Source organism: Pseudomonas sp. P7759, from assembly GCF_013386445.1.
Classification (GTDB): Bacteria; Pseudomonadota; Gammaproteobacteria; order Pseudomonadales; family Pseudomonadaceae; genus Aquipseudomonas; species Aquipseudomonas azotoformans_A.
In genome coordinates this window covers 1-56162 of record NZ_JACART010000008.1, presented here as the reverse complement: position 1 = coordinate 56162, position 56162 = coordinate 1, and the positions used below count along the sequence as shown (strand labels likewise).

56 protein-coding genes and 1 other RNA gene are annotated in these 56162 nt (G+C 60.7%); 33 read left to right on the top strand and 24 right to left on the bottom strand.

Going from position 1 to position 56162, the window contains the following annotated elements; translation table 11 throughout:
* Window positions 1-68: 68 nt before the first annotated feature.
* The 4 genes from HX823_RS11080 (at window position 69) to HX823_RS11065 (ending at window position 4593) form a co-directional block, all read left to right on the top strand.
* Window positions 69-719, top strand: coding sequence for a DUF1120 domain-containing protein (locus HX823_RS11080; RefSeq protein ID WP_177074883.1), 651 nt, complete (start codon window positions 69-71; stop codon window positions 717-719).
* A 137-nt stretch (window positions 720-856) separates the two neighbouring features.
* Complete coding sequence (locus tag HX823_RS11075) at window positions 857-1549, top strand: fimbria/pilus chaperone family protein (protein WP_133075616.1); 693 nt, start codon at window positions 857-859, stop codon at window positions 1547-1549.
* Window positions 1550-1556: 7 nt separating this feature from the next.
* Window positions 1557-4073: a fimbria/pilus outer membrane usher protein gene (locus HX823_RS11070; protein ID WP_256350091.1), complete on the top strand. Its 2517-nt coding sequence runs from the start codon at window positions 1557-1559 to the stop codon at window positions 4071-4073.
* Window positions 4063-4593: a hypothetical protein gene (locus HX823_RS11065; protein ID WP_038843214.1), complete on the top strand. Its 531-nt coding sequence runs from the start codon at window positions 4063-4065 to the stop codon at window positions 4591-4593. The genes HX823_RS11070 and HX823_RS11065 overlap by 11 nt, the downstream gene beginning before the upstream one ends.
* Here the strand turns inward: HX823_RS11065 and HX823_RS11060 are convergent.
* Genes HX823_RS11060 through HX823_RS11045 form a run of 4 tightly spaced genes read right to left on the bottom strand, consistent with a single transcriptional unit; the run spans window position 4574 to window position 7416 of the window.
* Entirely contained in the window at window positions 4574-5311 is a 738-nt protein-coding gene (locus HX823_RS11060; protein WP_038843213.1) for an amino acid ABC transporter ATP-binding protein, read from the bottom strand. The genes HX823_RS11065 and HX823_RS11060 overlap by 20 nt on opposite strands.
* Window positions 5298-5948: an amino acid ABC transporter permease gene (locus tag HX823_RS11055; RefSeq protein ID WP_033897527.1), complete on the bottom strand. Its 651-nt coding sequence runs from the start codon at window positions 5946-5948 to the stop codon at window positions 5298-5300. The genes HX823_RS11060 and HX823_RS11055 overlap by 14 nt, the downstream gene beginning before the upstream one ends.
* A complete protein-coding gene (locus HX823_RS11050) occupies window positions 5945-6613 on the bottom strand; it encodes an amino acid ABC transporter permease (protein WP_177074882.1) in 669 nt (222 codons plus the stop codon). The genes HX823_RS11055 and HX823_RS11050 overlap by 4 nt, the downstream gene beginning before the upstream one ends.
* A gap of 17 nt (window positions 6614-6630) precedes the next feature.
* Complete coding sequence (locus HX823_RS11045) at window positions 6631-7416, bottom strand: transporter substrate-binding domain-containing protein (protein ID WP_177052627.1); 786 nt, start codon at window positions 7414-7416, stop codon at window positions 6631-6633.
* Window positions 7417-7671: 255 nt separating this feature from the next.
* Between HX823_RS11045 and HX823_RS11040 the strand changes: the two genes are divergently transcribed.
* The 5 genes from HX823_RS11040 (at window position 7672) to HX823_RS11020 (ending at window position 12905) form a co-directional block, all read left to right on the top strand.
* On the top strand, window positions 7672-8367 hold the full coding sequence (locus HX823_RS11040) for a FadR/GntR family transcriptional regulator (protein ID WP_016978955.1): 696 nt from the start codon (window positions 7672-7674) through the stop codon (window positions 8365-8367).
* Between the two features lie 121 nt (window positions 8368-8488).
* Window positions 8489-8818, top strand: coding sequence for a thioredoxin TrxA (trxA, locus tag HX823_RS11035; protein WP_015886460.1), 330 nt, complete (start codon window positions 8489-8491; stop codon window positions 8816-8818).
* Between the two features lie 235 nt (window positions 8819-9053).
* Window positions 9054-10313, top strand: coding sequence for a transcription termination factor Rho (gene rho / locus HX823_RS11030; protein WP_016973082.1), 1260 nt, complete (start codon window positions 9054-9056; stop codon window positions 10311-10313).
* A gap of 157 nt (window positions 10314-10470) precedes the next feature.
* Window positions 10471-11937, top strand: coding sequence for a 4-hydroxy-3-polyprenylbenzoate decarboxylase (gene ubiD, locus HX823_RS11025; protein ID WP_003176824.1), 1467 nt, complete (start codon window positions 10471-10473; stop codon window positions 11935-11937).
* The gene (locus tag HX823_RS11020) at window positions 11937-12905 is read left to right on the top strand and encodes a CDP-6-deoxy-delta-3,4-glucoseen reductase (protein ID WP_033897532.1); all 969 of its coding nucleotides are present in this window, start codon (window positions 11937-11939) and stop codon (window positions 12903-12905) included. Before ubiD ends, HX823_RS11020 begins: the two co-directional genes overlap by 1 nt.
* Here the strand turns inward: HX823_RS11020 and HX823_RS11015 are convergent.
* Window positions 12902-13384, bottom strand: a complete 483-nt coding sequence (locus tag HX823_RS11015; RefSeq protein ID WP_038843202.1) for a hypothetical protein — start codon at window positions 13382-13384, stop codon at window positions 12902-12904. The genes HX823_RS11020 and HX823_RS11015 overlap by 4 nt on opposite strands.
* Before the next feature lie 327 nt (window positions 13385-13711).
* Between HX823_RS11015 and HX823_RS11010 the strand changes: the two genes are divergently transcribed.
* Both HX823_RS11010 and HX823_RS11005 read left to right on the top strand, forming a co-directional pair.
* On the top strand, window positions 13712-16099 hold the full coding sequence (locus tag HX823_RS11010) for a TonB-dependent siderophore receptor (protein ID WP_177074881.1): 2388 nt from the start codon (window positions 13712-13714) through the stop codon (window positions 16097-16099).
* Between the two features lie 27 nt (window positions 16100-16126).
* A complete protein-coding gene (locus HX823_RS11005; protein ID WP_177074880.1) occupies window positions 16127-16780 on the top strand; it encodes a gamma-glutamylcyclotransferase in 654 nt (217 codons plus the stop codon).
* Here HX823_RS11005 and glpT read toward each other — a convergent pair.
* Window positions 16777-18114: a glycerol-3-phosphate transporter gene (glpT, locus tag HX823_RS11000; RefSeq protein WP_177074879.1), complete on the bottom strand. Its 1338-nt coding sequence runs from the start codon at window positions 18112-18114 to the stop codon at window positions 16777-16779. The two genes, HX823_RS11005 and glpT, sit on opposite strands and share 4 nt — an antisense overlap.
* 291 nt (window positions 18115-18405) lie before the next feature.
* Window positions 18406-19383 (bottom strand): NADPH:quinone oxidoreductase family protein, encoded by a 978-nt coding sequence (locus HX823_RS10995; RefSeq protein ID WP_177074878.1) that lies wholly within the window; start codon window positions 19381-19383, stop codon window positions 18406-18408.
* A gap of 150 nt (window positions 19384-19533) precedes the next feature.
* Between HX823_RS10995 and HX823_RS10990 the strand changes: the two genes are divergently transcribed.
* On the top strand, window positions 19534-19941 hold the full coding sequence (locus HX823_RS10990; protein WP_032884296.1) for a flagellar basal body-associated protein FliL: 408 nt from the start codon (window positions 19534-19536) through the stop codon (window positions 19939-19941).
* A gap of 19 nt (window positions 19942-19960) precedes the next feature.
* Here HX823_RS10990 and HX823_RS10985 read toward each other — a convergent pair whose 3' ends face one another.
* The 4 genes from HX823_RS10985 to HX823_RS10970 all read right to left on the bottom strand — a co-directional run bounded on the left by HX823_RS10985 (window position 19961) and on the right by HX823_RS10970 (window position 25283).
* A complete protein-coding gene (locus HX823_RS10985; protein ID WP_177074877.1) occupies window positions 19961-21076 on the bottom strand; it encodes an ABC transporter permease in 1116 nt (371 codons plus the stop codon).
* The gene (rbbA, locus tag HX823_RS10980; RefSeq protein ID WP_177074876.1) at window positions 21076-23802 is read right to left on the bottom strand and encodes a ribosome-associated ATPase/putative transporter RbbA; all 2727 of its coding nucleotides are present in this window, start codon (window positions 23800-23802) and stop codon (window positions 21076-21078) included. The genes HX823_RS10985 and rbbA overlap by 1 nt, the downstream gene beginning before the upstream one ends.
* Entirely contained in the window at window positions 23799-24764 is a 966-nt protein-coding gene (locus HX823_RS10975) for an HlyD family secretion protein (protein ID WP_177074875.1), read from the bottom strand. Before HX823_RS10975 ends, rbbA begins: the two co-directional genes overlap by 4 nt.
* A gap of 69 nt (window positions 24765-24833) precedes the next feature.
* Window positions 24834-25283, bottom strand: a complete 450-nt coding sequence (locus HX823_RS10970) for an EVE domain-containing protein (protein WP_038843174.1) — start codon at window positions 25281-25283, stop codon at window positions 24834-24836.
* Between the two features lie 195 nt (window positions 25284-25478).
* On the opposite strand from HX823_RS10970, the gene HX823_RS10965 reads away from it, so the two are divergent.
* A complete protein-coding gene (locus HX823_RS10965) occupies window positions 25479-25628 on the top strand; it encodes a hypothetical protein (protein ID WP_010207387.1) in 150 nt (49 codons plus the stop codon).
* A 9-nt stretch (window positions 25629-25637) separates the two neighbouring features.
* Here HX823_RS10965 and HX823_RS10960 read toward each other — a convergent pair whose 3' ends face one another.
* The 4 genes from HX823_RS10960 to HX823_RS10945 form a co-directional block, all read right to left on the bottom strand.
* Window positions 25638-26267: a 5-formyltetrahydrofolate cyclo-ligase gene (locus HX823_RS10960; RefSeq protein WP_033897543.1), complete on the bottom strand. Its 630-nt coding sequence runs from the start codon at window positions 26265-26267 to the stop codon at window positions 25638-25640.
* Between the two features lie 57 nt (window positions 26268-26324).
* A non-coding RNA gene (gene ssrS / locus HX823_RS10955) (6S RNA) lies at window positions 26325-26503 on the bottom strand.
* A gap of 30 nt (window positions 26504-26533) precedes the next feature.
* Window positions 26534-26851, bottom strand: coding sequence for a cell division protein ZapA (locus tag HX823_RS10950; protein WP_003176812.1), 318 nt, complete (start codon window positions 26849-26851; stop codon window positions 26534-26536).
* Window positions 26848-27057 (bottom strand): TIGR02449 family protein, encoded by a 210-nt coding sequence (locus HX823_RS10945; RefSeq protein ID WP_007982902.1) that lies wholly within the window; start codon window positions 27055-27057, stop codon window positions 26848-26850. Before HX823_RS10945 ends, HX823_RS10950 begins: the two co-directional genes overlap by 4 nt.
* A 138-nt stretch (window positions 27058-27195) precedes the next feature.
* Between HX823_RS10945 and HX823_RS10940 the strand changes: the two genes are divergently transcribed.
* The 9 genes from HX823_RS10940 (at window position 27196) to gcvH (ending at window position 36606) form a co-directional block, all read left to right on the top strand.
* Window positions 27196-27753 (top strand): YecA family protein, encoded by a 558-nt coding sequence (locus HX823_RS10940; RefSeq protein ID WP_021492630.1) that lies wholly within the window; start codon window positions 27196-27198, stop codon window positions 27751-27753.
* Between the two features lie 20 nt (window positions 27754-27773).
* Window positions 27774-29096: a Xaa-Pro aminopeptidase gene (pepP, locus tag HX823_RS10935; RefSeq protein ID WP_133075518.1), complete on the top strand. Its 1323-nt coding sequence runs from the start codon at window positions 27774-27776 to the stop codon at window positions 29094-29096.
* Entirely contained in the window at window positions 29093-30280 is a 1188-nt protein-coding gene (gene ubiH / locus HX823_RS10930) for a 2-octaprenyl-6-methoxyphenyl hydroxylase (RefSeq protein WP_068931510.1), read from the top strand. Before pepP ends, ubiH begins: the two co-directional genes overlap by 4 nt.
* Window positions 30273-30758, top strand: a complete 486-nt coding sequence (locus HX823_RS10925) for a DUF4442 domain-containing protein (RefSeq protein WP_177074874.1) — start codon at window positions 30273-30275, stop codon at window positions 30756-30758. Before ubiH ends, HX823_RS10925 begins: the two co-directional genes overlap by 8 nt.
* A 9-nt stretch (window positions 30759-30767) precedes the next feature.
* A complete protein-coding gene (locus tag HX823_RS10920) occupies window positions 30768-31985 on the top strand; it encodes a 2-octaprenyl-3-methyl-6-methoxy-1,4-benzoquinol hydroxylase (protein WP_177074928.1) in 1218 nt (405 codons plus the stop codon).
* Window positions 31986-32147: 162 nt separating this feature from the next.
* The gene (locus tag HX823_RS10915) at window positions 32148-33152 is read left to right on the top strand and encodes an extracellular solute-binding protein (protein WP_177074873.1); all 1005 of its coding nucleotides are present in this window, start codon (window positions 32148-32150) and stop codon (window positions 33150-33152) included.
* 161 nt (window positions 33153-33313) lie between these two features.
* The gene (locus HX823_RS10910) at window positions 33314-34930 is read left to right on the top strand and encodes an iron ABC transporter permease (RefSeq protein WP_038843155.1); all 1617 of its coding nucleotides are present in this window, start codon (window positions 33314-33316) and stop codon (window positions 34928-34930) included.
* Between the two features lie 156 nt (window positions 34931-35086).
* On the top strand, window positions 35087-36169 hold the full coding sequence (gene gcvT / locus HX823_RS10905) for a glycine cleavage system aminomethyltransferase GcvT (protein WP_177074872.1): 1083 nt from the start codon (window positions 35087-35089) through the stop codon (window positions 36167-36169).
* 53 nt (window positions 36170-36222) lie between these two features.
* Window positions 36223-36606, top strand: coding sequence for a glycine cleavage system protein GcvH (gene gcvH, locus HX823_RS10900; protein WP_033897550.1), 384 nt, complete (start codon window positions 36223-36225; stop codon window positions 36604-36606).
* A gap of 42 nt (window positions 36607-36648) precedes the next feature.
* Here the strand turns inward: gcvH and HX823_RS10895 are convergent, their stop codons facing one another.
* The 7 genes from HX823_RS10895 to HX823_RS10865 all read right to left on the bottom strand — a co-directional run bounded on the left by HX823_RS10895 (window position 36649) and on the right by HX823_RS10865 (window position 42737).
* Window positions 36649-37788 (bottom strand): DegT/DnrJ/EryC1/StrS aminotransferase family protein, encoded by a 1140-nt coding sequence (locus HX823_RS10895; protein WP_177074871.1) that lies wholly within the window; start codon window positions 37786-37788, stop codon window positions 36649-36651.
* 153 nt (window positions 37789-37941) lie between these two features.
* On the bottom strand, window positions 37942-38607 hold the full coding sequence (locus HX823_RS10890) for an outer membrane protein (RefSeq protein WP_177074870.1): 666 nt from the start codon (window positions 38605-38607) through the stop codon (window positions 37942-37944).
* A 188-nt stretch (window positions 38608-38795) separates the two neighbouring features.
* A complete protein-coding gene (locus tag HX823_RS10885; RefSeq protein ID WP_003176799.1) occupies window positions 38796-39110 on the bottom strand; it encodes a DUF2388 domain-containing protein in 315 nt (104 codons plus the stop codon).
* A gap of 69 nt (window positions 39111-39179) precedes the next feature.
* Window positions 39180-39626, bottom strand: a complete 447-nt coding sequence (locus tag HX823_RS10880) for an NfeD family protein (protein ID WP_038843145.1) — start codon at window positions 39624-39626, stop codon at window positions 39180-39182.
* A 10-nt stretch (window positions 39627-39636) separates the two neighbouring features.
* Window positions 39637-40557: an SPFH domain-containing protein gene (locus HX823_RS10875; RefSeq protein ID WP_010207363.1), complete on the bottom strand. Its 921-nt coding sequence runs from the start codon at window positions 40555-40557 to the stop codon at window positions 39637-39639.
* Window positions 40558-40634: 77 nt separating this feature from the next.
* Window positions 40635-42314: a GspE/PulE family protein gene (locus HX823_RS10870; protein WP_177074869.1), complete on the bottom strand. Its 1680-nt coding sequence runs from the start codon at window positions 42312-42314 to the stop codon at window positions 40635-40637.
* 84 nt (window positions 42315-42398) lie between these two features.
* Complete coding sequence (locus HX823_RS10865) at window positions 42399-42737, bottom strand: hypothetical protein (RefSeq protein ID WP_177074868.1); 339 nt, start codon at window positions 42735-42737, stop codon at window positions 42399-42401.
* A gap of 127 nt (window positions 42738-42864) precedes the next feature.
* Here HX823_RS10865 and HX823_RS10860 point away from each other — a divergent pair, with 127 nt between their 5' ends.
* A complete protein-coding gene (locus tag HX823_RS10860) occupies window positions 42865-43329 on the top strand; it encodes an Lrp/AsnC family transcriptional regulator (RefSeq protein WP_038843139.1) in 465 nt (154 codons plus the stop codon).
* A gap of 109 nt (window positions 43330-43438) precedes the next feature.
* Here HX823_RS10860 and HX823_RS10855 read toward each other — a convergent pair whose 3' ends face one another.
* On the bottom strand, window positions 43439-44806 hold the full coding sequence (locus HX823_RS10855) for an inorganic triphosphatase (protein WP_177074867.1): 1368 nt from the start codon (window positions 44804-44806) through the stop codon (window positions 43439-43441).
* Between the two features lie 158 nt (window positions 44807-44964).
* On the opposite strand from HX823_RS10855, the gene argE reads away from it, so the two are divergent.
* Window positions 44965-46113: an acetylornithine deacetylase gene (gene argE / locus HX823_RS10850; protein ID WP_038843135.1), complete on the top strand. Its 1149-nt coding sequence runs from the start codon at window positions 44965-44967 to the stop codon at window positions 46111-46113.
* A 136-nt stretch (window positions 46114-46249) separates the two neighbouring features.
* Entirely contained in the window at window positions 46250-47551 is a 1302-nt protein-coding gene (gene argA / locus HX823_RS10845; protein WP_016978985.1) for an amino-acid N-acetyltransferase, read from the top strand.
* 129 nt (window positions 47552-47680) lie between these two features.
* Here the strand turns inward: argA and tauA are convergent, their stop codons facing one another.
* Complete coding sequence (tauA, locus tag HX823_RS10840; protein ID WP_177074866.1) at window positions 47681-48667, bottom strand: taurine ABC transporter substrate-binding protein; 987 nt, start codon at window positions 48665-48667, stop codon at window positions 47681-47683.
* 370 nt (window positions 48668-49037) lie between these two features.
* On the opposite strand from tauA, the gene HX823_RS10835 reads away from it, so the two are divergent.
* The 8 genes from HX823_RS10835 to HX823_RS10800 form a co-directional block, all read left to right on the top strand.
* Window positions 49038-50411 carry an OprD family porin gene (locus HX823_RS10835; RefSeq protein ID WP_038850717.1) on the top strand — a complete coding sequence of 458 codons (1374 nt, stop codon included), beginning with the start codon at window positions 49038-49040 and terminating at the stop codon, window positions 50409-50411.
* A 272-nt stretch (window positions 50412-50683) separates the two neighbouring features.
* Complete coding sequence (locus HX823_RS10830) at window positions 50684-51322, top strand: peroxiredoxin (RefSeq protein ID WP_038850715.1); 639 nt, start codon at window positions 50684-50686, stop codon at window positions 51320-51322.
* Window positions 51323-51518: 196 nt separating this feature from the next.
* Window positions 51519-52112, top strand: a complete 594-nt coding sequence (ssuE, locus tag HX823_RS10825) for an NADPH-dependent FMN reductase (protein WP_015886424.1) — start codon at window positions 51519-51521, stop codon at window positions 52110-52112.
* 94 nt (window positions 52113-52206) lie between these two features.
* The gene (locus HX823_RS10820; RefSeq protein WP_177074865.1) at window positions 52207-53175 is read left to right on the top strand and encodes a sulfonate ABC transporter substrate-binding protein; all 969 of its coding nucleotides are present in this window, start codon (window positions 52207-52209) and stop codon (window positions 53173-53175) included.
* A gap of 25 nt (window positions 53176-53200) precedes the next feature.
* A complete protein-coding gene (gene ssuD, locus HX823_RS10815) occupies window positions 53201-54349 on the top strand; it encodes an FMNH2-dependent alkanesulfonate monooxygenase (protein ID WP_133075504.1) in 1149 nt (382 codons plus the stop codon).
* A gap of 8 nt (window positions 54350-54357) precedes the next feature.
* On the top strand, window positions 54358-55146 hold the full coding sequence (ssuC, locus tag HX823_RS10810; protein WP_038850711.1) for an aliphatic sulfonate ABC transporter permease SsuC: 789 nt from the start codon (window positions 54358-54360) through the stop codon (window positions 55144-55146).
* Complete coding sequence (gene ssuB / locus HX823_RS10805; protein ID WP_038850710.1) at window positions 55143-55949, top strand: aliphatic sulfonates ABC transporter ATP-binding protein; 807 nt, start codon at window positions 55143-55145, stop codon at window positions 55947-55949. Before ssuC ends, ssuB begins: the two co-directional genes overlap by 4 nt.
* 28 nt (window positions 55950-55977) lie before the next feature.
* On the top strand, window positions 55978-56162 hold a 185-nt coding region (locus HX823_RS10800), incomplete at its 3' end, for a molybdopterin-binding protein (protein WP_177074864.1).

The following is a 56162-nucleotide window of genomic DNA, read 5'->3' as shown; positions in this document are numbered from 1 at the left end:
TATTTATTTATGGTCGAAACTTTCGATCATCGTAAATTCACCTACTCATTACAGATGACAGGTTGAATATGAAGAAAATGCTTGGTGTGACCATGGGTGCTCTTTGCTTGGCCGCAAGTATTGGGGCTCATGCAACGAATGTTGCTGAACTGGTTGTACGAGGGACTATTAAGCCGGTGGCTTGCAACCTTAGCCTCGCCGGCAGCGGCGTCGTCGATTACCAGACAATTCCCGCCGCAAGCTTGTCGCCGACGCAGTTCACTCCACTTGCAGCGAAAACGGTGGGATTGAACATCAATTGCGGCCAAGCGCCAGCGCAGTTTCGAGTGGCACTGACCGACCTGCAACCCGCCAGCAAGGTGACAGGCATCCTCGGTGCCGGGTTCAGCGAGGCGCAGAACTACGGCCTGGGCCTCGCCAATGGCCGGCGTACCGGTGGGTACTCCGTGACTCTCAAAAACCTGCAATCGTCCAGCGGCGCCTTGAGCCCTATCATGCGTAGCAGCCAGGGGGCGTCCTGGCAGAACAGTGACGGTGTAGTCGCCCAATCGCCTGTCCAGTATTCGTGGCGTAGCGGTACCACTGCGGTACCTGCATCCATCACCAGTCTGACCGGCACGCTTGAAGTAAAAGCCGTTATCAACCGCACGCAGGACTTGGACCTGACCCGTGATGTGACGCTGGATGGTCGCACCAGTCTGTCAGTGGATTACATCTAAGTACGTCATTAATAGCCGACATGAGGCAACGGTGCTCGCCTGCCTTTGTTAAGTGTCGGCTGTTTTAACGTGTGCGTTTGTTGGTGTTCGACTTTATGGCGTGGGGAAAATCGGTGAATGCTCTATCAATAATCATGATGTCGTTGCTGCGCTATATAAGCTTGTGCCTTTTTTTGTGCGGTATGGCAGTAGCGGACGGAATGCAGCCCGAGACAACCGTTGTCATTTTGAATGAAGAAGAGGGTGAGGCGACGCTTAACGTCAAAAATACGGACCCTGGTCCTGCGTTGCTTCATTCGGTCATATTAAACCTACCCGAAGATCCGGAACCCTTGCTGATCGTAACGCCCCCGATTACGCGGGTCGAAGCGGGCGACACCCAACTTGTCCGCTTTATCAGTACCGCAAAGCAACCGCTCAAGACCCAGCGTCTGAAACGAGTGTCCTTTGAAGGTATTCCCGAAGCCCGTGCACCCGGCGGTGCGACCATTGGTATCACTCTGCGCCAAAGCCTGCCATTGATCCTGCACCCCAAAGGCTTGCCCAAACATGATGCGCCCTGGCAGCTACTGACATGGAAGCGTGAAGGGGATCAGTTGAAGGTCCACAACAACAGCGCTTACGTCGTGCGCATGGGGATGGAAGTACAGCTGCACCCACAGGCAAGCGTGGCAACGTTGCCGCGAACCTACATCCTGCCGGGTGAAGTGCTGACGCTATCGTCGGCAAGCCCGGTGGCGGGAGTGGTGGCCGTGGAGATCAAGCCGGCCACGGTCTACGGGTTTACGGTGGACAGTTACCGCGCGCCCGTTACGGCTGATGCGGATTGACGGGCCTATGAAAAAGATCAGGCATACCCGTCGATCGGCCGATAGCGTGCCGAGCACTATTTCCCTGGTTCGCTCCAGAGTTCTATTGGGGCTTGCGACGCTGTGCAGCCTGCCAGGCACCAGCGCAGCGGTTGGGCTGGGGCAAGGTTTCGATCTGGTCGCGTTGAATTCCCTTGGGATTGATCCACAGGTGTCTGAATACTTTCGCAGCGCAGCGCGCTTTCGCGAAGGTGTCCATGTGGTCGGACTGCGGGTCAATGGCACGCCGTTGGGGTTGGTTGACGCCCGTTTCGATTACCAGGGGCAGTTGTGCTTCACCCCTGCGTTGCTGGAAAAAGCCGGTCTGGTTACCCCGTCCAGGGTATTGCGCGAGGGCATCACCCCTGATCAGGCCTGCCATGATTTCGTTGGAGAGTATCCGGCGACCATGGTGCGGCTGCGCCCCAGTAGCGACGAGGTCACCCTGGTGGTGCCGACCCAGTCCCTGCGTGCGCCGGAGTGGGAGGCCGGGGACTTTTCCCAGGGTGGCGCGGCGGCCATCTTCAACTACGACATATTGGGTTTCGATACCCAGTCGCGCGGTGGATCAAGTCGCTTCGTATCGGCTTATACCGAGGCAGGATTCAACCTGGGTAATTGGATTGTACGCAGCCGCCAGTTTTATGTTTCCGACAATGGCAGGTCGCGCACCGAACAGGTGAACGCCTATGCCCAGCGTGATATCGCGGCGTTGCAGTCGACCTTCCAGGTGGGGCAGATTTCCAGCAACAACCCTATCTTTGGCGGTGTACAGCTGACGGGTTTGCAGTTCTTCCCGGATGGCCAGCAGCGCACCGGTGGGGGCGACAGCAATGTCGTGGTTGAAGGACTGGCTCAAAGCCAGTCACGCGTCGAAGTCCGTCAGTCGGGCGCATTGATCCACTCTACGCTGGTGCCGGAAGGCCCGTTCAGATTGACCGGTTTGCCCTTGTTGAACAGCACCAGCGACCTCGACGTGAGTGTGATTGACGTACGTGGGGCAAAACGTAGTTTCGTGGTGCCCGCTGCGTCCTTTCGTGGTGGGGCTCCGGTGGAGCCGGGGTACTATTTTTCCCTTGGCAAGGTGCGTGAGACGGCCATCGACAACCAGGATTCCCCGGTGGTCGCCATGGGCAGCGGCACCTGGGGGCTGGGCCAGCGCTCGTCGCTGGGTTTCGGTTTGCTGAGTACCGACGAGTACCAGTCGGCAGGTGGCTCCCTGAGCAGTGTGTTTTTCCATCAGATGACCGTGGGCGTGCGCCATAACCTGTCCCGTGATGCTCAAGACGAGGTGGGCGGCGCGCGTAGCACGCTGTCCTTGGGGGCGCCGTTATTTGCCAACCTGGATATCAACCTGAGTGCCTCGGCACAGAGCCGCGGCTACCGGGAGGTACTGGACGCGGGCCAGGCGTCGCGGGGGTACAACCTTGATGCGCGTTTCAAGCGCCAGTACACGGCAGGTTTGAACTGGGCGGCCCCGTCCCTGGGCGGTTTCTCCCTCGGTTTCACCCGTAGCTCGCAATTTGACGGGCAATCCAGCGATCACCTTTTTGCCTCGTGGAACAACACGTTCAACGGCGTGGGTGTCGCACTGATCGCCGACGCTCAGGTAGGGGCGACCGAACCTCGGCGCTTGGAGCCGGTTCGGGGCGGCCGCCGCGATGAGCGGCTGGACGAAGGCACGTCTGTCAGGCTGCAGGTCACGGTGCCCTTGGGGGCTGATCGGAGTGTGAGTTCTTACGTCAGTCGTCGAGGTGACCGGCTGGATGCAGGGACCGCCCTCAGCGAGCGGGTCAACGACTATGTGAATTACGAAGTCGGTGTTGATCGGGACGTGAAAGAGCGAGAGCAAAGCGTGCGCGGTCGTGTGGACGTCTTGCCGCTGTATACCCGCGTGAGCCTGGGCATAGACCGTGATCCGTCGAACACCAACTATTCCGGGCAACTGCAAGGCGGCATCGTGGCCCATGAGCACGGCGTGACCTTCTCGCCGTATGCGGTGCAGGACACTTTTGGCATCGCCTCGGTGGGTGATATCGGCGCGGCCAAGATCTCGACGCCACAAGGCCCGGTATGGACCGACTTCAGCGGCCAGGCGGTACTCCCTGGGCTGCAGGCCTATGGCGATAACCATCTGCAGGTGCAGACCCAGTCGCTGCCCAAACGTGTCGACCTGAAGAACGGCACCAAGGTACTCGCCGCCGGTCGCGGTTCAGTCAATATCCTCGACTTTGATGTGGTGAAAGTCCGTCGTCTGTTGCTTGAAGCCCAGGACGAAGAGGGCCGGCCACTGCCGCAAGGCGCCGCAGTGTTCGGCGAAGGCAACAGCTTTGTAACCAGCGTCGTGGGGGAGGGCATGATTTTCCTGAGCAATATCGATGGGCCGCAAACCCTGAGGGTTTCACTGCCGGACTCCAAGTCCTGCCTGCTGCAAGTCAATCCTGAGCAAGAGCCTGACGATGACAAACTCTACGACACCGCACCGGTGGTCTGCCATGTTCGCTAAGCGCAAGAGCCTGTGGCTGTTGTGGGCGGCCCTCGTGACGAGCCAGGCCCAGGCCGAAAACTGCCGGATGACCCTGAGCGAGCCCCGGGTCGACTATGGGGTGATTCGCCCTTCGCAAGCATCGTCCGGCAGGGCGACAATGACGCTGGACACGCCACGCACGCTGCATTTGAGTGTACTTTGCACGGACCCTTCGGCGATGGCGCTGCGTTTCAGTGGTGTAGCCGCCGATGCCCAAGGCTTCCAGTTTGGTCGGCTAGGGCGTTTTACCTTGAATCTGAGGCAGGCCCAGGTCGACGGCAGGCCCGTATCGTGGCTGCCTGATGACACCGCCAGCGGGCAGCTGATACCGGGTCGTGCGTTGTCTGCAAGCGCAGGCGGTGCGCCGGTGACGGGCCGTCGGCTGACGGCCCAGGTGGAAATAGCGGTTCAATTGCCGGCCGATGCCCTCTCGGTACGCCGGGAAATGCTGCTGGAGGGGCGTGGCCAATTCGAACTGGTCAGCCCGGCTGTTCCGTAGAACCAATGAAGTTGGCCAGCTCGGCAGTTTGCGGGTTGGCGAACAAGATTTTTGGGTCGCCCACCTCGTGCACCTTGCCCTGGTGCATGAACACCAGCTTGTCGCCGACTTCACGAGCGAAGCGCATTTCGTGGGTCACCATGATCAGGGTCATGCCGTCCTTGGCCAGTTGGCGCACCACGCTGAGCACTTCGTTGACCAGCTCCGGGTCGAGGGCCGAGGTGATTTCATCGCACAACAGCACCTTGGGCGACATGGCCAAGGCGCGCGCAATCGCCACGCGTTGTTGCTGGCCGCCGGACAGGCGATCGGGGAAGGCGTCGAACTTTTCGCCCAGCCCGACGCGCTCCAGCATTTGCCTGGCCAATTGAGCCGCCTTGGCCTTCGGCACTTTTTGCACCACCTGCGGCGCAAGCATGACGTTCTCGCCCACGGTCAGGTGCGGGAACAGGTTGAACTGCTGGAACACCATGCCGACTTTCTGCCGCAGGCTGCGCAGGTCGGCGCGGGCGGCATCAAGGTATTCGCCATCGACTTCGATCACGCCGTCGTTGATCGATTCCAGGCCATTGAGGGTGCGCAGCAAGGTGGATTTACCCGAACCGCTGCGGCCGATGATCGCGACCACCTGGCCTTCTTCAACGCTCAGGTCGATGCCCTTGAGTACATGGTGATCGCCGTAATACTTATGCAGGGCGGAAATTCTAAGCAGAGGCATGCAGTCTCCTTTCCAGGTAGCGCGCACTGAGGGACAAGGGGTAGCAGAGCAAGAAATAACCAAGGGCCACCAGGCCGTAGACCATGAAGGGTTCGAAGGTGGCGTTGGCGAGCATGCCGCCGGTCTTGGTCAGTTCGGTGAAACCGATGATCGAGGTCACGGCGGTGCCTTTGACCACCTGCACCGAAAACCCCACGGTGGGCGCGACGGCAATCCGCAGCGCTTGGGGCAGAATCACGTAGCGCAGTTGCTCAAGCGGGTTGAGCGCCAGGCTGGCCGAGGCTTCCCATTGCCCGTGGGCGATGGAGTCGACGCAGCCCCGCCAGATTTCGGCGAGGTAGGCGCTGGTAAACAACGTCAGGGCAATGGCGGCTGCCAGCCAGGGCGAGATGTCCACACCGAGCAGGGCAATGCCGAAAAACACCAGGAACAGCTGCATCAACAGCGGCGTGCCCTGGAACAGTTCGATATAAGTGCGCGCCAGGTTGCGCGGGAAGGCCTTGCGGCTGATGCGCATCGTCATCACCAGCAAACCGATCACGCCTCCACCGATGAACGCCACTAGCGACAGCAACAGCGTCCATTGCAGACCCGTGAGCAGGTTGCGCACGATGTCCCAGAATGAAAAATCACTCATCGGCTGTTCCTCATCACGAAGCGGCGGCCGATCCAGTTGAGCAACTGGCGAATCATCAGCGCCATGCACAAGTACACCAACGTGGTCAGGGCATAGGTTTCGAACGCACGGAAGTTGCGCGACTGGATAAAGTTGGCGGCAAAACTCAACTCTTCGGTGGCGATTTGCGAACACACCGCCGAACCGAGCATCACGATGATGATCTGGCTGCTCAATGCCGGCCACACCTTGCCCAGCGCCGGCAGCAGCACTACGTGGCGGAAGGCTTCCAAGCGTGTCATTGCCAGCGCGGCGGCGGCTTCCAATTGTCCGCGCGGAATGGCTTGAATGCCGGCGCGGATGATTTCCGTGGAGTAGGCCCCCAGGTTGATCACCATCGCCAGCACCGCGGCTTGCCATTCGGTGATCTTCAGCCCCAGGGACGGCAGGCCGAAGAAGATGAAGAACAGCTGCACCAGGAACGGCGTGTTGCGGATCAACTCGACATACACACCGAAGATCCACGCAAACGGCTGGATCTTCCACGCCCGCACCACGGCGCCGACGGTGCCCAGGGCCACGCCGAGGATGGCGCCGATGGCGGTCAGCTCCAGGGTGAACAGCGCGCCGCGCAACAGCAGGTCGGTATTGGCCAGCACCGGCACGAAGTCAAATTGATACGCCATGAGTCAGCTCCGTCGTTTCAGAGATCGGCGGGCAGTGGCTCTTTCAGCCATTGCAGTGCGTTTTTCTCCAGGCTGCCATTGGCCTTGGCCGCGACCAGTATCTGGTTGACCTTCTCCAGCAGCGCCGGCTCGTTCTTGTTCACGCCCACGTACACTGGCGAGTCCTTGAGCTTCACTTTCAGCGCCGGCACGCGTTTCGGGTTGCGTTCGCTGATCGCCACCATCACCACGTTGCCGCTGGCGATCAGGTCGACCTGGCCCGCCAAGTAGGCGGCGATGGTCGAGTTGTTGTCTTCGAAACGCTTGATCGTGGCTTCCTTGGGCGCCACGGCGGTCAGCTCGATGTCTTCAATGGCGCCACGGGTCACGCTGATGGTCTTGCCCTTGAGGTCGTCGGTGCTGCTGATGGCGGCTTCAGGCGGGCCGAACACGGCCAGGTAGAACGGTGCATAGGCCTTGGAGAAGTCGATGACCTTTTCCCGCTCGGCGTTCTTGCCCAGGCTGGAGATCACCAGGTCGACCTTGCCGGTGGTGAGGAAGGGAATGCGGTTGGTGCTGTTGACCGGGGTGAGTTCCAGCTTGACCTTGAGCTCGTCGGCCAGCAGCTTGGCAGTGTCGATGTCCAGGCCGCGGGGTTTCATGTCGGGGCCAACCGAGCCGAATGGCGGGAAGTCCTGGGGCACGGCGACCTTGAGGGTGCCACGGGCGACGATGTCGTCCAGACCGTTGGCCTGGGCGGGTGCCTGGCCCAGCATCAGGCTGGCAAACAGGGCAGTAAGCAGGGCGCTGTAGCGCTTGGTCATGGCAACTCTCCGAGAAGGGCGAAGGAATTTTCTGGATTTGCTCAGTGCACAGCCCATGCCATCACCCTGAAGAACGCCTGCAAGCCAGGGATTTGTTGAGTTGCGGTGGTCTTACTGGTCTGAACAGTTGCAGCGGTTTTCGCACCCTTTTCGAGCGCCGGCAAAACCTCGCGAGCCCCTTTGGGGCGTGGCTTGCCGTCGGCCGCGAATAGCTTTACAACTAGCCGCTCAGTTGTCTGGAACCTTGAGTTTTCTATGAATTCCATCGCCCAAGCCGTACCGGAAGCGGCCCTGCAGGCCATCCGCAAACTGATCAAGGAGCAAGGTTTCGGGCCGGGCGATGCCTTGCCGTCGCAACGGGATCTGGCGGTGCAGTTGGGAGTGAGCCGGGCGTCGTTGCGGGAGGCGTTGTCGTCCCTCAGCGCTTTGGGTGTGGTCAGCGTACAGCCTGGGAAGGGTGTGTTCGTGCAGGCCGCCGAGGAGTCGCCGGGGTTTGCCTGGCCCTTCGCGGCCCAGGCCACGCCGTTGGATATCTTCCAGTTGCGCTATGCGCTGGAAGGGTTCGCGGCGGGGTTGGCGGCGGTGACCCTGACCCTCGATGAGCTGGACAGCCTGGAAGACAACGTCGAGGCCATGCGCAAGGTACTCAAGGCCGGCGACTTCGAGGCGGCCGCACGGCTGGACTTCGAATTCCACCAGCGCATCCTGCTGGCCAGCGGTAATCAGGCGATGGTGAGCATCCTGAGTGCCAGCGCCGAGGTGTTTCTGGAGAGCCAGAAGCTACCGTTCATCCGGCCGGAGCGGGCCATGGAAACCTGGCAGGAGCACCGCCGGATCCTGCGCGCCCTGGCCCGGCGGGCCAGTGCGGCGGCGCAGAAAACCATGCAGGAGCACGTGCGCAACGCGGCGTTGCGCACAGGCATTGCCTTCGTGACTCCCGTCACGCCGTGAGTTGGGCTATACCCAAACTCATGCACCACCATAGCAAGACTCAATCAGAGGCGGCTTCCTGAACGGGGGAAGGGCGGCTATGATGGGCCACGTTTTTTTTGCTTACAATCCGGAGACATCCATGAGCAACGATCTTATCAAGCACGTCACCGACGCGACCTTTGAGGCCGAAGTACTCAAGGCTGCTGGCCCGGTGCTGGTTGACTACTGGGCTGAATGGTGTGGCCCTTGCAAAATGATCGCTCCAGTCCTGGACGACATTGCGACCACCTACGAAGGCAAGCTGACCATTGCCAAGCTGAACATCGACGACAACCAGGAAACCCCGGCCAAGCACGGCGTGCGTGGTATCCCGACCCTGATGCTGTTCAAGAACGGCAACGTCGAAGCGACCAAAGTAGGCGCGCTGTCGAAGTCTCAGCTGCAAGCTTTCCTCGACGCGAACATCTAAGCGTCGTCAAAAAAGCCCCGCAAATTAGCGGGGCTTTTTCGTGAAACAGGGCTAGACGCTCCGAAACTCAGGTGGTACATTCGGCCCCGCACTGGTTTCTCCACTGCCCCCTGCATGCCGTCGCCGACGCACTCCTTTTCGATTAGTACGCGATCCTGTCGCCTTCTCCGCGGCGCGGCCTCATTAAGCCAAAAGCTTAATTTCCCCCCTCCATAAATGATTACGTCATTCCTATATGAATCTGACTGAACTCAAGCAAAAGCCGATTACCGACCTGCTCCAGCTGGCCGAAGAAATGGGCATAGAAAATATGGCCCGTTCGCGCAAGCAGGACGTGATTTTCTCCCTGCTGAAAAAGCACGCGAAAAGCGGCGAGGAAATCTCCGGTGATGGCGTGCTGGAGATTCTCCAGGACGGCTTCGGCTTCCTCCGCTCTGCTGACGCCTCCTATCTTGCCGGCCCAGACGATATCTACGTCTCGCCGAGCCAGATCCGTCGCTTCAACTTGCGCACTGGTGACACCATCGTTGGCAAGATCCGCCCTCCGAAGGAAGGCGAGCGTTATTTTGCCCTGCTCAAGGTCGACACGATCAACTTCGATCGCCCCGAGAACGCGAAAAACAAGATTCTCTTCGAGAACCTGACGCCGCTGTTCCCGACCGTGCGCATGAAGATGGAAGCCGGTAACGGTTCCACCGAAGACTTGACCGGTCGTGTGATCGACCTGTGCGCCCCGATCGGCAAAGGCCAGCGTGGCCTGATCGTCGCACCGCCGAAAGCCGGTAAGACCATCATGCTGCAGAACATTGCAGCGAACATCGCGCGTAACAATCCTGAAGTTCACCTGATCGTGCTGTTGATCGATGAGCGTCCGGAAGAAGTGACCGAAATGCAGCGCACCGTGCGCGGCGAAGTGGTTGCCTCCACGTTCGATGAGCCGCCAACCCGCCACGTGCAGGTTGCCGAAATGGTGATCGAGAAGGCCAAGCGCCTGGTCGAACACAAAAAGGACGTGGTGATCCTGCTCGACTCCATCACCCGTCTGGCCCGCGCCTACAACACCGTGATCCCGAGCTCCGGCAAGGTATTGACCGGTGGTGTCGATGCCCACGCCCTGGAGAAACCGAAGCGTTTCTTCGGTGCTGCGCGGAACATCGAAGAAGGCGGCTCGCTGACCATTATCGCCACCGCACTGGTTGAAACCGGTTCGAAGATGGACGAAGTGATCTACGAAGAGTTCAAGGGTACCGGCAACATGGAACTGCCCCTGGACCGTCGCATCGCAGAAAAACGCGTGTTCCCGGCGATCAACATCAACCGTTCCGGCACCCGCCGTGAAGAGTTGCTGACCGCCGACGACGAACTGCAGCGCATGTGGATCCTGCGCAAGCTGCTGCACCCGATGGACGAAGTCGCTGCCATCGAGTTCCTGGTCGACAAGCTGAAAACCACCAAGACCAACGACGAGTTCTTCCTGTCGATGAAGCGTAAGTAATACGACGTTTCAGGTCCGAAAGAATGGCGCCCTCAGGGGCGCCATTTTTTTTGTGCCGGTTTTTTAAGCATTCTCTGTACCCAAATGCACCGCGATAAGCTGCCAGCGGCCGCCATAGCAGGTAGGATGTACGCCTATTTTACGGGTGGCATGGTTAATGAAATTCAAGGATCTTCGGGATTTCGTGCAGCAACTTGAGCAGCGCGGAGAGTTGAAACGTATCCAGATGCCGATTTCCCCGGTGCTGGAAATGACTGAGATTTGCGACCGTACCCTGCGCAACAAGGGCCCGGCGCTGCTGTTCGAGAACCCGACCGGCTTTGATATCCCGGTGCTTGGCAACCTGTTCGGTACGCCCGAGCGCGTGGCCTTTGGCATGGGCGCCGAGTCGGTCAGCGAATTGCGCGAGATCGGCAAGTTGCTGGCCTTCCTCAAGGAACCCGAGCCGCCCAAGGGGCTGAAGGACGCCTGGTCGAAGCTGCCGATCTTCCGCAAGATCATTGCCATGGCCCCCAAAGTGGTCAAGGACGCGGTGTGCCAGGAAGTGGTCATCGAAGGCGACGATGTCGACTTGGCCATGCTGCCGGTGCAAACCTGCTGGCCAGGCGATGTCGGCCCGCTGATCACCTGGGGCCTGACCGTCACCAAGGGCCCGAACAAAGACCGCCAGAACCTCGGTATCTACCGCCAGCAAGTGATCGGCCGTAACAAGGTGATCATGCGTTGGCTGAGCCACCGTGGCGGCGCGTTGGACTTCCGCGAGTGGTGCGAAAAACACCCCGGCAAGCCGTTCCCGGTTTCCGTGGCCCTGGGCGCCGACCCGGCCACCATCCTCGGTGCCGTGACCCCGGTGCCCGACAGCCTGTCCGAATACGCCTTCGCTGGCCTGCTGCGCGGTAATCGCACCGAACTGGTGAAGTGCCGTGGCAACGACCTGCAAGTGCCGGCCACGGCTGAAATCATCCTCGAAGGCGTGATTCATCCGGGTGAAATGGCCGATGAAGGTCCTTACGGCGACCACACCGGCTACTACAACGAAGTCGATAGCTTCCCGGTGTTCACCGTCGAGCGCATCACCCATCGCATCAAGCCGATTTATCACAGTACCTACACCGGCCGTCCGCCGGATGAGCCGGCCATTCTGGGTGTGGCGCTCAACGAAGTGTTTGTGCCGATTCTGCAGAAGCAATTCCCGGAGATCACTGACTTCTACCTGCCGCCTGAAGGCTGCTCGTACCGCATGGCCATCGTGACCATGAAGAAGTCGTACCCAGGCCATGCCAAGCGGGTAATGCTCGGTGTGTGGTCGTTTTTGCGACAGTTCATGTACACCAAGTTCGTTATTGTCACCGACGACGACATCAATGCCCGCGACTGGAACGACGTGATCTGGGCCATTACCACGCGCATGGACCCCAAGCGCGACACGGTGATGATCGACAACACACCGATCGACTACCTCGACTTCGCCTCGCCGGTTTCAGGCCTGGGTTCAAAGATGGGCCTGGACGCCACTCACAAGTGGCCGGGTGAAACCACCCGCGAGTGGGGCCGGGTGATCGTCAAGGATGAAGCCGTCACCGCCCGTGTCGATGCGATCTGGAAAGAATTGGGAATAGATTGATGCGTGTAACCCTGCAACCTTCCGGCGCCGTGCTGGAGCTGGTCCCCGGCGAGCGAATCCTCGAAGGCGCGCGCCGCTTGGGCTACGAATGCCCCCAGGCTTGCCGCAACGGCGTGTGCCACGTGTGCGCCGCGTTGTTGGTGGAGGGCCGGGTGCAGCAGGCTGGTGAAGTGCGTGATCACGGCGAGTTCTACACCTGTATCGCCGAGCCGCTGGAAGATTGCATTGTGTTGTGGGATGGCGTGCTGGCGCCGGGAGAGTTGCCGTTGCGCAAGTTGTCGTGCCAATTGAGTGAATGCGTCGAGGTGGGTGGCGATGTGTGGCGCGTGCGCCTGCGTGCGCCGGCCGGCAAGGCGGTGCGTTACCACGCCGGGCAATACCTGATGATCGAGCGTGAGAACGGCGAGAAGTCAGCGTTTTCCCTGGCCTCGGCGCCCCACGCCGGGCGCGAGCTGGAGCTGCATGTACTGGCCCGCGAGGACAGCGCGCGCACCTTGCTTGAGCAGCTGCAACGCAACCAGATGGCGCGCGTCGAGCTGCCTTTTGGTGATACCCACCTGGCCGAGCTGCCGGATGGGCCGCTGGTGTTGATCGCTGCCGGTACCGGCATGGCGCAGATGCACAGCCTGATCGAACACTGTCGCGCTTCCGGCTTCAAACACCCGGTGCACCTGTACTGGGGCGTGCGCCGTCCGGAAGATTTCTACGAGATTGAGCATTGGGACCAGTGGTTGCAATTGCCCAACCTGTTCCTGCACAAGGTCGTCAGTGACCTGTGCGGCTGGGAAGGGCGCTGCGGGCTGTTGCATGAAGCGGTGTGCGAAGACATCACCGATCTCAAGGCTGTGCACGTCTACGCCAGCGGTTCACCGGCCATGATCTACGGCACGCTGGATGCGCTGGTCGAGGCTGGCATGGATGCGCACCAGATGCGTGCCGATGTGTTTGCCTACGCGCCACGCCCCTAAAAGCGTACGCCAGTGGTGACCATTGCCGCATTGAACCCCAGCAACACCAATTCCGCTGCCACCGGCCCGTAATGCGCGCCCACCGACGGAATGATCACCGGCGCCACGCCGAATCGGTTCAACGGGATCTTGTCGCGGTACTTGCCGCGATAACCCTGGATCGCCCCGCCTGTCAGCTTCAAATACACCGGATAGTCGGCCATGTCGTAGCGCTTGCCCGCATACGCGTAGTACGAACGCTGCCGAAACGAGTTGCGAAACGTCGCCCCGCCATACACAAAACCTGAGGCTTCATTGCGCTCCAGGCCGATCAGGTCCTGGTTGTTATTGTGCTCGGGGTCGGGCGCGAAGTGTCGGGTGTAGACGCTGGTCTGCGCGTACCAGAAGCCCTTGTCGTCTTCAGTGGCCGGCGCTTCGCCCGCCAACGCGGTGGTGGCCTGGGCCAGGAACAGCAGGCCAGGCAATCGGAATTTTTTCATGGGTGCGACCTCGGTAGTCGGTTTGATGGGCGGCTAGGTGGGTCGTGATCTGTGTCCTATTTTGACGGCTTGGCACGTTTCCAGGCTGAACCGGGGCTGAAAGTAGCGGGATTGGCCCCTGTAATCCTGACGAATGGGCCATTTTGCTTATGCATTCGCTTATGCTTTAAAGGTATTTAATTTGTTACATAAATATCCTTAAGCTATATCGCAACGGACTACCGACTCAATTACAACCACCAATAACTGACCGCCACCGCCCGCCAGCCGGATCGATCGTATGAACTCAGAGCACGACGTTCTGGTTTTTGATTCAAGGGGAGCGGTATGGGGAGCTACAAGCAACACGCGCTGTACTCGGCGATTTTGTCGGCCAATTTGCTGACCGCCCTGGGTTTCAATCCAGTCTTTGCGGCCGAAACGTCCGCCACCGATGTGCCCAAGCTCGACACCGTGATCGTCACCGGCACCCGCGCCCAAGAGCGCACGGCCAGTGCGTCGCTGTCGCCGATCGATGTGATTTCCGGCGACACCCTGCGCAGCACCGGTTCCGATGAGCTGGGGGCGGTGTTGGCGCGGCTGATTCCATCAATCAACTTCCCGCGCCCAAGCCTGGTGGACGGCGCCGAACTGGTGCGCCCTGCGCAGTTGCGCGGGCTGTCGCCGGATCAGGTGCTGGTGCTGGTCAATGGCAAGCGCCGCCACACCAGTGCTTTCGTCAACTTGGGTGGGGCGGTGGGCCGTGGCTCGGCGCCAGCGGATTTGAATGCGATCCCGCTGTCGGCGGTCGACCATATCGAAGTACTGCGCGACGGCGCCTCAGCGCGTTACGGCTCGGACGCGATTGCCGGGGTGATCAACGTGATCCTCAAGCATGCCGACCATGGCGGCTCGATCTCCTCCAAGTTCGGCGAGTACAAGAAGGGCGACGGCATCCAGCGCAATCTGAGTGGCAACACCGGCGTGGCATTGGGTGATAACGGCTTTATCAACCTCTCGGCCGAAGGCGCCGACAACGATTACACCAACCGCGCCGGCAAGGATTTCCGCTCAGCCAGCGTAGGCTCCACGACCTACGGCCAGCAGGTGTTTCGCCAGGGCGAGCCGGCCACCAACGAGGGCAAATTCCAGTTCAACTCGGAATATTCCTTCAATGATGCGGCCGAGTTCTACACCTTCGGCGGCTACAGCAAGCGTCGCGGCGAGACCGCGGCGTTCTACCGGGCGAGCAATGCGTCCAACAATATTCCGGCGCTCAATCCCAATGGCTACCTGCCGTTGATCAAGGGCAACCTGGAAGACACGTCGTTGGTGGTGGGCCTGCGCGGGCTGTTGGCCTATGACTGGCATTACGACCTGTCGGCCAACTACGGCAAGAACCAGTACGAGTTGAGCACCGAAACCATCAACACGTCCCTGGGCCTGGCCACGCCACGCAAGTTCGACAACGGCACCCTGAGCAACGACCAGAAGCAAGTCAGCCTGGACCTGTCCCGTGAATTCGACGTGGGCTTCCTGCCGTATCCGGTCTCCGTGGCCTTTGGCGGTGAATACCTGCGCCAGGGCTATGAAATTGAAGCAGGTGAGCCAGCGTCCTACTACCAGACCGGCAGTTCGGGCCTTGGCGGTTTCCGTGATGCCGACGCCGGCAGCAGTTCGCGCCACAACTGGGCGCAGTACCTGGACCTGGAAACCAACTTCACCGAAAAACTCAGCGCCTCGGCTGCCGTACGGCATGAGGATTACAGTGACTTCGGTTCCAACGTCAGCGGCTCGCTGTCGGCCCGCTACGACTTCACCCCGCAGGTGGCCTTGCGCGGCAGCATTTCCAACGGTTTCCGCGCGCCGTCCCTGGCTCAGCAGAACTTCGCGTTTACTTCGTCGCAGTTGATCGGCAGCGACATCCGCGAGGCCGGTACTTTCCCGGCCTCCAGCCAGATCGCGCGCCTGTTGGGCGCGGAGGACCTGAAGGCCGAGAAGTCGCGTAACTACAGCCTTGGCCTGGTACTGGAGCCCGCCGATGACCTGACCGTGACGGTGGACGTATACCGCATCGATATTCGTGACCGTATCAGCCTGTCGTCGAACCTCAACCTGGACCCGGCCACCCAGGCTTATCTGCGCGCCAATGGCGTGGGCAACATCAACTACACCACCGCCCGCTACTTCACCAACGCCACCGACACCAGCACCGACGGCGTCGATCTGGTGGCCAACTACCGCTACCAGTTCGATAACGGCATCCGCTGGAACAGCACCGTGGGCTACAACTACAACCACACCAAGGTCACCGACGTGAAGCCCAACCCGGCCATCCTCGACAGCCTGGGCGCCAACCTGGTGCGGGTGGACCGTCGTGAGAAAAGCGGTTTGCTGGGCGATACCACGCCGGAACACAAGTTGAGCCTGGGTAACGACTTCACCTTCGGCAATTGGGCGCTGCACAGCAACTTGGTGCGCTATGGTGAATTCACCAGCTACCAGGCCGACAAGGTCAACGACCAGACCTTCAAGGCGGCGTGGGTGCTGGATTTGTCGGCGGACTACAAGCTTAAGAACTGGACCTTCACCCTCGGAGGCGACAACGTCACCGATAAATACCCGGAAAAGGTCAATGCCTTCGCCAGCAGCGGCGGCAACCTCGCCTACAGCACTTTTTCGCCGTACGGTTACAGCGGCGCGTTTTATTACGGTAAAGTTGCTTACAACTGGTAACACACAGGAGGCGTCCCGCTATTCGCCATGACCGCCATTGAAACCGATCTTCTGCAATTGGCTTACCCTCCGCGGCTTGATCTTGGGCCGCAACTCACTCACGAACAATTGATGAGCTCGATGCAGGCCACCATGGCCCGGCATAAGGGTGGGCCGGTCTGGCTGTTTGCGTACGGTTCGCTGATCTGGCGCCCTGAGTGTTCGTCCACCGAGCGGATGCGGGCACGGGTCCACGGTTATCACCGGGGCCTGTACCTGTGGTCCCACGAGCACCGGGGCACACCGGAAATTCCAGGGTTGGTCTTTGGGCTGGATCGCGGCGGTTCCTGCAGCGGGTTTGCCTACCGCTTGCCGGAAGATCAGCTGGAGGCCTCGCTCTATGCCTTGTGGCAGCGCGAAATGCCTTATCCCTCCTACCGGCCGCATTGGCTCAGTTGCCGTCTCGAAGATGGCAGCACGGTGCAGGCGTTGGGATTCGTCTTGGAGCGGCACTTGCCCAGCTACGCCGGCAACTTGCCCGACATCGTGCTGAACCATGTGTTGCAAAGCGCTTGCGGGCGTTACGGCACCACTCGCGATTATGTCGAGCAGACCGTCAACGCCCTGCGTAGCCACGCCATGCCAGATAAGAACCTGGAGGCGCGGCTCAAGCGTTGTGCAAAGGGTGGCTCAGGCGCTTAACGCGCCGAGCTGACGCTGTTGGTGTGCCACAGCGTTGGGATCAGGAAGGCGATGGCCAAGATGCACGCGCCAATCAGCAGCACGAAACCGCCGTCCCAGCCGAAATGGTCCACGGTGTAGCCCATGGCCGCACTCGCCGCCACCGAACCGCCCAAGTAACCGAACAGACCGGTGAAGCCCGCAGCCGTGCCGGCGGCTTTCTTCGGTGCCAGTTCCAGCGCCTGCAGGCCGATCAGCATCACCGGGCCGTAGATCAGGAAGCCGATGGAGAACAGCGCGATCATGTCGACCATCGGGTTGCCTGGCGGGTTGAGCCAGTACACCAGGGTCGCCACCGTTACCAGCGCCATGAACACAATGCCGGTCAGGCCACGGTTGCCACGGAAGATCTTGTCCGACATCCAGCCGCACAGCAGTGTGCCTGGGATACCGGCCCATTCATAAAAGAAGTACGCCCACGAGGATTTATCCACGGTGAAGTGCTTGGCTTCTTTCAAGTAGGTCGGCGCCCAGTCCAGCACGCCGTAGCGCAGCAGGTAGACGAACACGTTGGCGAAAGCGATGTACCACAGCATTTTGTTGCGCAGCACGTACTTGACGAAGATTTCCTTGGCGCTGAATTCGTCTTCGTGGCTGGCGTCGTAGCCTTCCGGGTAGTCGTTCTTGTACTTCTCGATCGGCGGCAGGCCGACCGATTGCGGGGTGTCGCGCATGGTGATGAAGGCAAATGCCGCCACGGCCAGGGCCACGGTGGCCGGTACGTAGAAGGCTGCATGCCAGTCGTTGAACCAGGCCATGCCCAGCAGGAACAGCGGGCCGATCAGGCCGCCGCCGACGTTGTGCGCCACGTTCCATACCGAAACCACGCCGCCGCGTTCTTTCTGCGACCACCAGTGCACCATGGTGCGCCCACTTGGCGGCCAGCCCATGCCTTGGGCCCAGCCGTTGATGAACAGCAAAATGAACATCATGGTCACGCTGGACGTCGCCCAAGGTGCGAAACCGAAAATGAACATCACACCCGCTGAAACCAGCAGGCCGAAGGGCAGGAAGTAGCGTGGGTTGGAGCGGTCGGACACCAGGCCCATAAGGAACTTGGACAGGCCGTAGGCAATCGCGATGGCCGACATCGCCAGGCCCAGTTCGCCACGGGTATAACCCTCGTCGATCAAGTAGGGCATGGCCAGGGAGAAGTTTTTGCGCAGCAGGTAGTAACCGGCGTAACCGAAGAAAATACCGGCGAAGATCTGCCAGCGCAGGCGTCGGTAGGTACTGTCTATTTTTTCTTCAGGCAGGGGCGCCTGGTGGGCGGCAGGACGAAAGAAAGCAAACATTCAAGAGCTCCAAATTTCTTGTTTTGACTGCGGATGCGAATGTTACAGTTTCGTTACCGAAAATAGCATCGCCTCTTATCTGCAAACACAGGAAATGAGAGCAATTGCATGTTCTCTTACGAACATGTCGCGAATAGATAAGTGTGGGTCGTTTTGAGTTCTCGAGAGTGTTGGAGATCAAATGTGGGAGCTGGCTTGCCTGCGATAGCGGTCTATCAGTAGAAAATGTGTTAGCTGACCCACCGCTATCGCAGGCAAGCCAGCTCCCACAGGGATTGCATTCCAGGTCTGTTAGCGGGTTTGGACTACAACCTTGCCCACAGCCCGACGCTGCCCCAGGTCATTGATCGCCTGGGCGGCCTGCTCCAGCGGGTACACCTGCGACACCAGCGGCTTGAGCTTGCCTTCACCATACCAACTGAACAACTGCTGGAAATTCGCCGCATTGTCCTGCGGCTGGCGCTGGGCAAACGAACCCCAGAACACGCCGACCACCGCCGCACCCTTGAGCAGCGCCAGGTTCACCGGCAGCTCCGGGATGCGCCCGCTGGCAAAACCCACCACCAGCAGGCGGCCGTTCCAGGCGATGGCGCGGATGGCTTGGTCAAACAGATCGCCACCCACTGGGTCGTAAATCACGTCGGCGCCGTTGCCGTCGGTAAGGCGCTTGATCTCGTCTTTCAGGCTGGCTTCGCTGTAGTTGATCAGCTCATCGGCGCCCGCGGCCTTGGCCACGGCGAGTTTATCGGCGCTGCTGGCGGCAGCGATCACCCGCGCGCCCATGGCCTTGCCGATTTCCACGGCGGCCAGGCCCACGCCACCGGAGGCGCCGAGCACCAGCAGGGTTTCGCCGGGTTGCAGGTGGGCGCGTTGTTTCAGCGCGTGCATGGACGTGCCGTAGGTCATGCTGAAGGCGGCGGCGGTGTTGAAGTCCATGCTCGGCGGGATCGGCAGCACGTTGTAGCCGGGCACCGCGACCTGCTCGGCAAAGCTGCCCCAGCCGGTCAGCGCCATCACCCGGTCACCGACTTTGAGGTGGCTGACCCGTTCCCCGACTTCACTGACCACGCCCGCTGCCTCGCCACCCGGCGAAAACGGGAAAGGTGGCTTGAACTGGTACTTGCCCTCGATGATCAGCGTGTCCGGGAAGTTGACCCCGGCGGCATGCACGTCCAGCAGGATTTCGTTCTTCTTGATCGCTGGGCTGGCGACCTCTTCCAGCACCAGGGTTTCGGCAGGGCCGAAGGCTTTGCACAGCACAGCTTTCATCGGACTATTCCTTTTGGCGTCGTGGCCGATAAGTGTAGGAGGGTACGCCCGTGGGTCAACGAGCATGCCCCGGCCTGATAAGCCGCCATAAGCTTGTGCTCTGCCTTGCTAGCGTTATGCTACCCGGCAACCGAATGTGAGGAATGAACTGTGAAAGCGTGGATCCTGTTGATGCTGGCCCTGACGTTGCCGATGGCGGCCCAAGCCGAAGAAGCCAAAGAAGGCGAGGCGCCGAAGGTCAGCTATATCAGCCTGAGCCCGCCATTTGTGGGCAACTACGGCCTGGATGGCACGGCGAAGCTCAAGGTATTCAAGGCCGACATCGCTCTGCGCGTGACCGGCACCGAAGCCGCCGCTGCCGTCAAAGCCAACGACGCGCTGATCCGTAATCAGTTGGTGGCGCTGTTCACCCAGCAGACCAACGAGGCCATGAGCACCGTTGAAGGCAAGGAAAAACTGCGTCAGGAGGCCCTGAAGCAAACCCAGCAAGTGATGAATGACGAGACCGGCAAGCCGGTGGTGGAAGATCTGTTGTTCAACAACTTGATTATCCAGTAATCACCAATAGGGTGCGGTTTCAGGAAGCCAGGCTCTTCCTGAACCGCGCCAGTGCCACTGCAAAGAACACCAGCCCAATCCCCGCCAACGCCAGCAAATCCGGCCACACCACCCCCATCCCCGCATCCCGAAACAGAATCGCCGCACTCAAACTCACAAAATGCGTCGACGGCGAGCCCTGCATCACCCACTGCAACCACTCGGGCATGCTGTCCAACGGCGTACTGCCGCCGGAGAGCAGCAGCATCGGGATGATCACCGGAATCGCCAGCAGGCCGAACTGCGGCGTCGATCGCGCGAGCGTCGCCAGGAAAATCCCCAAGGCCGTACTGGCAAACAAGTACAGCGCCGTCACGAACAGAAACAGGCTCAACGACCCCGCCAGCGGTACGCCGAGCAACCCTTTGACCACCACTTCCAACGACAGCCAGGTACAGAGCACCACCACCAGCATGTTGCTCCAGATTTTCGCCAGCATGATTTCCAGCGCCGTCAGCGGTAGCACCAGCAGATGGTCGAGGGTGCCGTGTTCGCGTTCGCGCAGCAGGGCGGTGCCGGTCAGGATAATGGCGAGGATGGTGATGTTGTTGACGATCTGGATCACCGCCAAAAACCATCCACCCTCCAGGTTGGTGTTGAACAGCGCGCGCGTCGTGAGCAGGGCGGGCGCCTGGCTGGCGGCGGCTTGCCCGCTGTAGGTCAGCAATTCGCGCTGGAAAATCCGCCCGATGTAGCCCGCTCCCATGAACGCCTGGCTCATGGCCGTGGCGTCTACGTTCACCTGCACGCCGGGTTGGCGACCGGCCAGCAGATCAGCCTGAAAGTTCGCCGGCACATTGATCACGAAGGTGTATTCGCCGCTGTCCATGACCTTGTCCAACTGGTCGTAGGCCAGAGGGGTAGGCGCTTGAAACTCGGGCGGCTGCAGCGCTTCGGCCAGTTGCCGCGACAGCGAACTGTGGTCTTCATCGACAAACGCCACGCTGGCGTTGTGTACGCCAATCACCGAGCCGGCGGCGGGCATATAGATGGCGACGGTGAAGGCGTAGAACAGAAACAGCAGCAACACGCTGTCATGGCGCAGGCTGGTCAGTTCCTTAATGCCCAGGCGCAGAATATGCGCGAACTTATGCATCAGGCCTCCTGCTTCTTGAGCATGACCAGGCTCAGCCCGGTAAACCCGACAAAGAACCCGAACAGCGCCAAGCATTGCGGCCACAACTGGCGCAGGTCCAAGGCCTTGGTGAAGGTGCCCACGGCGACATCCAGGAAGTGCCCCGCCGGAAATAGCATGCCCATCAACGCCGCCGCGCCTTCCAGGGACGAGCGTGGCACGATCAGCCCGGAGAATTGAATGGTCGGCAGGCTGGTGATGATCATGGTGCCGAGGATCGCCGCGATCTGGGTGCGAGTGAACGCCGAAATCAGCAGGCCCATGCTGGTGGTCGCCAGCACATAGAGCAGGCCGCCGAACGCCAGCGTCAGGCCGCTGCCCTTGAACGGCACGCCGAACAGCCAGCGGTTCATCGCCACCAATACCGCCAGGTTGACCAGGCTCACGGCCAGGTACGGCGCCTGTTTGCCGAGCAGGAATTCCAGGCGCGTCAGGGGCGTGGCGTAGAAGTTGGTGATCGAGCCCAGTTCCTTCTCGCGCACGATGCCGAGGGCGGTGAGCATCGCCGGGATAAACGCCAGGATCAGCGCCATCACACCGGGGCCGATGGCGTTGACGCTGACCACGTCCTGGTTATAGCGAAAGCGCGTTTCCAGCTTGGCGGCTGCTGGATTGTTGCGCGGCAGGCTGCTCAGTTCGGCCAGTTGCTGAAGGTTTTCCTGGTGCACGGCCTCGACATAGTTGCGGCTGGTTTCCGCGCGAAACGGCATGCCGCCATCGAGCCAGGCGGCCACGCTGGGCTGGCGGCCAGCGTAGAGATCGCGGCCAAAGCCGGGTGGGATCTCCAGGGCCAGTTTGATTTCCGAACGTTGCAGGCGCCGGTGCAATTCAGTTGAGTCCTGAATCGGCGGTTGCTCGGCGAAGTAGCGTGAGCTTCGGAACGCCTCCAGGTAGGCGCGGCTTTGCGGCGTCTGGTCCTGGTCGTAGACGGCGAAGGCGAGTTTCTCCACATCCAGGGAAATGCCGTAGCCGAAGATCACCATCATGAACATCGCGCCCAGCAACGCGAAGGCCATGCGCACCTTGTCGCGCAGCAGCTCTTTGCCTTCGCGGCTGGCCACCGCCAATAGGCGGGCCAGGCTGAAACCGCGTTTGCTCACCGGCGGCGCGCTGGTTTCGCTGACGGTTGCGGCGGGCACCGTGGGCTCGGGTTCGCCTTGGGCCTGTTCCAGGCAGGTGACGAACGCCGCTTCCAAGGTGTCGCCCTGGAATTGTCGTTGCAGCGCTTGCGGCGTATCGCAGGCGAGCACCTTGCCCGCGTGCATCAGGGAAATGCGGTCGCAGCGCTGGGCCTCGTTCATAAAATGCGTGGACAGGAAAATCGTCACGCCTTGTTCGCGGGACAGCTCAATCAGCAATCGCCAGAAATCATCTCGCGCCGCCGGGTCGACGCCCGAAGTCGGTTCATCGAGGATCAGCACTTCCGGGCGATGCAGCACTGCCACGGCCAATGACAAACGTTGACGCAAGCCGAGGGGCAGCTCGCCGGACGGTTGTTCGGCCACGTCACCGAGATCGAAACGCTGGATCAGCTCATCGATGCGCGGGCCGCTGTCGGCCTTGGGCAAGTCGAACAGTTGCGCATGCAGCACCAGGTTCTGGCGCACGCTGAGTTCGCCATACAACGAGAAGCTTTGCGACATGAAACCCACGCGCTTGCGGGTCTCGAGGTCCTTGGCGTCCACCGGATTGCCCAGTAGCGTCGCGCTGCCTTCGGTAGCGGGCATCAGGCCGGTGAGCACCTTCATGGTGGTGGTCTTGCCGCAGCCGTTGGAGCCGAGGAAGCCGAAGATCTCGCCGCGGCCAATGGCGAAGCTGACCTTGTTCACGGCGGTGAAATCGCCGAAACGCAGGGTCAGGTCGTGAGCTTCGATGGCGATATCGGCGATATCGGCGTTGTCGCTTTGCCGCGGTGGAATCACCAGCGGCTGGTTGTCGTGGGCGCTGTCGCCCTGGAAGTGGGTGAACGCTCCGTCCAGTTTGCCGCTGGCGGTCGCGCCCGCCAATTCACGGCTTAGTCCTTCTGCAATCAGCTTGCCGCGATCGAGCATCAGGCAATGTTCGAATTGCTCGGCTTCTTCCATGTAGGCCGTGGCCACCAGCAGCGTCAGTTGCGGGCGTTCTTGGCGGACGCTTTCGACCAGTTCCCAGAAGCGCCGGCGTGACAGTGGGTCGACGCCGGTGGTGGGCTCGTCGAGGATCAACAGGTCCGGGTCGTGGATCAGCGCGCAGCACAGGCCGAGTTTCTGTTTCATCCCGCCGGAGAGCTTGCCGGCCGGGCGTTCTGCGAAGCGCGCAAGGTCGGTGGCCAGCAGCAGGTTGTGCATGCGCTGGTCGCAGTCGGCTTTCGACAGGCCAAACAACGTGGCAAAGAAACGGATGTTCTCGCTGATGGACAACTCGGGATACAAGTTGCCGCCCAGCCCTTGAGGCATAAAGGCGATACGCGGGTACAGGCTGTTGCGGTGGCGGCGGTCTTCAATCGCACCGCCCAGCACTTGCAGTTGACCGTCCTGGAGCTTTTTGACCCCGGCGATCAAGCCCAGCAGGCTCGACTTGCCCGCGCCATCCGGCCCGATCAACCCGCAACGCGTACCGGCCGGGAGGCTGAACGTGATGTCGAGCAGGGCCTGTTGCTTGCCATAGCGATGGTTGATCGCCGTGGCTTGCAGCGCCAGGGCGGTCATTGCAGGTTGGCCGGCCAGTCGATATCAGCCGTGCGCACGTAGCCGGCGCCGGGCATGCCGGGTTTGGCCTGGGGCACGGCGCTGGGTTGGGTCAGGCGCAGTTTGACGCGGAACACCAGTTTCTGGCGCTCGTCGCGGGTTTCCACTTCCTTGGGGGTGAACTGGGATTTGGCGGCGACAAAGCTGATCTTCGCCGGCAGCGGTTGGTTGGGCAGGGCGTCGAGCAGAATGCGCGCGTCGCTGCCGACGGTCAGGCGGCCGGTGACGGAGGCTGGCAGGTAGAGGTTCATGTATTGATCGTTGGGATCGATCAGCAACAGGACACGCCCGCCCGCGCCGAGCACTTCGCCCGGCTCGGCCAGGCGCAGTTGGATAATTCCGTCGATGGGCGCGCGCAGGCTGCTGTCGTCGATCTCGCTGGTGAGCTGGGCGACCTGGGCTTCGGCGGCGCCAATCGCCGCCTTGACCGAATTGACTTGGGCTTGCGCGGCAATCACGGCGGCGTTGCCGGTGTTCTGCCGCGCCTGCTGTTGGTCAATCAGCTGGCTGCTGGCGAAGCCGCGTTTGTACAGTTCCTGGGTGCGCTTGAGTTCCTGGTTGGCCAGCAGTTGCTCGCTCTGGCGCAGTTGCACGTTGGCCTCGGCGGCCGCGAAGTTTTCCTTGGCGCGCAGCACTTCGGCTTCGGCCTGGGCGCGCTGGGCTTCCAGCGTGCGGGTGTCCATGCGTGCGAGCAGTTGGCCTTTGAGGACCTTGTCGCCTTCGTCCACCCGCACCTCTGCCAGGCGCCCTGGGATCTTGGCGGCGATCTGCACTTCGGTGGATTCCAGGCGGCCGTTGCCCATGCTCAGGCCTTCGGGCAGGCGGTCCTGGGTGGAGCGCCAGTAACCGAAGCCGCCGGCGCCCAGCAACAGGGCAATGAGGGCGATGGCGAAAAGGCGTGAGGCGTGGTGGTTCGTCGACATGGCTGCTTCCTGCGGCATTAGCGTCCTAGTTTGAGCGGTTTGCCCCGGCGGGGCTTTGATACCGGTCAGTTAAAGCAAATTGATCACGGCGGCCCATTGCTCGGGCGTGACGGCCATCACTGAAAGGCGGCTGCCTTTTTGCACCAGGGGCAGTTCGGCAAGGGCGGCTTGTTGTTTGAGGTAGCCCAGGCCAAGCACGTTGGGGAAGGTCTGGACGTGGGCGACGTTGATCGCGCTCCACGGATTTTTTTCCGGGGTGGCCTTGGCGTCGAAGTAGTGGCTTTCGGGCTCCAGCGCGGTGGGGTCCGGGTAGGCCGCCTCGACGATTTTGCCGATGCCGGCAATGCCCGGCTCCGGGCAACTGGAGTGGTAGAAGAAAAATTGGTCACCCACCGCCATGGCTCGCAGGAAGTTGCGCGCCTGGTAGTTGCGAACCCCGTCCCAGCGCGCTTCGCCGAGCTTTTCCAGGCCTTTGATAGAGAGTTCGTCGGGCTCGGATTTCATCAGCCAATAGGCCATTTTTGGGCTCCTGAAAAAAGCAGTGGGCAAGTTGTCAGGCAATTTGATGACAAACCGACAGTCGGTTGGCGCCAAGGTTTGCGTGTTGGTTCACGTTACCGCAGAATGCCGGCTTTTAAAGCTTGACGCAGCTGCAACGGACTACTTTGGAACGTTGTTGTCATCGTGTACGAGGTGCCTGCAGGGGGGCAATCGATGCAACGTAAACCGGATTTACTATGGATTTTGGTGATTTTGTTTGGTCTGGGCGTCGTGACCACCGGGTATGCCCAAAGCTTGTGGTCGAACAAGACCGATGCGCCCGTTGAACTGGCTCAGCAGCAGCCGCAACCGTTCAAACGCTGACTCTTCTTTCTAAGGCGCCGCTGATTCCAGTGGCGTCTTCGCACTATACCAATGCTTATCGGTGACGGTGCCCGCCAACGGCACATCCCAGCTTGCCTGTATCAATCGATCGACCTTCTGACATTCATGGGCCAGGCCAAGCAATGTCGGCTTGCGCCAGCTTTGGCGGCGCGCCAGGTAAGCCAGGCTGCGATCGTAGAACCCGCCGCCCATGCCCAGGCGTCCACCGGCATCATCGAACCCCACCAACGGCAACAGCACCAGGTCCAAGGCCCAGACTTTGCGCTGGCGGCTGATATTCACTCGTGGCTCCAGGATGCGAAAGCGATTGGGCAGCAGCTTTTCCCCAGGCCGCACGCGCTGGAACACCATCTTGGTCCGTGGCCAGGCGCTGAGCACCGGCAGGTAAGTGGCCTTGCCCCGGCGCTGGGCGGCGCGCAGCAGCAGGCGCGGATCGATTTCACCGTCCGTCGGTAGATATAAAGAGATATGTTTGGCCCGGCGAAACAGCGGGTGCTGTGCCAGTTGCCGATACAGGCCCTGGGCGGCCTTGCGCTGCTCGCTCGGCGTGAGGGCGCGGCGGGCTTTGCGCAACATGCGTCGAAGTTGCGGACGGGAAAGCGGCGCAGGTTCGGTCATGGTTTCCGGCTCATAAAACAATGCCAGTCCGAGGACTGGCATTGAGTTTGGGAATTCAGGCTCCCCGACAGAGCCGCTGTCGACTTAGCCCTTGAACCCGAAAGTTCAAGGTGGAAGATGCAGTAGGCTTTAAGGCTTTCCGTCTAGCGGACATGCACACCAGCCCAACGTGCAACTTCCAGGGTAGTGCGAATCGGCTCAGGGACATCGCCGACTGGCAAACACGCCAGGGAGTGGGGCGAGTATACCTTAAACCGTCGCGGCAATCAGCCCTTGGGTGCGTCTGAATCGCTGGAAAGCACCAGATCGACACGCTCCAGCAGGTCACGCACCTGCTCACGCGTCGAGCCGCTGGCCTGCACGTCAGGGCGTTCCTGCTTATGCAGCAGATCGTGGGTAATGTTCAGCGCGGCCATCACGGCGATACGGTCGGCGCCGATCACTTTGCCGCTGCTGCGGATTTCACGCATCTTGCCATCCAGGTAGCGGGCGGCGCTCACCAGGTTGTTGCGCTCTTCCTGGGGGCAGATGATCGAATATTCTTTATCGAGGATCTGCACGGTGACGCTATTGCTTGAACTCATGAGTCTTGCTCCAGGGCCTTCAGGCGCGAAATCATCGATTCGACCTTACGCCGGGCGATTTCGTTTTTTTCAATGAGGTGAGCGCGTTCCTCGCGCCAGGTCTTTTCCTGAGCTAATAGGAGTCCGTTTTGGCTCTTTAGTTGCTCGACCCGGGTAATTAGCAATTCGAGTCTGGCCATCAGCGCTTGCAGGTCGGTGTCTTCCATTGGGTTCCACTGGATTTGTCTGATGAATGGCAACTGCAGGATAAACGATCTGACGCCCTTGATAGTCTTGGTACGTCTGCCGGTGCTAGGATACAGCGCTCCATTCTAGACATTGCGCCGTCTGGCGCCTAGCTCACCATGCCTATTCAGAACTCCCCGTACGACGCTTTTTCCAAACTGCTGAGCACCAGCGGCCACCCTTGCTCGCCTGCTGAACTGCACGGCGTATTGCTGGGCCGTAGCTGCACCGGCGTTGGCTTTGATGCCGACAACTGGCTGGCTGACGTGGCCGAGCTGCTTGAGACCGAGCCGACCGACAACGTGCGTAACGCGCTGATCGGCCTGCAAGAGATGGTCAAGGGCGAGCTGACCGGTGATGACGTCACCGTGGTCCTGCTGCTGCCGACCGACGACGCACCGCTCGCCGAGCGCGCCGCTGCCCTGGGCCAATGGTGCCAAGGCTTCCTCCACGGCTTTGGCGTCAACGCCGGCGGCCTGGAACTGAGCACCGACGCCAAGGAAGTGTTGCAGGACCTGGCAGCGATCTCCCAGGTGCAAGACGCTCTGGAAGAGTCCGAAGACGGCGAAGGCGATTACATGGAAGTCATGGAATACCTGCGCGTCGCGCCGCTGCTGCTGTTCACCGAGACCAAGAAGTCCGCTGAGCCCGCTGCGCCCAAGCCTTCGCTGCACTAAGAAAGGAAGCCCATCTGCCCATGATCCATATCCCCCGAGCGGAATACACCCGACGCCGCAAGGCGCTCATGGCGCAGATGGAACCCAACAGCATCGCGATCCTGCCGGCCGCCGCCGTGGCGATCCGCAACCGTGATGTCGAACACGTGTACCGCCAGGACAGTGACTTCCAGTACCTGAGCGGTTTCCCCGAGCCGGAAGCGGTGATCGTACTCATGCCCGGTCGCCAGCACGGCGAGTACGTGCTGTTCTGCCGCGAGCGCAACGCCGAACGCGAACTGTGGGACGGCCTGCGCGCCGGCACCGAAGGCGCGATCCGTGACTTTGGCGCCGACGACGCGTTCCCCATCACCGATATCGACGACATCCTGCCCGGCCTCATCGAAGGTCGCGATCGGGTGTACTCGGCCATGGGCAGCAATGCCGAGTTCGACCGGCACCTGATGGAATGGATCAACGTGATCCGCTCCAAGGCCCACCTGGGCGCCCAGCCGCCGAACGAATTCGTTGCCCTGGATCATCTGCTCCACGACATGCGCCTGTATAAATCGGCGGCAGAAGTGAAGGTGATGCGCGAGGCCGCGCGAATCTCCTGCGCGGCCCACGTGAAGGCGATGCAAGCCAGCCGCGCCGGCCTATATGAGTTCAGCCTGGAAGCCGAACTGGATTATGAGTTCCGCAAAGGCGGCGCGAAAATGCCGGCCTACGGCTCCATCGTCGCCGCCGGGCGCAACAGCTGCATCCTGCATTACCAGCAGAATGACGCGCTGCTCAAGGACGGCGACCTGGTGCTGATTGACGCCGGTTGCGAGATTGACTGCTACGCGAGCGACATCACTCGCACCTGGCCGGTCAATGGCAAATTTTCGCCGGAACAGAAGGCGATCTACGAAATTGTGCTGGCTTCCCAGGAGGCCGCGTTTGCCGAGATCGCTCCGGACAAGCATTGGAACCAGGCGCATGAGGCCACCGTGCAGGTGATTACTGCCGGTCTGGTGAAGCTGGGGTTGCTGCAGGGTGACGTCGACGAGCTGATCGCCAGCGAAGCCTATAAAGCCTTCTACATGCACCGCGCCGGCCACTGGCTGGGCATGGATGTGCATGATGTGGGCGAGTACAAAGTGGGCGGTGAATGGCGGGTGCTGGAAGTCGGCATGGCGCTGACCGTAGAGCCGGGCATTTATATTTCGCCGGACAACCCGAATGTGGCAAAGAAATGGCGTGGCATTGGCGTACGCATCGAGGACGACGTGGTAGTGACCAAGCAAGGCTGTGAAATCCTGACCGGTGGCGTGCCCAAGACCGTCGCTGAAATTGAAGCGCTGATGGCGGCTGCCCGATGAGCCGGGTCAACCTGGCAATCATTGGCGGCGGCCTGGTCGGCGCCAGCCTGGCGCTGGCGTTGCAGGCTGGGGCCAAGGCGCGCGGCTGGAAGATCGTGCTGATCGAACCTTTTGCGCCGGGCGACAGCTACCAGCCGAGCTACGATGCGCGCTCTTCGGCGCTGTCCTACGGCGCGCGGCAGATCTATCAGCGTTTGGGCTTGTGGCAGGACATTTCGCGCCGCGCCGAACCGATCAAGCAGATCCATGTGTCCGACCGTGGGCGTTTCTCCACCGCGCGCTTGTCTGCCATGGAAGAGGGCGTACCGGCCCTCGGCTATGTGGTGGAAAACGCCTGGCTGGGCCAATGCCTGTGGCAAGGCCTGGACAAAGACGTGGTCAGCTGGCGTTGCCCGGCCGAAGTCACGCGCATGGAGCCGCTGCCCGATGGCTACCGCCTGACCCTCAATGATGAAACCGTTCTGGAATGCGACCTCGCCGTGCTGGCTGACGGTGGCCGTTCCGGCTTGCGCGAGCAATTGGGCATCGGCGTGAAAACCCGCCCGTACAACCAGAGCGCGTTGATCGCCAACATCACCCCCAGCGAATCCCATAACGGCGAAGCCTTCGAACGTTTCACCGACGAAGGCCCGATGGCCCTGTTGCCGCTGCCGGACAACCGCTGCGCGCTGGTGTGGACGCGCATCGGCATGGATGCCCAGCGCCTGGCCAATCTCGATGAGCGCAGCTTCTTGAGTGAATTGCAGGGCGTATTCGGCTACCGCCTGGGCACGCTTAAGCAAGTGGGCGCCCGTCATCTGTACCCGCTGACATTGGTGGAAGCGGAGGAGCAAGTACGCTCGCACTTGGCGATTCTCGGCAATGCCGCTCACAGCTTGCACCCGATTGCCGGGCAGGGCTTCAACCTGTCGCTGCGCGATGCGAATGCGCTGGCCGAGGCCTTGCTGGCCGGACCGCAGGTGCCAGGTGACCTGGCGACCTTGCAAGGCTATCGCGAGCGTCAGCGCCTGGACCAGAAGCTCACCGTGGGCTTCTCCGATCAGGTCACGCGCCTGTTTGGCAGCGCCCAACCGCTGGTCGCCCTGGGCCGCAACATGGGCCTGCTGGGCCTGGACTTGCTGCCGCCGGCCAAGCGCTGGTTCGCCCGTCAGGCCATGGGCCTGGGTACACGTCCCGATGCGTAACTGGTTGATCCAACGTGTGGGCAAGGCGCGGTTATTGCGTTGGTTCCTGAGCCTGTACCCGCCGTACCTCGGCGCGGGTGTACGGGTGCAAGAACTGAGCGCGGATTTCCGGCATGTCAAAGTGCGCATGGGCCTGGGCTGGTACAACCGAAATTACGTCGGCACACAGTTTGGCGGCAGCCTGTATTCGATGGTCGACCCGTTCTACATGCTGCTGTTGATGGAAAACCTGGGCCGCGACTACATCGTGTGGGACAAGGCGGCGAGCATCGATTTCATCTCGCCGGGCAAAGGCCCGGTGTATGCCGAGTTTTCCATCGATGATGCCTTGCTCGATGAGATCCGCCGGCAGACCGAAGGGGGCGACAAGTACCTGCCCCACCTCAAGGTCCAGATTCATGACGGCTCCGGCACCCTGGTGGCGCGGGTCGACAAAACCCTTTACGTGCGGCGCAAGCCGCCAGCGAGACAGGCTTAAAGCATGGACATGCGCGCAGATGTGCTGATTGTCGGGGCCGGAATGGTCGGAAGCGCCCTGGCGCTGGCGTTGCAGGGCAGTGGCTTGCAGGTGCTGCTGCTCGACGGCAGCCCGCTGAGCGTCAAGCCGTTCGACCGCGAGGCCGCATTCGAACCCCGCGTGAGCGCCTTGTCGGCCGCGAGCCAGCGTATCCTTGAACGTCTGGGCGTATGGGACGGGATTGTGTCGCGCCGTGCAAGCCCTTATGGCGAGATGCAAGTGTGGGACGGCAGCGGCACCGGGCAGATCCATTTTTCCGCCGCCAGTGTGCATGCCGAAGTGCTGGGGCATATCGTCGAGAACCGCGTGGTGCAGGATGCGCTGCTCGACCGTCTGCACGACTGCGACCTGGGCCTGCTGGCCAATGCACGCCTGGAACAGATGCGCCGCTCCGGCGATGACTGGCTGCTGACCCTGGCCGACGGCCGCACGCTGCGCGCGCCGTTGGTGGTGGCTGCCGATGGCGCCAATTCCGCTGTGCGCCGCCTGACCGGCACCGCGACCCGCGAATGGGATTACCTGCATAACGCCATCGTCACCAGCGTGCGCAGCAGCCAGCCGCACCAGCGCACCGCGTGGCAACGCTTTACCGACACCGGCCCATTGGCGTTCTTGCCGCTGGTGCGAGAGGGGCAGGAAGATTGGTGTTCGATCGTCTGGTCGACCACGCCGGCCGAGTCCGAGCGCTTGATGGCGCTGGATGATGAAAGCTTCTGCCGTGAGCTGGAGCGCGCCTTCGAAGGGCGGCTCGGCACGGTGCTGAGCGCCGACCCGCGCGTCTGCGTGCCACTGCGCCAGCGTCACGCCAAGCGCTATGTGGCCGAAGGCCTCGCGTTGATTGGCGACGCGGCGCACGTGATCCATCCCTTGGCGGGGCAGGGCGTGAACCTGGGGTTCCTGGATGCGGCGACACTGGCTGAAGTCTTGTTGTCGGCAACCGAGCGCGGCGAGCGCCTGGCGGATGTAAAGGTGCTGAGCCGCTACGAGCGTCGACGCATGCCGCACAACCTGGCGTTGATGGCGGCGATGGAAGGTTTTGAGCGACTGTTCCAGGCCGATCAACTGCCGCTGCGCTGGTTGCGCAACGCTGGATTGAAAATGGTCGACCAGATGCCCGAGGCCAAGGCCGTCTTTGTGCGCCAGGCGCTGGGTCTGACCGGCGACCTTCCGGAGCTCGCCAAACCCTGAGGTTGAAATGCTATCCCCTGTGGGAGCCGGGCTTGCCCGCGATGAGGCCATAAGCCGCACTGCAAATCCTGGCCATGCAACATCTGGTAACGCCTCCACCAAGCGCTACCAAATGTGAGTCCTTATCATTTGCCCTCTTTTTGCAAATGAGAGACCGCACCCATGTTGGCACCCAAGCGCCTCCTGACTGCCCTGGCACTCACCCTGATCGGCAGCACCACCGTGCAGGCCGCCGACGAAGTGGTGGTCTACTCCTCGCGCATCGACGAACTGATCAAGCCGGTGTTCGATGCCTACACCCAGAAAACCGGCGTACAGGTGAAGTTCATCACCGACAAGGAAGCCCCGCTGATGCAGCGCATCAAGGCCGAGGGCGAAAACGCCACCGCCGACCTGCTGCTCACCGTCGACGCCGGCAACCTCTGGCAGGCTGAGCAAATGGGCATCCTGCAACCGTTCACTTCCTCGGTGATCGACAAGAACATTCCCCTGCAATACCGCTCGTCCAAACACACCTGGACCGGCTTGAGCCTGCGCGCGCGGACCATCGCCTATTCCACCGACCGGGTAAAACCGGGCGACCTCACCACCTACGAAGCCCTGGCCGACAAACAGTGGGAAGGCCGCCTGTGCCTGCGCACGGCGAAAAAGGTCTACAACCAGTCGCTGACCGCCACCCTGATCGAAACCCACGGCGCCGCCAAGACCGAAGAAATCGTCAAGGGCTGGGTGAACAACCTGTCCACCGACGTGTTCTCCGATGACATCGCCGTGCTGGAGGCCATCAATGCCGGGCAGTGCGATGTGGGCATCGTCAACACCTACTACTACGGCCGCTTGCACAAGCAGAGGCCGGAGCTGGCGGTAAAGCTGTTCTGGCCGAACCAGGGCGACCGTGGCGTGCATGTGAACCTGTCGGGCATCGGCCTGACCCAGCACGCACCGCACCCGGAAGCTGCCAAGGCACTGATGGAGTGGATGACCACGCCTGAGGCGCAGAAGATCTTTGCCGACGTGAACCAGGAATTCCCGGCCAACCCGGCCGTACCGCCCTCGGCGGAAGTCGCGAGCTGGGGCAAGTTCGTGGCGGACACCTTGCCGGTGGAAGTGGCGGGCAAGCGCCAGGCTGAGGCGATTCGGTTGATGGATAGGGCTGGCTGGAACTAAATTTTTAAAACGCCGCAGATCGAAATGTGGGAGCGGGCTTGCTCGCGAAAGCGTCGTGTCAGTCGATACATGTGTGGCTGATACACTGCATTCGCGAGCAAGCCCGCTCCCACATTGGTTAGCGGCGCCTTGAAAATATTTATTATTCTGAGAGTTTCTCATTGGCCCACCCCGCCCAACGCCGTTGGTACCTGCCGGTCTTCACCGTCGCTGCCCTGGTGCTGCTGCCGCTGAGCGTGCTGTTACTGTCCTGGCAAAGCATCGATGCACAAATCTGGTCCCACCTCTGGGAAACCCAGATGCCGCGCCTGCTCGGCAACACCCTGACCCTGGTGTTGGGTGTCGGCGTCGGCGTGACCCTGTTGGGTGTGAGCCTGGCCTGGCTGACCAGCCTCTGCGAGTTCCCCGGCCGGCGCTGGCTCGATTGGGCGTTGATGCTGCCGTTCGCCATTCCCGCGTACGTCCTGGCTTTTGTGTTTGTCGGCTTGCTGGATTTCTCCGGCCCGGTGCAAACCCTGCTGCGCGAATGGTTTGGCAGTGGCTTGAGGCTGCCTCGGGTGCGTTCCACCGGCGGTGTGATCATCGTGTTGGTGCTGGTGTTCTATCCCTACGTTTATCTATTGGCGCGCACGGCGTTTCTGGCCCAGGGCAAAGGGCTGATGGAAGCGGCGCGGGTGTTGGGGCAATCGCCGTGGCGAGCGTTCTGGCATGTGGCCCTGCCCATGGCGCGGCCGGCGATTGGCGCCGGGGTGGCGTTGGCATTGATGGAGACCCTGGCGGATTTTGGTGCGGTCTCGGTGTTCAACTTCGATACTTTCACCACCGCCATCTACAAGACCTGGTACGGCTTTTTCAGCCTGTCCAGCGCGGCCCAGTTGGCCAGCCTGTTGCTGCTGGTGGTGATGCTGGTGCTGTATGGCGAGCGGCGCGCACGGGGCGCCAGTCGACCGAGCAACGAGCGGCCACGGGGTAAGGCGCTGTATCACCTGCGCGGGTTCAAGGCGGCAGCGGCGAGTAGTTGGTGTGGGCTGGTGTTCGCCTGTGCCTTTGTGATCCCGATGCTGCAACTGGTTGCCTGGTTCTGGCAGCGCGGTCGCTTCGACCTGGATGAACGCTACTCCGGCCTGATTGTGCACACGCTTTATCTGGGCGGGATCGCTGCCCTGATCACGGTCAGCGTGGCGCTGGTGCTGGCATTCGCCAACCGGCTGGCGCCGACGCGGGCGATCCGCTCCGGCATCAGCCTGGCCAATGTCGGTTATGCGTTGCCGGGTTCGGTGTTGGCGGTGTCGATCATGTTGGCGTTCAGCTATCTGGACCGCGAACTGGTGGTGCCGCTGTCCGGCTGGCTCGGCGGGGCGGGCAAACCATTGCTGTTGGGCAGCCTGTCGGCGTTGGTGCTGGCGTATCTGGTGCGTTTCCTGGCGGTGGCCTATGGGCCGTTGGAAAACAGCCTGGCGCGCATCCGGCCCTCCTTGCCGGAAGCTGCGCGCAGTCTTGGCGTCAGTGGCCCGCGACTGTTTTGCAAAGTGTATCTGCCGTTGCTGCTGCCGGGGACCTTGAGTGCGGCACTGCTGGTGTTTGTCGATGTGCTCAAGGAAATGCCCGCGACCCTGCTGATGCGCCCGTTCGGCTGGGACACGCTCGCCGTGCGGATCTTTGAAATGACCAGTGAAGGTGAATGGGCACGGGCCTCTTTGCCCGCGTTGACGTTGGTGTTGGTCGGCCTGTTGCCGGTGATCGGGCTGATTCGACGCTCCGCCCGGCAAATCGGTTAGGTGCCAGTCCTACGGCTTGCGGCTACAATGCGCGACATTCGGTGCGCTTCGTCTTTCGGAGCGGGTCGCTGGGCGTGGCTGCAGGCCTTGTAATTCAAGGTGTTCAGCGCGAACAGTAGCTCCGCGCACCTTCGCCACGCCCGGAAGGAGAAACCCATGGGACAGCGTACGCCTCTGTATGACCTGCATCTCGCCCTCGGCGCGAAAATGGTCGATTTTGGCGGTTGGGATATGCCTCTGCACTACGGCTCGCAGGTTGAAGAACACCACCAGGTGCGACGTGACTGCGGGGTGTTCGATGTATCTCATATGACCGTGATCGATGTCACCGGCCCCCAGGCCAAGGAATGGCTCCAGTACCTGCTGGCCAATGATGTCGAACGCCTGCACGGCTGCGGCCGTGCGTTGTACAGCGCCATGCTCAACGAAAAGGGCGGCGTGGTGGACGACATGATTGTCTACCGCACCGAAGCTGCCTATCGCCTGGTGGTGAATGCCGCCACCCGTGATCAGGACATGGCCTGGATGCACGCGCAACTGGGCAGTTACCAGGTGCAACTGCATGAACGCCCTGAGCTGGCCATGCTTGCCATCCAAGGCCCCCACGCCCGGCAGAAGATTGCCGAGCTGGTGACCCAGTCGCGCGGCGCGCTGATTCACCAGCTCAAACCCTTCGAAGGCCAGGCCGACGGCGATTGGTTTATCGCGCGTACGGGTTACACCGGCGAAGATGGTCTGGAAATTGTCCTGCCGGCCGAACAGGCGCCGGGCTTTTTCAACGACCTGGTAGGTGCCGGTATTTCCCCCATCGGCCTTGGCGCCCGCGATACCCTGCGTTTGGAAGCCGGTATGAACCTCTACGGTCAGGACATCCATCAGGATGTTTCGCCTTTGGCGTCGAACATGGCCTGGAGCATTGCCTGGGAGCCTGCCGAACGCAATTTCATCGGTCGCGCCGCGCTGGAAGCAGAAAAAGCGGCAGGTGTGCAGTTCAAACTGGTCGGGCTGGTACTGGAAGAGCGTGGGGTTCTACGCGCTCACCAGGTGGTTCGTATCGCCAATATTGGCGAAGGGGAGATCACCAGTGGTAGTTTCTCTCCTACGCTGAGCAAATCCATTGCCCTGGCGCGAGTACCGACGGCAACCGCTGATCGGGCCGAAGTGGAAATCCGCGGCAAGTGGTACCCGGTTCGAGTGGTCAAACCGACCTTCGTGCGCCATGGCAAAACCTTGATCTAACCTATTTCCGGCAGGCCAATGGCCGCTGACATTACTTCTTGAGGACACAGATTATGAGCGATATCCCTGCCGACCTGCGTTTTGCCGAAAGCCACGAATGGGCACGCCTGGAAGCTGACGGCACCGTGACCGTCGGTATTTCCGACCATGCTCAGGAAGCGTTGGGTGATGTGGTGTTTGTTGAGCTGGCCGAAGTGGGCGCGCAGTTTGACGCTGCCGGCCAAGCGGGTGTGGTTGAGTCGGTGAAGGCCGCCTCGGACATCTACGCTCCGGTTGCAGGCGAAGTGATTGCCGTCAATGAAGAGCTGAGCGGTAGCCCTGAGCTGCTGAACTCCGACCCGTACGGCGCGTGGATCTTCAAGCTCAAGCCGAGCAACCCGGCTGATCTGGAAAAACTGCTGGATGCTGCTGGCTACAAAGCCGCCATCGGCGAGTGATTCTGTTGCGGGAGCCGGTTATCCGGCTCCCGCAATGTGCTTTCAGCGCTGTAGAACCGCTTTCACTGCCGCTACCGACCGCTCCACATCCGCCTCCGTCATCGCCGTGAACATCGGCAACGACACGATCAAACGACCGACCTTTTCTGCCACCGGGAACATGCCTTCCTTGAAGCCCTGTGCCCGATAAAGACTCAGCAGGTGGATCGGCGGGTAGTGATAGCCAATGCCGACGCCGTGGGCCTGCATCTGCTCCATGAAGGTGGCGCGGGCCGGCAGGCCGTCCTGACGCTCTGGCAGCACCAGTTGGAACAGGTGCCAGTTGCTGTTTTCGAAGTCGGCCGGTGGCAGTTGTGCGCCGTACAACGCTTCAAAATCACTGCCAAAGCACTTGAAGTAGTGTCGCGCCAGGTTCTGGCGATGCGCGGTGATCTTCTCGATATGAGCAAACTGCCCCAGGCCAATGGCGGCGGCGATGTCGGTCATGTTGAACTTGCCGCCCAGCACATCTACATCCAAGCCATCGAAGCCGGTGCGGGTGACGCCCTGCAGGCGATACTTTTCGGCCAGACGCGCTTCCTCGGCATTGTTCAACACCAGGCAACCGCCCTCGGAAGAGGTGATGTTCTTGTTGGCCTGGAAGCTGAACGACACGAAATCACCGGTGGCGCCGATGCGCTCGCCATCCCAGCTTGAACCCAATGCCTGGGCAGCGTCCTCGACGATACGCAGGTTGTACTTGTTCGCCAGTGCATACAGCATCGGCATGTCCAGGGGCAGGCCGGCCAGGTAAACCGGGATGATCGCCTTCGTGCGCGGGGTAATCGCCGCCTCCACCTGAGCCAGGTCGATGTTGCGGGTGATCGGGTCGATATCGGCAAACACCGGCGTGGCGCCGACTTCCAGAATCACGTTGGCCGTGGCCACCCAGGAGATCGGCGTGGTAATGACTTCATCGCCCGGCCCGATACCGGCAATGCGCAGGGCAATCTCCATGGTGCAGGTGCCCGAGTTGAAGGTGCGCACCGGCCGGCCGCCAAAGTATTCCGACAGCTGAGCCTCGAATGCCTGCACCTTCGGCCCGCTGGTGATCCAGCCCGAGCGCAGTACATCGCCGACCGCCGAGATGGTGGCTTCATCAATGGTGGGTTTGGAGAAAGGCAGGAAAGGCTGTTGGCTCATGACGACGAAGGCATCCGTTTCAGATTGGCGATGAGTAAGCGATCAGTACCGGTATGGTTACACGGTGTGACTGAATATAGCCTGTCGCCTGTGAATGAATCGTCAGTGTTTAAGTAAGAAATGCCGCTTCAACAGCGGCATTCTCTACGGGCTTTAGAAGGCGTAGCGCGCTTCCAGGAACACATTTTGTTCCTTGAGCTTGCCTTTGAGTTGTTCATCCCTGGCGTTCACACGGTTTGCGAATGTGTTGTAGCCGGTTTCAACATCGCCCATGGCGATATATCGATAACCAGCCCCCAGTGTGATTTGCTCACTGACCTTGGCTTCAAGTCCCATGCCCACACTGTAGGCAAAGTTGTGCTGGCGATTATTGGCAAAGCGACGGGTCTCGTTGGTTTGATAGCCTTCGGCTTCAATGCGAGCGACACCCACGCCGGCCATGCCGTAGAACGATAACCATGGGTTGATCGGGATGTCTTTATAGCCATTGAGCATCAAGCGTTGGCTCTGGACGTGCATGCTGTTGACGTTGGCATTGAAGGGGGCCCAGTAGGATTTGAATGTCGAGTTGTTCGGCATTGTGTATTCCCCTTCCAGGCGCCAGCCATTCTCAAAGGCGTAACCTGCGGCGAAAGAGGCTACGAATGACTTGGTGCTATCTGGGGCGTCCACTCGTTCAGTCACACGAGGGCTGGTGAGCAGCGAGCTGGAAAGGTTCTGGCGGGCGTTGTTGAATTTTGCTGATCCGTACCAGCTTTCTGCCTGGGCGTAGGAGGTCGCAAATGCAGAGAGCAGCAGTACGTAGGCAATCTTGTGCATGGGCAGTGATTCGCTTTATTTAAAAAGGAACCCATAGCTTGTTGCCCAGCAGAATGAGGCTCGACAGGACTTCTCTGTACTCCACATTGAAAGCAGGAACCTATGCGTAGTACTCGGCGGGTATAACCGTAGGAAATGAAGGCAAAAAAATGCCGCTGTTCAAAGCGGCATTTTTTATCGAGCCCGAGTTATTCGGTAACGGCGTTTTTCGCGAGGATGGCGTTGGCCAGCTCCATATCCGTGGCTTGCAGGCCAGGGTTATCGGCGCGGACTTTCTGCATCGCGGCTTCCAGGTATGGGCCACGGATGCCGCCATCGCTGGCAACAAAGCTGCCTGCGTCGTCTTGCGCGGCGACCACCAGCTTGTGGTCCTTGAACGTCAGGTATGTCGAGCCGGTAGTGGCGCCGGACGAGATGACGTTGCGCCAGAAACTGTCGGCCATGGCTGAACCGACAGGGAGGGAAAGCACAGCAAGGGTTGCGACAGCATATTTAAGACGCATGATGGGTGACTCCGGGTGGGTTATCTGTACTTTATGATTGTAGTTAGTCCAACCGAGTTCCATCACTGACTAAACAGTTTCAACCCTTAACACCACACCTTCCTGGGCAACTACCCGGACTTGAGCGCCTACGGGGCTGTCCGGGCCAGTGACCATCCACACGCCGTCACCCACCTTTACCTTGCCCCGACCGTCCACAATCGCCTGATGCACCACGAAGGTGCGGCCGATCAGTTCCGAGCCGCGCTCGTTGAGGCCAGGCTGGTCGCTGGCTTTGGCACTGCTGCGCTGGCGCTTCCACCAATACACGGCTGTGACGATCGACAGCACGGCAAACAGTAGCAGTTGCCACTCCAGCCCCAAGGGTGGCACCAAAAACTTGATCACACCCACGGCCGCCGCCGCGATGCCCATCCACAGCAGGTAACCACCGGCGCCGAATACCTCAAGGATCAACAACACCGTACCCAGTGCCAGCCAATCCCAAAACGACAGATGCTGCAGGAAATCCCACATGGCGCTGGCCTCAGCCTTTCTTGTTGTCGAACGTTGCCTTGACGATCTCGCCGATACCGCCGACTGCACCGATCACCTGGCTGGCTTCCAGCGGCATCAGGATGACCTTGCTGTTGTTGGCCGATGCCAGCTTGCCCAGCGCATCGATGTATTTCTGTGCGACAAAGTAATTGACCGCCTGCACGTTGCCCGACGCAATCGCTTCCGATACCACCTGGGTCGCTCGGGCTTCAGCTTCGGCCTGACGCTCGCGGGCTTCGGACTCAAGGAATGCCGCCTGCCGGCTACCTTCGGCCTCCAGGATTTGCGCCTGCTTTTTGCCTTCTGCGGTCAGGATCGCGGAGGCTCGCAGGCCTTCAGCTTCGAGGATTTGTGCACGCTTGATCCGTTCGGCTTTCATCTGGCCCGACATGGCGGCCATCAGGTCGGCGGGCGGGCTGATGTCCTTGATCTCGATACGGGTGATCTTGATGCCCCACGGTGCGGTGGCTTCGTCTACGGTTTTCAGCAGTTTTTCATTGATACCGTCACGCTGGCTGAGCATGGCATCCAGCTCCATGGAGCCGAGCACGGTACGGATGTTGGTTTGCAGCAGGTTGCGGATGGCGTGTTCGAGGTTGTTGACCTCGTACGCCGCCTGGGCGGTGTTGACCACCTGGAAGAAGCACACGGCGTCGATCTGCACGGTGGCGTTGTCGGCGGTGATGACTTCCTGGGGCGGGATATCCAGCACGCTTTCCATCACGTTGATCTTGCGACCGATGCGGTCCATGACCGGGATAATGATGTTCAGCCCAGGCTTGAGGGTGTTGGTGTAGCGGCCGAAACGCTCGACTGTCCACTGGTAACCCTGGGGGACGACCTTGAAGCCCATGAACAGGATGGCGATGGCCAAGCCCACGAAAAGAAGCAGTACGGTTCCGATCTGCATAGCGATTCCCTATCTGAATGTGTCAGTGAAACGACGTTGGGCCGATTGTAACGGTGTTGTCACCGATAAGAACGGTTTCACTGTTGATCAAACAAAGGATTTGTTACCGAATCCCCAGGCGTTACTCGCAGTACTTCCGCCATCGTGGTCAGCCCCGCCTCGACCTTTTGCAGGCCAGCCATGCGCAGGCTGCACATGCCTTGGGCAATCGCCGCCTGGCGCAGCGCCTGCACATCGGCGCCGGGCGTGATCAGCGTCTTGAGCGCTTCGTTCAGCACCATGATTTCGTACACACCGGCTCGGCCCCGATAACCGCTGTGTCGACATTCCACGCATCCGACCGCCTCATGGACCTCACCCTGCGCCTGCTTGCAGTGAGGGCACAAAACCCGCACCAACCGCTGCGCCATCACCCCCAACAGTGTGGCCTTGATCAAATAGTGAGCAATGCCCAGTTCCTGCAAACGGCTGATGGCGCTGGGTGCGTCGTTGGTATGCAGGGTCGACAGCACCAGATGCCCGGTCAGTGCAGCCTGGATTGCCATTTCGGCGGTCTCCTGGTCGCGGATCTCGCCAATCATGATGATGTCCGGGTCCTGGCGCAGCAACGCGCGGATGCCGCTGGCGAAGGTCAGGTCGATGTTGTGCTGCACCTGCATCTGGTTGAACGCCGGTTCGACCATCTCAATGGGATCTTCCACGGTGCACAGGTTGACCTCCCGGGTCGCCAGTTGCCTGAGCGTGGTGTAGAGCGTGCTGGTCTTGCCTGAACCGGTCGGGCCGGTCACCAGGATGATGCCGTGGGTTTGGCGCGTCATGGATTGCCAGCGTCGCTGGTCATCAGCCGACAAACCCAACTGGTCAAAGCCTTTGAGCAGCACCTGCGGGTCGAATATCCGCATCACCAGCTTCTCGCCAAACGCCGTGGGCAAGGTGGAAAGGCGCAGTTCAACTTCCGCGCCCGTCGGGCTTTTGGTCTTGACCCGGCCGTCCTGGGGCCTGCGTTTTTCTGCCACGTTCATACGGCCCAAGCTTTTCAGGCGGCTGACGACGGCCATCGTCACCTGGGGCGGGAACTGATAGACGTCATGCAACAGCCCGTCGATGCGAAAGCGCACACGCCCCTGTTCACGGCAGGGTTCGATATGGATATCACTGGCGCGCTGGGCGAACGCGTACTGCAGCAGCCAATCGACGATATTGACGATGTGCGCGTCGTTGGCATCCGGCTCCTGGTCGCTGGCGCCGAGGTTGAGCAGGTCGACATTGCCAGGCGCCACGACCTTTTGATCGGCGCCGCTGACGGACTTCGCCAGCCGGTAGAACTCACCGATGCAGCGCGTAATGTCCTGGGGATTGGCGACCACGCGCCTGATTGAACGCTTGAGCACCTGCGAGAGCCCGGCTTCCCAGCTGGTGACATGGGGCTGGGCGCTGGCGACCGTGACGGTTTGCGCATCCACCGCCACCGCGAGGATGGCGTGGCGCTGGGCGAATGCGTGGGACATCAGCGGCACCACCGTCGCCACGTCGATCTTCAACGGGTCGATGCGCAGATAGGGTTGCCCGGCCTGTCGGGCGAGCCATTCGGTCAGGGTTTCCAGGCACGGGCCTTGGGCTGCGATGCTCTCTAGCGGATGCTGAGTGTTGCTGGCCGGCAATGCCGACAAGCGTTGGGCGAGCTCAGGCGTGATCAGCCGCCCTTCGACCAAAGCCGGCAACAGCTGATGCAGTTCCAATCGTTGATCAACCGGCATGAAGGTTTTCCTGGGGGGCCGTGGGTGTAAATCCCAGGCTAGCCAGCCGATGAATATCTGCCTCCCAGCGTGTATTGCAGGCTTTTACTGGGCGACCGCCACCACCGCTTGAGGCCCCATGGAGTCAGCCGACCGCATATCCAGCGTGCACACGCTGATCAGGTTTCGAATCTTTTCACCGATCACTTGGGCGCGGTGCCAGCTCAGGCCATCCATCACGATGTCGATGTGCAGCAGGTCATCTTCCCGATTCACCGTGACCTGTCGCGGCGTGAGGCATTGCAGCGCGAAATAGTTGAGGACCCGGCATAAAACATCCGGCTCCGCCTCGGCGACGATCCGGTAGTGCGCCTGGCAATGAATGCTGGTGACGGCCCACGCATCGACGCGGGTAACAGTGTGAGTGGTTTCGACGGCGTGCATGGGAAGACTCCAGATTCGACTGGAGAAATTTTTACATTCGACAACGGAGATTTCTTATCTAAGATGGGCTTGTTTGAAAGTTATTTGAATTGATTGATTCAAAATAAACGTAATGGAAGGAATTTATATGCACAGCGAGTTGGACGTCTACGACCGCCGTATCCTGGCCCTGCTGCAAGAGGATGCCTCGCTGTCCAGCGCGCAGATCGCCGAGCAGGTCGGCTTATCCCAGTCACCGTGCTGGCGGCGTATTCAACGTCTCAAGGAAGAGGGGGTGATTCGCGGCCAGGTGACGTTACTGGACCGCAAGAAGATTGGCCTCAACACGCAGATTTTCGCCGAGGTCAAACTCAACGCCCACGGCCGCTCCAACTTCACCGAGTTCACCGACGCGATTCGCGGGTTTCCGGAAGTACTGGAGTGTTATGTGCTGATGGGGGCGGTGGATTTTCTGCTGCGCATCGTCACCTCGGACATCGAGGCCTATGAGCGGTTCTTCTTCGAGAAGTTGTCGATGGTGCCGGGGATTCAGGAGGTCAATTCGATTGTGGCGTTGTCGGAGATCAAGTCCACCACCAGCCTGCCAGTGTAGATGAAGCCTCTGTGGCGAGGGAGCTTGCTCCCGCTGGGCTGCGCAGCGGCCCCAAAAATCGGGAGCGCTGCGCACTCCAACGGGAGCAAGCTCCCTCGCCACAGTTTATTTACAGGCGCAGCAGAGTTTTCCACGCACGGTTCTGGTACACCGCAATCGCTTGATGCATCCGCGCATCCAGCGACTCATCGGTGATCGGCTGGTTGGCCAGTTGTGCCAACTTGTTCAGTTCGCCGTACAGACGGTCCAGCTCCGGAATGTCGACCACCTGACGCGCATGGTGCAGCCAGGCTTGGATGCGTTCGATGCGCGGCAGTTGCTCGGCCAGGTCTTCCGGTTGTTGCTGGTAACGCGGCAGTTGCAGGGCGACGGCGTCGTCGGCCAGCAAGCGTGGCAGCCAGTTGGTGATTTGTGCAGCGCCCTGGCGGTTGCCACGCACGTTGCGGTCGGCGGTCCAGGTATGGGCCATCAGCCAGCGCGAAGCGTTCAATGAGAACAGGCCCCAACGCACGTCTTCCAGTTCTTCGGCGAATTGTTCCGGTGCGGCTTTGCGAATGTCTTCGTCGTCGTCACCGGCTTGTACCAATGGGCGCCAGTCTTCCAACAGGGCATCCAGTGCGCTACGCAGTTCGCTGGTGGATTGGCGCGGCGCGGCTTGGCCGAGGCTGCCGATCAGGGCGCGCAGTTCGCCGAGGTTGTCGACCCAGTCTTGCAGGAGGCGCCAGTGGCCATTGAAGCGGTATTGCTCGGCCAGGCGTTGGCTGCTGCCCAGCAGGTGCCACATGATGGCGGCGAAGGCATCGTCCAGCGGCATTTCTGCGTGGATCTGCGGCGCCGGCAGGCTCAGGGAATAGCTGCTGGCGTCGTACAGGCGGTAGCCGCGCTCAGCCTTGCTGATATCGCACGGCATCAGGGCCAGGGTGGCGGCCAGTTCGGCGGCCAGTTCCAGCAGTGCAGCCGGTTCGCCTTCACGCAGTTCCAGTTCCAGCTCGCAGATTTCTTCTTTTTGCTTGCCGACCACCACGTGGCCCAGGTCCAGGGCGGCTTCGATGACCACCTTGGCCTTGCCACGGCCCCAGGCGATTTCGGCGCGTTCACGCACGAAGTCGGTGGTGAAGATCGGCTTGAGGGTCTTTTTGTCCAGCTCGGCCAGTTGCTCGGGCCAGCATTCGCCGTCGAGTTTCTTCACGTCGAGCTTTGCTTTGGGCAATTCCCAGTTGTACTCGTTGCGTTCCGACAAGCCGGCGACGCTTTGGCCACGGGTCTTGAGGGTCTGGATGATGTCGTCACCGTCCTTGCGCAGGCGCAGGGCAACTTTGGCCTGGGCCAGGTCGCGCTCGGGGGTGTCGAAATACTGGTTCATCAACTCACGGCGTTCCCAGCCACTTTTGTTGCGTTTTTTCAGCAGCGGGTGCTCACGCAGCGCGGCGAGGGTCTCGCGGCTGACGCGAAGCTTGATTTCAGTTTCTTTTTGCATGGCCGGTACATCCAGGATCGGGAGCGCAGCCGGGGAAAAGAGTGGCTGCCAAGGTCGTGCAGTGTACAGGACTGAGCCCGGCAACGTGCCGCAACGGTTTATTGTGTCGTGCAGATGGCTCTATAGTGGGGCTCATCCGGGAAGTCGAGAGGCCGCGCATGCCATTACCGTCCATGAAAGAGCAGTTCGCCGCGCTGATTGCAGCGCCGTCGGTCAGTTGCACCCAGGCCTCTCTCGACCAGACCAACCGCCCGGTGATCGACTTGCTCGCCAGTTGGCTGGGCGACCTGGGTTTTGCCATCGACATCCAACACGTCAGCCCCGGCAAGTTCAACCTCCTGGCCAGTTACGGCAGCGGCCCCGGCGGGCTGGTGCTGGCGGGCCATAGCGATACCGTGCCCTATGACGCCGCACTGTGGAAGACCGATCCGCTCAAGCTGACGGAAGTCGACGGCCGTTGGGTAGGATTGGGCAGTTGCGACATGAAAGGCTTTTTCGCCCTGGCCATCGAGGCGGTGCTGCCGCTGCTGGATCAGCCGTTCAAGCAGCCGCTGCTGATCCTCGCTACCTGCGATGAAGAAAGCTCCATGTCCGGCGCCCGCGCATTGGCCGAAGCGGGGCGCCCGCTGGGCCGCGCAGCGGTGATTGGCGAGCCGACCGGGCTCAAACCGATCCGCCTGCACAAAGGCGTAATGATGGAGCGCATCGACATCCTCGGCCAAAGCGGCCATTCGTCGGATCCCAGCCTGGGCCACAGCGCCCTTGAGGCCATGCACGACGCCATTGGCGAACTGCGTGGCTTGCGCCTGGCCTGGCAGCGCGAATACCGCAACCCGCAATTCAGCGTGCCGCAGCCGACCCTGAATTTTGGCTGCATCCACGGTGGCGACAACCCCAACCGCATCTGCGGCCAGTGTTCCCTGGAGTTCGACCTGCGGCCGCTGCCGGGCATGGACCCGCAAGTACTGCGCGACGCTATCCGGCAGAAGCTCGTGCCCTTGGCCGAGCGCCATCAGGTCAAGATCGATTACGCGCCGCTGTTCCCCGAGGTGCCACCTTTCGAGCAACCCGAAGATGCCGAACTGGTGCGGGTAGCGGAACGATTGACCGGCCATCGTGCCGAAGCAGTAGCGTTCGGCACCGAAGCGCCTTATCTTCAGCGCCTTGGATGCGAAACCCTGGTGCTCGGCCCTGGCGACATCGCCTGTGCCCACCAACCGGGCGAGTACCTCGAAATGTCACGCTTGACGCCTACAGTGCGTCTATTGCGGCAACTGATCGAACATTACTGCCTGAAACCTGCATAAATTAACCCCAACCTGTTCGTACATAGAAAGGAGAGTGAGCGTGTCGCCAAGCCTGTTCCGACGATAACCATCAGCCCGCTGTGCGCTTTCACGATTCATCCTTTTTCGGCTGCTTTTTATTACAGGCCCAGGTTTTATGCCCGACTATGTTAATTGGCTTCGTCACGCGTCCCCTTACATCAACGCCCACCGCGACTGCACCTTTGTGGTCATGCTGCCTGGCGACGGTGTAGAGCATCCCAACTTCGGCAATATCGTCCACGACTTGGTGCTGCTGCACAGCCTGGGCGTGCGCTTGGTGCTGGTCCACGGTTCGCGGCCACAGATTGAAGTGCGCCTTGAAGCACGTGGCCTGATCCCGACTTATCACGAAGGCATGCGCATCACTGACGCGGCGACGCTGGAGTGTGTGATCGACGCGGTCGGCCACCTGCGCATCGCCATTGAAGCGCGCCTGTCGATGGACATGGCCTCGTCGCCGATGCAGGGCTCGCGCCTGCGGGTAACCAGCGGTAATTTCGTGACCGCACGCCCTATCGGCGTATTGGACGGCGTGGACTACCACCACACCGGCGAAGTGCGCCGCGTCGATCGCAAGGGTATCAACCGCCTGTTGGACGAACGCTCCATCGTGTTGCTGTCGCCGTTGGGTTACTCGCCGACCGGCGAGATCTTCAACCTGGCCTGCGAAGACGTCGCCACCCGCGCGGCCATCGACCTGGGTGCCGACAAGCTGTTGCTGTTTGGCGCCGACATGGGCCTGATCGATGAAAACGGTCGCCTGGTCCGTGAGCTGCGTCCACAACAAGTGCCGGCTCACTTGCAACGCCTGGGCAGCAGCAACTATCAGGCTGAATTACTCGATGCGGCCGCCGAAGCGTGCCGGGGTGGCGTAGGGCGCAGTCATATTGTCAGCTACGCCGAAGACGGCGCCTTGCTCACCGAACTGTTCACCCGCGACGGTGGCGGTACGCTGGTAGCCCAGGAACAATTCGAGCAGGTGCGCGAAGCCGCGATTGAAGACGTCGGCGGTTTGCTCGACCTGATCAGCCCGTTGGAAGAGCAGGGCATCCTGGTGCGCCGTTCGCGGGAAGTGCTGGAGCGTGAGATCGAGCAGTTCAGCGTGGTGGAACGCGAAGGCATGATCATCGCTTGCGCGGCGCTGTACCAGATCGCGGATTCGGACGCAGGTGAGCTGGCATGCCTGGCGGTGAACCCGGAATACCGTCATGGCGCGCGAGGTGATGTGTTGCTGGAACGTATCCAGGCCCGTGCCCGTGCGCAGGGGTTGAAGACCTTGTTTGTGCTCACTACCCGCACCGCCCACTGGTTCCGTGAGCGGGGGTTTGTGCCGAGCAGCGTGGATCGTCTGCCGTCGGCGCGGGCGTCGCTGTACAACTATCAGCGTAATTCGAAGATTTTCGAGAAGGCCCTCTAAACCGGGTTTCAGAAGCACAATAGGTCTAAATGTGGGAGCGGGCTTGCTCGCGAATGCGGACTGTCAGTCGGTACATGTGTGACTGATACACCGCATTCGCGAGCAAGCCCGCTCCCACATTCGATCTGCTTACTGGCTGATGAATTTGTCGGTCACGAACGCTGAGTAGTCCGGCAACACCGCTTCAACCTTTCCCTGTTCCTTCAAGAACTTCGCCGTCTCCCCAATCGCCTTCGCCGTGCCGCCTTTAAGCAGCGCATCAGTTTGCTGTGCCTGCGCATCCGGGAAGGTGGTGCCGGCCAACAGCTCCGGGATGTCGGCAGCATTCGAACCTGTCAGTTTCGCGATTTTCTGCACCGGCTCGGAATCCACCGTCCAACCGTCTTTATGGGCCGCATACTCGGCAAACGAATCCAGGGTGACCTTGGCAAATTTGGCCACTACGTCAGGATGTTTTTCCGCGAAATCCTTGCGCGCCACCCACACTTCAAATGTCGGCGCGCCCCACTGACCCACCTGGGCCGCGTCTGTCAGGGTCTTGCCGGTCTTGCGGATTTCGCCCAGGGCCGGCGACCACACGAAGGCACCGTCGATATCGCCGCGTTTCCACGCGGCGGCAATTTCGGCTGGCTGCAGGTTCACCACCTTGACTTGTTTGGTGTCCAGGCCCCAGTGCTGCAGCGCACCGAGCAGGCTGTAATGAGAGGTAGAGACGAAGGGCGTGGCGATGGTTTTGCCGATCAGGTCTTCGGGTTTGTCGATACCGCTGCCGTTGCGCACCACCAGAGCTTCAGAAGTATTGATCTGCGCCGATACGATGAACGCAACGATGGGTAGATTCCGTGAAGCCGCCGCCGCAAGGGGGCTGGAACCGAGGTTGCCGATCTGCACATCGCCGGAGGCAATGGCGGTGACGACCTCCGGCCCACTGTTGAACCGGCGCCAGGCGATTTTTTCACCGATGGCCTTCTCATAGAGGCCGTCGGCCTGTGGGACTTTGCTGGGGTCAATGCCGGTTTGGTAGCCGACGGTTAAATCGGCGGCTTTGACACCAAAAGAAAGTATTAGTGACACAAAAACTGTAACAAATTGACGGGAGGATGTGCGTTTGGCCATGATGGCGTCGCCTTTTTGATCGTGGGTGACGTATGCAACAGTACGGCCACACTAATCGATCTAAAAAAGCGCTAACAAATACCCTTTAGGAATTAGCTTATGGAGCGGTTCGTCTACCCTGACGCGTCCGCATCATAAAAAGCCTTATTCCCAAATCGTATGAAAAAGAATGAAACAATTCTTTTTGGGTGTATGAAAAACTCATTACCCTGCAGGGACCAAATCAACTGCGATTAGACGAAGGTAGTAGACACACAAGGTTACGATTGACTTGGTAGTCACTATCTGGCGCTAATCGCGCATCTGTGGATCGAGGGCGTCAGACCCGAGACCAAAGAAATACAAAAATTAGAAATGAGAGGAGCGGTACATGAAGAAGTCCACCTTGGCTTTGGCTGTAGCTTTGGGCGCAATCGCCCAGCAAGCAGGCGCTGCCGGTTTCATCGATGACAGCAAAGTAACACTGGGTCTGCGTAACTTTTACATCAACACTGACAACCGTGACTCGGCTGCTGGCACTGCTGCCAACAAGCGCGCCGGTGTTCAGAGCAAGCAGGAAGAGTGGGGCCAAGGCTTCGACCTGCGTTTCATCTCCGGTTACACCCAAGGCACCGTAGGCTTTGGTCTTGACGCTATCGGCCTGCTGGGCGTTCGCCTGGATTCCGGCGGCGGCACCAACGGCGCCACTGCTTCCTCCTACGGCGGCACTGTGTTCCCGAGCAAGTCCAATGGCGAAGCCGTTGATAACTACTCGAGCCTGGGCCTGACTGCCAAAGCCAAGATCTCCCAGACTGAACTGAAGCTGGGTACCCTGCAGCCTAAACTGCCGGTTATCGTGACCAACGATGGTCGTCTGCTGCCGCAGACCTTCCAAGGTGGCCAGATCACTACCAACGATCTCAACAAAGACCTGACGCTGGTTGCGGGTCAGATCGAAAAAGCCAAAGGTCGTAACTCCAGCAACGTCGACAACCTGTCGATCTCGGGTGCCAACTCCCGTGGCGCCAGCTGGCGTGACAGCAACAAGTTCTACTATGCCGGTGGTGACTACAAGATCACCAAGGATCTGACCGCACAGTACTACTACGGCAATCTGGAAGATTTCTACAAGCAACACTTCCTGGGCCTGACTCACAACTGGGCAATCGGCCCGGGCGTGCTGAAGTCTGACCTGCGTTACTTCAACAGCTCCGACGACGGTAAGAACGGTAACGAATCCGCCTACTTCTCGTCGGGCAACTACAGCGGTGTGAACTCCGGTCGCGGCAAGGTTGATAACAACCTGTACAGCGGTCTGTTCCTGTACACCGTTGCCGGTCACACCTTCGGTGGTGGTTATCAAGTCAGCAACGGTAGCAGCGACTTCCCTTGGTTGAACCAAGGCGACGGTTCGTCCGCTTACCTGACCACTGACATGCAGATCGCCAAGTTCGCCCGTGCTGGCGAACGTACCTGGCAAGCTCGCTACTCCTACGACTTCGCCAAGGTTGGCGTGCCTGGCCTGACCGCTGGTGTTGTGTACCTCAAAGGTACTGACATCGACACCGTCAACAGCACTCGCGCTGAGTTCACCGGCCAGTCCGAGTGGGAGCGTGACATCACTGTTGCCTACGTCGTACCAGAAGGCCTGTTCAAAAACGTTGGCGTGGCCTGGAAAAACGCTATGTGGCGCAACGATGTTGCCGCCGCGCGCGATCAGGACGAAAACCGCGTCATCGTTAGCTACACCTACGCGTTCAAGTAACTGCGTAAAGCCTTGCCCGGTGCAACACCGGGCAAGGTGTCTTGCTTTCAAGTCGGGCTAAACCCCCGCAAGCCCTTCCTGAACCCCTCTTTGTACAGCGTCTCAAGGCCTTCTCGAACCTTGGAAACGATGGTGCTCCTCGCCTTCGGATACGTCCAATGAACAGATTTTTAATATTCCTTTATCATCTAGATAAATCGATATTTATTCTTTTTAAATAATCCATATTCCATGCACAGTGGGCTCCATAAGCACTCACCAGGAGCCACACCATGAGCCTAAGACTGGGCGATATCGCCCCCGACTTCGAACAGGATTCCAGCGCCGGCAAGATTCGTTTCCACGAATGGCTGGGCGATAGCTGGGGCGTGTTGTTCTCCCACCCAGCGGATTTCACCCCGGTGTGCACCACCGAGCTGGGTTTCACCGCCAAGCTCAAGGACGAATTCGCCCAGCGTGGCGTCAAGGCCATCGCCCTGTCGGTCGACCCGGTGGATTCGCACCACAAGTGGATCGAAGACATCAACGAAACCCAGAACACCATCGTCAACTTCCCGATCCTGGCCGACGCCGACCGTAAAGTGTCCGACCTGTACGACCTGATCCACCCCAACGCCAGTGACACCCTCACGGTGCGTTCCTTGTTCGTGATCGACCCGAACAAGAAGATCCGCCTGACCATCACCTACCCGGCCAGCACCGGGCGCAACTTCCACGAAATCCTGCGGGTCATCGACTCGTTGCAGTTGACCGACAACCACAAGGTCGCCACACCCGCCAACTGGCAGGACGGTGATGAGGTGGTGATCGTGCCGTCGCTCAAGGACGAGGACGAAATCAAGAAACGCTTTCCGAAGGGGTATCGCGCGGTGAAGCCGTACCTGCGACTCACGCCACAACCGAATCGCTGATCACATAGCAGGGGTTTTGAGGCCGTTTCGACGGCCTTTTTTTTCGCCTGCGATTTCAAATCTCGTATATGCATTTAAAGAATAAACACATGAAAAAATAAGATTTAAAGATATATAAATCTGCTGATAAGGTCTGTTCCATCTTGGCGCCATCGCCACACAGCGAACCGCCGACACCTGCTCAAGGAATTCCTGCATGTTGGTCGTAACACTTGGAGGCAGTCCCAGCCAGCGTTCCCGCTCCGGGGTGTTGCTGGATAAAACCCGTCAGTGGTTGCAAGACAAAGGCGTAGAAGTGGTGAGTTACCAGATACGGGACTTCCCGGCTGAAGACCTGCTGCATGCGCGCTTCGACAGCCCCAAGGTCATCGACCTGTTGCAGCAAGTGGCTAACGCTGACGGCCTGGTGATCGCCACGCCGGTCTACAAGGCCTCGTTCTCCGGCGCGCTGAAAACCGTGTTGGACTTGCTGCCCGAGCGCGCCCTGGCCCACAAGATCGTGTTGCCGATGGCTACCGGTGGCAGCATCGCCCACATGCTGGCGGTGGACTATGCCTTGAAGCCGGTGCTGTCGGCGCTGAAGGCCCAGGAATTGCTCCACGGCATCTTTGCCGAAGACAGCCAGATCGCCTACGGCGAAGGCAGCGCCCAGGCGCAACTGGTGCCGGTACTTGAACACCGTTTGCATGAAGCCCTGGAAACGCTCTACGGCGCCATGGCCCGTCGCCCGAAACCGCTGGACCCCCATGTGTTGAATGAACGTTTGTTGAGTGCTCGCTGGAGCATTTAAGCCACACCGAAATGTAAAAAACTCACCTTACTCAGCCGCCAACGGCCAAGCAGGTGCAGCCAACCCCCTAAACGCATTATTTGGAGAGAGCGCCATGCGCACTGTCATCTTGCGTCGTGGTCTGGTCGCACTGTTTGCTGCGGCTGTGTCCTTCGGCGCCATTGTTCAAGCCCAAGCCGCCGAGACCCTGCGGATCGGTTACCAGAAGTACGGCACGCTGGTGCTGCTCAAAGCCAAAGGCACCTTGGAAAAACGCCTGGCTGCCCAAGGCGTGAACGTGCAGTGGACCGAGTTCCCTGGCGGCCCGCAATTGCTCGAAGGCCTGAACGTCGGCTCCATCGACTTCGGCGTGACCGGCGAAACCCCGCCCGTCTTCGCACAGGCCGCCGGTGCCGACTTGCTCTACGTCGCCTACGAGCCACCTGCACCGACCAGCGAAGCGATCCTGGTACCGAAAGACTCACCGATCAAATCCGTGGCAGAGCTCAAGGGCAAGAAAGTCGTCCTGAACAAAGGCTCCAACGTGCACTACCTGCTGGTGCGTGCCCTGGAAGACGCCGGCCTGAAATACACCGACGTGCAGACTGTATTCCTGCCGCCCGCCGATGCGCGTGCCGCCTTCGAGCGTGGCAGCGTGGACGCCTGGGTCATCTGGGACCCGTACCAGGCCGCCGCCGAGAAACAACTGCAAGCCCGCACTCTGCGTGACGGCACCGGCATCGCTGACAACCACCAGTTTTACCTGGCGACCAAGCCCTACGCTGAAAAACACCCGGAAGTGGTCAAGGCGCTGATCGAAGAAGTGCGCGCCGTGGGCGAATGGTCCAAGGCCAACCCGCAGGAAGTCACCGAACAAGTGGCACCGTTGCTCGGCCTGCCAGCCGACATCACCCTGACCTCGGTGAAACGCCAAGGCTACGGCGCGCTGTTCCTGACCCCGGAAGTGGTCGCCGCCCAGCAGAAAATCGCCGACAGCTTCTACCAGCTCAAATTGATCCCCAAGCCCTTGAACATCAAGGACGTGATCTGGACACCCCCCGCCGCCGTGGCCAAAGCGCCGTAATCTGACTTCTTCAGGAGACAACTCCATGAGCCTCAATATTTTCTGGTTCCTGCCTACCCACGGCGACGGCCATTACCTTGGCACCGCCGAAGGCGCTCGCGCCGTTGACCACGGTTACCTGCAGCAAGTGGCCCAGGCCGCTGACCGCCTGGGTTTCGGCGGGGTGCTGATCCCTACCGGTCGCTCCTGCGAAGACTCGTGGCTGGTGGCGGCCTCGCTGATCCCGGTGACCCAGCGTCTGAAGTTCTTGGTCGCCCTGCGCCCCGGGATCATTTCCCCGACGGTGGCCGCGCGTCAGGCCGCGACCCTGGACCGACTGTCCGGCGGCCGTGCCTTGTTCAACCTGGTCACCGGGGGTGACCCGGAAGAATTGGCCGGCGATGGCTTATTCCTCAGCCACGAAGAGCGCTATCAGGCCTCGGTGGAATTCACGCGCATCTGGCGCCGTGTGCTGGAAGGTGAAACCGTGGATTACGACGGCGAACACATCAGCGTCAAAGGCGCCAAGCTGCTGTATCCGCCGATCCAGCAACCGCGTCCGCCGCTGTATTTCGGTGGTTCTTCCGAGGCGGCCCAGGACCTGGCGGCCGAACAAGTGGAAATGGTGCTGACCTGGGGTGAGCCGCCTGCCGCCGTTGCGGAAAAGATCGCACAGGTGCGGGCCAAGGCCGAGAACCTCGGCCGTACCCTGCGCTTCGGCATTCGCTTGCATGTGATCGTCCGTGAAACCAACGAGGAGGCATGGAAAGCCGCCGACAAATTGATCTCCCATGTGGACGACGACACCATCGCCCGCGCCCAGGCCTCGTTGTCGCGCTTTGACTCGGTAGGCCAGCAACGCATGGCCGCGTTGCACGGCGGCAGCCGCGACAACCTGGAAGTCAGCCCCAACCTGTGGGCCGGCGTCGGCCTGGTGCGTGGCGGTGCAGGCACCGCGCTGGTGGGCGATGGCCCAACCGTGGCGGCGCGTGTGAATGAGTACGCCGCGCTGGGCATCGACACGTTTATCTTCTCCGGCTATCCACACCTGGAAGAGTCGTATCGCGTCGCGGAGCTGCTGTTCCCGCACCTGGATATCGAACGTCCCGAGCTGCCGAAAAGCGCCGGTTACGTCAGCCCGTTCGGCGAAATGGTCGCCAACGACATCCTTCCCAAAGCTGCGTCGGCGAGCTGAGGCAGCCCATGAACTATGAAAAATTGAGTCATCGAGTGGCGCCTTGGGTGCTGCCGATCTTATTGCTGGCGGTGTGGCAGTTGTCGGTGTCGGCGGGTTGGTTGTCGACCCGCATTCTGCCGGCGCCGAGTGCGGTGATTGAAGCCGGGGTCAATCTGGTCGCCAGCGGCGAAATCTGGACTCACCTGGCCATCAGCGGCTGGCGTGCGGGCCTGGGTTTTGTGATTGGCGGCAGTATCGGCCTGGCCCTGGGCTTTATCACCGGCCTGTCGAAGTGGGGCGAACGCCTGCTGGACAGTTCGGTGCAGATGATCCGCAACGTGCCGCATTTGGCGCTGATTCCGCTGGTGATCCTGTGGTTTGGCATCGATGAGACGGCGAAGATTTTCCTGGTCGCCCTCGGCACGCTGTTTCCGATTTACCTCAACACCTACCACGGCATCCGCAACGTCGACCCGGCGCTGGTGGAAATGTCGCGCAGCTACGGCTTGTCCGGGTTCAGCCTGTTCCGCCAGGTGATCCTGCCGGGTGCGCTGCCATCGATTTTGGTGGGCGTGCGCTTTGCCTTGGGCTTCATGTGGCTGACGCTGATCGTGGCGGAAACCATCTCCGCCAGTTCCGGTATCGGTTACCTGGCGATGAACGCCCGCGAATTCCTGCAAACCGACGTGGTGGTACTGGCCATTGTCATGTACGCGATCCTCGGCAAGCTGGCCGATCTGGCGGCGCGTGGTCTGGAGCGTGTGTGGTTGCGTTGGCATCCGGCGTATCAAGTGAATAAAGGAGGTGCGGCATGACAGCTCAACAACCCCCGCGCCTGCTCAAGGGCATTCCCCTGGCGGTCCGCAAGCTGCGTAAGGCCTTTGGTGCGCGCGAAGTGCTCAAGGACATCGACCTGCACATCCCGGCCGGGCAATTCGTGGCTGTGGTCGGGCGCAGTGGTTGCGGCAAAAGTACTTTGCTGCGCCTGCTCGCTGGCCTGGATAAGGCCAGCGGCGGCGAACTGCTGGCCGGTTCCGCGCCGTTGAGCGAAGCGATTGAAGACACGCGGTTGATGTTCCAGGAGGCGCGCCTGCTGCCCTGGAAAAAGATTATCGACAACGTCGGACTGGGCCTTAAAGGCAACTGGCGCCCCCGTGCCTTGGAAGCCCTGGAAGCGGTCGGCCTGGCCGAGCGCGCCAATGAATGGCCGGCGGCGCTGTCCGGCGGGCAGAAGCAGCGCGTGGCCCTGGCCCGTGCGCTGATCCACCAACCGCGCTTGCTGCTGCTGGATGAGCCGTTGGGTGCGCTGGATGCCTTGACCCGTATCGAGATGCAGCAACTGATCGAAAACCTCTGGCAAAAGCACGGCTTCACCGTGTTGCTGGTCACTCACGACGTCAGCGAAGCCGTGGCGATTGCCGACCGGGTGATCCTGATCGAAGACGGCGAAATCGGCTTGGACTTGATCGTCGACCTGCCACGCCCACGCGCCCGGGGCTCACACCGCCTGGCTGCGCTGGAAGCGGAAGTGCTCAACCGTGTGTTGTCCCTGCCGGGCTCGCCACCGGAACCCGAACCTGTTTCACCGCTGCCTACGCAATTGCGTTGGGCTCAATAACTCACTTGTCCTACGAAGAGAGAACGACATGACTATTAAAGCGATCAACGTGCGTAACCAGTTCAAAGGCACCATCAAGGAAATCGTCGAAGGCGACGTGCTGTCGGAAATCGACGTGCAGACTGCGTCCGGTATCGTGACATCCGTGATCACTACCCGCTCGGTCAAAGAGCTGGAACTGGTGATTGGCAGTGAGGTGATTGCGTTTGTGAA

Coding starts and splice junctions, on each gene's coding strand:
- HX823_RS10885 (WP_003176799.1), bottom strand. CDS start 39,110: ATGCGTCTTAAATATGCTGTCGCAACCCTTGCTGTGCTTTCCCTCCCT.
- HX823_RS11020 (WP_033897532.1), top strand. CDS start 11,937: ATGCGTGTAACCCTGCAACCTTCCGGCGCCGTGCTGGAGCTGGTCCCC.
- HX823_RS10835 (WP_038850717.1), top strand. CDS start 49,038: ATGAAGAAGTCCACCTTGGCTTTGGCTGTAGCTTTGGGCGCAATCGCC.
- rho (WP_016973082.1), top strand. CDS start 9,054: ATGAATCTGACTGAACTCAAGCAAAAGCCGATTACCGACCTGCTCCAG.
- HX823_RS10860 (WP_038843139.1), top strand. CDS start 42,865: ATGCACAGCGAGTTGGACGTCTACGACCGCCGTATCCTGGCCCTGCTG.
- HX823_RS10890 (WP_177074870.1), bottom strand. CDS start 38,607: ATGCACAAGATTGCCTACGTACTGCTGCTCTCTGCATTTGCGACCTCC.
- ssuD (WP_133075504.1), top strand. CDS start 53,201: ATGAGCCTCAATATTTTCTGGTTCCTGCCTACCCACGGCGACGGCCAT.
- HX823_RS11075 (WP_133075616.1), top strand. CDS start 857: ATGTCGTTGCTGCGCTATATAAGCTTGTGCCTTTTTTTGTGCGGTATG.
- HX823_RS10960 (WP_033897543.1), bottom strand. CDS start 26,267: ATGACCGAACCTGCGCCGCTTTCCCGTCCGCAACTTCGACGCATGTTG.
- ssuC (WP_038850711.1), top strand. CDS start 54,358: ATGAACTATGAAAAATTGAGTCATCGAGTGGCGCCTTGGGTGCTGCCG.
- pepP (WP_133075518.1), top strand. CDS start 27,774: ATGATCCATATCCCCCGAGCGGAATACACCCGACGCCGCAAGGCGCTC.
- HX823_RS11040 (WP_016978955.1), top strand. CDS start 7,672: ATGAATTCCATCGCCCAAGCCGTACCGGAAGCGGCCCTGCAGGCCATC.
- HX823_RS11070 (WP_256350091.1), top strand. CDS start 1,557: ATGAAAAAGATCAGGCATACCCGTCGATCGGCCGATAGCGTGCCGAGC.
- argE (WP_038843135.1), top strand. CDS start 44,965: ATGCCATTACCGTCCATGAAAGAGCAGTTCGCCGCGCTGATTGCAGCG.
- HX823_RS10925 (WP_177074874.1), top strand. CDS start 30,273: ATGCGTAACTGGTTGATCCAACGTGTGGGCAAGGCGCGGTTATTGCGT.
- argA (WP_016978985.1), top strand. CDS start 46,250: ATGCCCGACTATGTTAATTGGCTTCGTCACGCGTCCCCTTACATCAAC.
- glpT (WP_177074879.1), bottom strand. CDS start 18,114: ATGTTTGCTTTCTTTCGTCCTGCCGCCCACCAGGCGCCCCTGCCTGAA.
- HX823_RS10830 (WP_038850715.1), top strand. CDS start 50,684: ATGAGCCTAAGACTGGGCGATATCGCCCCCGACTTCGAACAGGATTCC.
- gcvH (WP_033897550.1), top strand. CDS start 36,223: ATGAGCGATATCCCTGCCGACCTGCGTTTTGCCGAAAGCCACGAATGG.
- HX823_RS10870 (WP_177074869.1), bottom strand. CDS start 42,314: ATGCCGGTTGATCAACGATTGGAACTGCATCAGCTGTTGCCGGCTTTG.
- HX823_RS11015 (WP_038843202.1), bottom strand. CDS start 13,384: ATGAAAAAATTCCGATTGCCTGGCCTGCTGTTCCTGGCCCAGGCCACC.
- HX823_RS11065 (WP_038843214.1), top strand. CDS start 4,063: ATGTTCGCTAAGCGCAAGAGCCTGTGGCTGTTGTGGGCGGCCCTCGTG.
- HX823_RS10880 (WP_038843145.1), bottom strand. CDS start 39,626: ATGTGGGATTTCCTGCAGCATCTGTCGTTTTGGGATTGGCTGGCACTG.
- HX823_RS10940 (WP_021492630.1), top strand. CDS start 27,196: ATGCCTATTCAGAACTCCCCGTACGACGCTTTTTCCAAACTGCTGAGC.
- HX823_RS10950 (WP_003176812.1), bottom strand. CDS start 26,851: ATGAGTTCAAGCAATAGCGTCACCGTGCAGATCCTCGATAAAGAATAT.
- HX823_RS11050 (WP_177074882.1), bottom strand. CDS start 6,613: ATGGCGTATCAATTTGACTTCGTGCCGGTGCTGGCCAATACCGACCTG.
- HX823_RS11060 (WP_038843213.1), bottom strand. CDS start 5,311: ATGCCTCTGCTTAGAATTTCCGCCCTGCATAAGTATTACGGCGATCAC.
- HX823_RS10820 (WP_177074865.1), top strand. CDS start 52,207: ATGCGCACTGTCATCTTGCGTCGTGGTCTGGTCGCACTGTTTGCTGCG.
- HX823_RS10855 (WP_177074867.1), bottom strand. CDS start 44,806: ATGCAAAAAGAAACTGAAATCAAGCTTCGCGTCAGCCGCGAGACCCTC.
- gcvT (WP_177074872.1), top strand. CDS start 35,087: ATGGGACAGCGTACGCCTCTGTATGACCTGCATCTCGCCCTCGGCGCG.
- HX823_RS10965 (WP_010207387.1), top strand. CDS start 25,479: ATGCAACGTAAACCGGATTTACTATGGATTTTGGTGATTTTGTTTGGT.
- trxA (WP_015886460.1), top strand. CDS start 8,489: ATGAGCAACGATCTTATCAAGCACGTCACCGACGCGACCTTTGAGGCC.
- rbbA (WP_177074876.1), bottom strand. CDS start 23,802: ATGACCGCCCTGGCGCTGCAAGCCACGGCGATCAACCATCGCTATGGC.
- ubiD (WP_003176824.1), top strand. CDS start 10,471: ATGAAATTCAAGGATCTTCGGGATTTCGTGCAGCAACTTGAGCAGCGC.
- HX823_RS10975 (WP_177074875.1), bottom strand. CDS start 24,764: ATGTCGACGAACCACCACGCCTCACGCCTTTTCGCCATCGCCCTCATT.
- HX823_RS11045 (WP_177052627.1), bottom strand. CDS start 7,416: ATGACCAAGCGCTACAGCGCCCTGCTTACTGCCCTGTTTGCCAGCCTG.
- ssuB (WP_038850710.1), top strand. CDS start 55,143: ATGACAGCTCAACAACCCCCGCGCCTGCTCAAGGGCATTCCCCTGGCG.
- HX823_RS10875 (WP_010207363.1), bottom strand. CDS start 40,557: ATGCAGATCGGAACCGTACTGCTTCTTTTCGTGGGCTTGGCCATCGCC.
- ubiH (WP_068931510.1), top strand. CDS start 29,093: ATGAGCCGGGTCAACCTGGCAATCATTGGCGGCGGCCTGGTCGGCGCC.
- HX823_RS10995 (WP_177074878.1), bottom strand. CDS start 19,383: ATGAAAGCTGTGCTGTGCAAAGCCTTCGGCCCTGCCGAAACCCTGGTG.
- HX823_RS10895 (WP_177074871.1), bottom strand. CDS start 37,788: ATGAGCCAACAGCCTTTCCTGCCTTTCTCCAAACCCACCATTGATGAA.
- tauA (WP_177074866.1), bottom strand. CDS start 48,667: ATGGCCAAACGCACATCCTCCCGTCAATTTGTTACAGTTTTTGTGTCA.
- HX823_RS10970 (WP_038843174.1), bottom strand. CDS start 25,283: ATGGCCTATTGGCTGATGAAATCCGAGCCCGACGAACTCTCTATCAAA.
- ssuE (WP_015886424.1), top strand. CDS start 51,519: ATGTTGGTCGTAACACTTGGAGGCAGTCCCAGCCAGCGTTCCCGCTCC.
- HX823_RS11010 (WP_177074881.1), top strand. CDS start 13,712: ATGGGGAGCTACAAGCAACACGCGCTGTACTCGGCGATTTTGTCGGCC.
- HX823_RS11005 (WP_177074880.1), top strand. CDS start 16,127: ATGACCGCCATTGAAACCGATCTTCTGCAATTGGCTTACCCTCCGCGG.
- HX823_RS11080 (WP_177074883.1), top strand. CDS start 69: ATGAAGAAAATGCTTGGTGTGACCATGGGTGCTCTTTGCTTGGCCGCA.
- HX823_RS10915 (WP_177074873.1), top strand. CDS start 32,148: ATGTTGGCACCCAAGCGCCTCCTGACTGCCCTGGCACTCACCCTGATC.
- HX823_RS10985 (WP_177074877.1), bottom strand. CDS start 21,076: ATGCATAAGTTCGCGCATATTCTGCGCCTGGGCATTAAGGAACTGACC.
- HX823_RS10865 (WP_177074868.1), bottom strand. CDS start 42,737: ATGCACGCCGTCGAAACCACTCACACTGTTACCCGCGTCGATGCGTGG.
- HX823_RS10945 (WP_007982902.1), bottom strand. CDS start 27,057: ATGGAAGACACCGACCTGCAAGCGCTGATGGCCAGACTCGAATTGCTA.
- HX823_RS10920 (WP_177074928.1), top strand. CDS start 30,768: ATGCGCGCAGATGTGCTGATTGTCGGGGCCGGAATGGTCGGAAGCGCC.
- HX823_RS11055 (WP_033897527.1), bottom strand. CDS start 5,948: ATGAGTGATTTTTCATTCTGGGACATCGTGCGCAACCTGCTCACGGGT.